This is a genomic window from Myxococcales bacterium, from assembly GCA_016717005.1.
In the GTDB taxonomy this organism is placed as follows: Bacteria; Myxococcota_A; Polyangia; order Haliangiales; family Haliangiaceae; genus UBA2376.
Window position 1 is genome coordinate 1,384,116 of sequence record JADJUF010000001.1, and the last position, 57,671, is coordinate 1,441,786.

48 protein-coding genes and 2 pseudogenes (2 of these 50 cut by a window edge) are annotated in these 57,671 nt (G+C 74.7%); 15 read left to right on the forward strand and 35 right to left on the reverse strand.

The window, feature by feature from the left end:
• Window positions 1–242, forward strand: the final stretch of a protein-coding gene (locus IPL61_05840) for a peptidyl-prolyl cis-trans isomerase (protein MBK9030851.1). Its footprint begins 799 nt before the window's first position; the window shows 242 of its 1,041 coding nt (coding positions 800–1,041); its start codon lies beyond the left edge, outside the window; it ends in the stop codon at window positions 240–242.
• Window positions 243–418: 176 nt separating this feature from the next.
• Window positions 419–1,309 (forward strand): peptidylprolyl isomerase, encoded by an 891-nt coding sequence (locus IPL61_05845; protein ID MBK9030852.1) that lies wholly within the window; start codon window positions 419–421, stop codon window positions 1,307–1,309.
• A gap of 275 nt (window positions 1,310–1,584) precedes the next feature.
• Here IPL61_05845 and IPL61_05850 read toward each other — a convergent pair whose 3' ends face one another.
• From IPL61_05850 to IPL61_05890, 9 genes are read right to left on the reverse strand one after another with little or no spacing between them, the layout of a single operon-like run.
• Window positions 1,585–2,631: a hypothetical protein gene (locus IPL61_05850; protein MBK9030853.1), complete on the reverse strand. Its 1,047-nt coding sequence runs from the start codon at window positions 2,629–2,631 to the stop codon at window positions 1,585–1,587.
• Window positions 2,632–2,633: 2 nt separating this feature from the next.
• Window positions 2,634–3,992 carry a trypsin-like peptidase domain-containing protein gene (locus tag IPL61_05855; protein MBK9030854.1) on the reverse strand — a complete coding sequence of 453 codons (1,359 nt, stop codon included), beginning with the start codon at window positions 3,990–3,992 and terminating at the stop codon, window positions 2,634–2,636.
• Complete coding sequence (locus IPL61_05860; protein MBK9030855.1) at window positions 3,985–4,524, reverse strand: hypothetical protein; 540 nt, start codon at window positions 4,522–4,524, stop codon at window positions 3,985–3,987. The genes IPL61_05855 and IPL61_05860 overlap by 8 nt, the downstream gene beginning before the upstream one ends.
• 2 nt (window positions 4,525–4,526) lie before the next feature.
• On the reverse strand, window positions 4,527–4,946 hold the full coding sequence (locus tag IPL61_05865) for a DUF2752 domain-containing protein (GenBank protein ID MBK9030856.1): 420 nt from the start codon (window positions 4,944–4,946) through the stop codon (window positions 4,527–4,529).
• Complete coding sequence (locus tag IPL61_05870; protein MBK9030857.1) at window positions 4,943–5,524, reverse strand: DUF4190 domain-containing protein; 582 nt, start codon at window positions 5,522–5,524, stop codon at window positions 4,943–4,945. Before IPL61_05870 ends, IPL61_05865 begins: the two co-directional genes overlap by 4 nt.
• 55 nt (window positions 5,525–5,579) lie before the next feature.
• Window positions 5,580–6,941, reverse strand: a complete 1,362-nt coding sequence (locus tag IPL61_05875; GenBank protein ID MBK9030858.1) for an FHA domain-containing protein — start codon at window positions 6,939–6,941, stop codon at window positions 5,580–5,582.
• On the reverse strand, window positions 6,938–8,482 hold the full coding sequence (locus IPL61_05880) for a Mov34/MPN/PAD-1 family protein (GenBank protein MBK9030859.1): 1,545 nt from the start codon (window positions 8,480–8,482) through the stop codon (window positions 6,938–6,940). Before IPL61_05880 ends, IPL61_05875 begins: the two co-directional genes overlap by 4 nt.
• A complete protein-coding gene (locus IPL61_05885) occupies window positions 8,479–9,693 on the reverse strand; it encodes a ThiF family adenylyltransferase (GenBank protein MBK9030860.1) in 1,215 nt (404 codons plus the stop codon). Before IPL61_05885 ends, IPL61_05880 begins: the two co-directional genes overlap by 4 nt.
• Before the next feature lies 1 nt (window position 9,694).
• On the reverse strand, window positions 9,695–9,970 hold the full coding sequence (locus IPL61_05890) for an EsaB/YukD family protein (GenBank protein ID MBK9030861.1): 276 nt from the start codon (window positions 9,968–9,970) through the stop codon (window positions 9,695–9,697).
• Window positions 9,971–10,256: 286 nt separating this feature from the next.
• Here IPL61_05890 and IPL61_05895 point away from each other — a divergent pair, with 286 nt between their 5' ends.
• The 3 genes from IPL61_05895 to IPL61_05905 are packed head-to-tail and all read left to right on the forward strand — an operon-like array spanning window position 10,257 to window position 12,735.
• Window positions 10,257–10,559, forward strand: a complete 303-nt coding sequence (locus tag IPL61_05895) for a PilZ domain-containing protein (protein MBK9030862.1) — start codon at window positions 10,257–10,259, stop codon at window positions 10,557–10,559.
• Window positions 10,560–10,591: 32 nt separating this feature from the next.
• Window positions 10,592–11,680: a hypothetical protein gene (locus IPL61_05900; protein ID MBK9030863.1), complete on the forward strand. Its 1,089-nt coding sequence runs from the start codon at window positions 10,592–10,594 to the stop codon at window positions 11,678–11,680.
• Window positions 11,677–12,735 carry a hypothetical protein gene (locus IPL61_05905; GenBank protein ID MBK9030864.1) on the forward strand — a complete coding sequence of 353 codons (1,059 nt, stop codon included), beginning with the start codon at window positions 11,677–11,679 and terminating at the stop codon, window positions 12,733–12,735. Before IPL61_05900 ends, IPL61_05905 begins: the two co-directional genes overlap by 4 nt.
• Before the next feature lie 49 nt (window positions 12,736–12,784).
• Here IPL61_05905 and IPL61_05910 read toward each other — a convergent pair whose 3' ends face one another.
• From IPL61_05910 to IPL61_05920, 3 genes are all read right to left on the reverse strand, one after another.
• Entirely contained in the window at window positions 12,785–15,679 is a 2,895-nt protein-coding gene (locus tag IPL61_05910; protein MBK9030865.1) for a protein kinase, read from the reverse strand.
• Complete coding sequence (locus tag IPL61_05915; protein ID MBK9030866.1) at window positions 15,666–16,565, reverse strand: hypothetical protein; 900 nt, start codon at window positions 16,563–16,565, stop codon at window positions 15,666–15,668. The genes IPL61_05910 and IPL61_05915 overlap by 14 nt, the downstream gene beginning before the upstream one ends.
• A 117-nt stretch (window positions 16,566–16,682) precedes the next feature.
• The gene (locus IPL61_05920; protein MBK9030867.1) at window positions 16,683–16,940 is read right to left on the reverse strand and encodes a hypothetical protein; all 258 of its coding nucleotides are present in this window, start codon (window positions 16,938–16,940) and stop codon (window positions 16,683–16,685) included.
• 168 nt (window positions 16,941–17,108) lie between these two features.
• On the opposite strand from IPL61_05920, the gene IPL61_05925 reads away from it, so the two are divergent.
• The gene (locus tag IPL61_05925) at window positions 17,109–18,032 is read left to right on the forward strand and encodes a universal stress protein (protein ID MBK9030868.1); all 924 of its coding nucleotides are present in this window, start codon (window positions 17,109–17,111) and stop codon (window positions 18,030–18,032) included.
• 9 nt (window positions 18,033–18,041) lie between these two features.
• Here IPL61_05925 and IPL61_05930 read toward each other — a convergent pair whose 3' ends face one another.
• From IPL61_05930 to cls, 6 genes and pseudogenes are all read right to left on the reverse strand, one after another.
• Entirely contained in the window at window positions 18,042–21,059 is a 3,018-nt protein-coding gene (locus IPL61_05930) for a winged helix-turn-helix domain-containing protein (protein ID MBK9030869.1), read from the reverse strand.
• Between the two features lie 205 nt (window positions 21,060–21,264).
• Window positions 21,265–22,448: pseudogene (locus tag IPL61_05935) on the reverse strand (FliI/YscN family ATPase).
• Window positions 22,449–22,735: 287 nt separating this feature from the next.
• Window positions 22,736–23,539: a hypothetical protein gene (locus IPL61_05940; protein ID MBK9030870.1), complete on the reverse strand. Its 804-nt coding sequence runs from the start codon at window positions 23,537–23,539 to the stop codon at window positions 22,736–22,738.
• On the reverse strand, window positions 23,536–25,107 hold the full coding sequence (locus IPL61_05945) for a benzoate-CoA ligase family protein (GenBank protein MBK9030871.1): 1,572 nt from the start codon (window positions 25,105–25,107) through the stop codon (window positions 23,536–23,538). Before IPL61_05945 ends, IPL61_05940 begins: the two co-directional genes overlap by 4 nt.
• A gap of 36 nt (window positions 25,108–25,143) precedes the next feature.
• Window positions 25,144–26,064, reverse strand: coding sequence for a hypothetical protein (locus IPL61_05950; protein MBK9030872.1), 921 nt, complete (start codon window positions 26,062–26,064; stop codon window positions 25,144–25,146).
• Window positions 26,065–26,201: 137 nt separating this feature from the next.
• Window positions 26,202–27,623, reverse strand: coding sequence for a cardiolipin synthase (cls, locus tag IPL61_05955; protein ID MBK9030873.1), 1,422 nt, complete (start codon window positions 27,621–27,623; stop codon window positions 26,202–26,204).
• A gap of 61 nt (window positions 27,624–27,684) precedes the next feature.
• Between cls and rsmD the strand changes: the two genes are divergently transcribed.
• The 5 genes and pseudogenes from rsmD (at window position 27,685) to IPL61_05980 (ending at window position 33,090) form a co-directional block, all read left to right on the forward strand.
• Window positions 27,685–28,236 carry a 16S rRNA (guanine(966)-N(2))-methyltransferase RsmD gene (rsmD, locus tag IPL61_05960; GenBank protein ID MBK9030874.1) on the forward strand — a complete coding sequence of 184 codons (552 nt, stop codon included), beginning with the start codon at window positions 27,685–27,687 and terminating at the stop codon, window positions 28,234–28,236.
• Window positions 28,233–28,754, forward strand: coding sequence for a pantetheine-phosphate adenylyltransferase (gene coaD, locus IPL61_05965; protein ID MBK9030875.1), 522 nt, complete (start codon window positions 28,233–28,235; stop codon window positions 28,752–28,754). Before rsmD ends, coaD begins: the two co-directional genes overlap by 4 nt.
• Before the next feature lie 29 nt (window positions 28,755–28,783).
• A pseudogene (locus IPL61_05970) lies at window positions 28,784–29,999 on the forward strand (pyridoxal phosphate-dependent aminotransferase).
• A gap of 290 nt (window positions 30,000–30,289) precedes the next feature.
• The gene (locus tag IPL61_05975) at window positions 30,290–30,994 is read left to right on the forward strand and encodes an urease accessory protein (protein MBK9030876.1); all 705 of its coding nucleotides are present in this window, start codon (window positions 30,290–30,292) and stop codon (window positions 30,992–30,994) included.
• Window positions 30,995–31,035: 41 nt separating this feature from the next.
• Window positions 31,036–33,090 (forward strand): PQQ-binding-like beta-propeller repeat protein, encoded by a 2,055-nt coding sequence (locus tag IPL61_05980; GenBank protein ID MBK9030877.1) that lies wholly within the window; start codon window positions 31,036–31,038, stop codon window positions 33,088–33,090.
• A 65-nt stretch (window positions 33,091–33,155) separates the two neighbouring features.
• Here the strand turns inward: IPL61_05980 and IPL61_05985 are convergent, their stop codons facing one another.
• From IPL61_05985 to IPL61_06030, 10 genes are all read right to left on the reverse strand, one after another.
• A complete protein-coding gene (locus IPL61_05985; protein ID MBK9030878.1) occupies window positions 33,156–34,220 on the reverse strand; it encodes a hypothetical protein in 1,065 nt (354 codons plus the stop codon).
• 8 nt (window positions 34,221–34,228) lie between these two features.
• On the reverse strand, window positions 34,229–36,001 hold the full coding sequence (locus tag IPL61_05990; GenBank protein ID MBK9030879.1) for a hypothetical protein: 1,773 nt from the start codon (window positions 35,999–36,001) through the stop codon (window positions 34,229–34,231).
• A gap of 59 nt (window positions 36,002–36,060) precedes the next feature.
• Window positions 36,061–37,167 (reverse strand): hypothetical protein, encoded by a 1,107-nt coding sequence (locus IPL61_05995; protein MBK9030880.1) that lies wholly within the window; start codon window positions 37,165–37,167, stop codon window positions 36,061–36,063.
• 50 nt (window positions 37,168–37,217) lie between these two features.
• Entirely contained in the window at window positions 37,218–38,831 is a 1,614-nt protein-coding gene (locus IPL61_06000; GenBank protein MBK9030881.1) for a hypothetical protein, read from the reverse strand.
• Window positions 38,828–39,370, reverse strand: a complete 543-nt coding sequence (locus tag IPL61_06005) for a hypothetical protein (GenBank protein ID MBK9030882.1) — start codon at window positions 39,368–39,370, stop codon at window positions 38,828–38,830. The genes IPL61_06000 and IPL61_06005 overlap by 4 nt, the downstream gene beginning before the upstream one ends.
• Window positions 39,371–39,598: 228 nt before the next feature.
• Complete coding sequence (locus tag IPL61_06010; protein ID MBK9030883.1) at window positions 39,599–40,468, reverse strand: alpha-ketoglutarate-dependent dioxygenase AlkB; 870 nt, start codon at window positions 40,466–40,468, stop codon at window positions 39,599–39,601.
• 100 nt (window positions 40,469–40,568) lie between these two features.
• Window positions 40,569–42,443, reverse strand: coding sequence for a serine/threonine protein kinase (locus tag IPL61_06015; GenBank protein MBK9030884.1), 1,875 nt, complete (start codon window positions 42,441–42,443; stop codon window positions 40,569–40,571).
• Between the two features lie 29 nt (window positions 42,444–42,472).
• Complete coding sequence (locus IPL61_06020) at window positions 42,473–43,003, reverse strand: dihydrofolate reductase family protein (protein ID MBK9030885.1); 531 nt, start codon at window positions 43,001–43,003, stop codon at window positions 42,473–42,475.
• A 57-nt stretch (window positions 43,004–43,060) separates the two neighbouring features.
• Window positions 43,061–43,840 (reverse strand): SDR family NAD(P)-dependent oxidoreductase, encoded by a 780-nt coding sequence (locus IPL61_06025; GenBank protein ID MBK9030886.1) that lies wholly within the window; start codon window positions 43,838–43,840, stop codon window positions 43,061–43,063.
• A gap of 61 nt (window positions 43,841–43,901) precedes the next feature.
• Complete coding sequence (locus tag IPL61_06030) at window positions 43,902–44,642, reverse strand: hypothetical protein (protein MBK9030887.1); 741 nt, start codon at window positions 44,640–44,642, stop codon at window positions 43,902–43,904.
• 83 nt (window positions 44,643–44,725) lie between these two features.
• Between IPL61_06030 and IPL61_06035 the strand changes: the two genes are divergently transcribed.
• Window positions 44,726–45,379 carry a TetR/AcrR family transcriptional regulator gene (locus IPL61_06035; GenBank protein ID MBK9030888.1) on the forward strand — a complete coding sequence of 218 codons (654 nt, stop codon included), beginning with the start codon at window positions 44,726–44,728 and terminating at the stop codon, window positions 45,377–45,379.
• A 234-nt stretch (window positions 45,380–45,613) separates the two neighbouring features.
• Here the strand turns inward: IPL61_06035 and IPL61_06040 are convergent, their stop codons facing one another.
• Together IPL61_06040 and IPL61_06045 are read right to left on the reverse strand one after the other, a co-directional pair.
• Window positions 45,614–46,324 (reverse strand): ROK family protein, encoded by a 711-nt coding sequence (locus IPL61_06040; GenBank protein MBK9030889.1) that lies wholly within the window; start codon window positions 46,322–46,324, stop codon window positions 45,614–45,616.
• A gap of 32 nt (window positions 46,325–46,356) precedes the next feature.
• The gene (locus IPL61_06045) at window positions 46,357–49,002 is read right to left on the reverse strand and encodes a glucosidase (GenBank protein ID MBK9030890.1); all 2,646 of its coding nucleotides are present in this window, start codon (window positions 49,000–49,002) and stop codon (window positions 46,357–46,359) included.
• A gap of 154 nt (window positions 49,003–49,156) precedes the next feature.
• Between IPL61_06045 and gnd the strand changes: the two genes are divergently transcribed.
• Window positions 49,157–50,131, forward strand: coding sequence for a decarboxylating 6-phosphogluconate dehydrogenase (gene gnd, locus IPL61_06050; protein MBK9030891.1), 975 nt, complete (start codon window positions 49,157–49,159; stop codon window positions 50,129–50,131).
• A 29-nt stretch (window positions 50,132–50,160) separates the two neighbouring features.
• Window positions 50,161–51,702, forward strand: a complete 1,542-nt coding sequence (zwf, locus tag IPL61_06055; GenBank protein ID MBK9030892.1) for a glucose-6-phosphate dehydrogenase — start codon at window positions 50,161–50,163, stop codon at window positions 51,700–51,702.
• Between the two features lie 164 nt (window positions 51,703–51,866).
• On the opposite strand, the gene IPL61_06060 is transcribed toward zwf, so the two are convergent.
• The 5 genes from IPL61_06060 to IPL61_06080 form a co-directional block, all read right to left on the reverse strand.
• On the reverse strand, window positions 51,867–52,415 hold the full coding sequence (locus tag IPL61_06060) for a hypothetical protein (protein MBK9030893.1): 549 nt from the start codon (window positions 52,413–52,415) through the stop codon (window positions 51,867–51,869).
• A gap of 20 nt (window positions 52,416–52,435) precedes the next feature.
• Window positions 52,436–54,721, reverse strand: coding sequence for an ATP-dependent Clp protease ATP-binding subunit ClpA (gene clpA / locus IPL61_06065; protein MBK9030894.1), 2,286 nt, complete (start codon window positions 54,719–54,721; stop codon window positions 52,436–52,438).
• Window positions 54,722–54,729: 8 nt separating this feature from the next.
• Window positions 54,730–55,110, reverse strand: a complete 381-nt coding sequence (locus tag IPL61_06070) for an ATP-dependent Clp protease adaptor ClpS (GenBank protein MBK9030895.1) — start codon at window positions 55,108–55,110, stop codon at window positions 54,730–54,732.
• A 101-nt stretch (window positions 55,111–55,211) separates the two neighbouring features.
• Window positions 55,212–56,222, reverse strand: coding sequence for a ParA family protein (locus IPL61_06075; protein ID MBK9030896.1), 1,011 nt, complete (start codon window positions 56,220–56,222; stop codon window positions 55,212–55,214).
• Entirely contained in the window at window positions 56,219–57,412 is a 1,194-nt protein-coding gene (locus IPL61_06080; GenBank protein ID MBK9030897.1) for a putative DNA binding domain-containing protein, read from the reverse strand. Before IPL61_06080 ends, IPL61_06075 begins: the two co-directional genes overlap by 4 nt.
• A 52-nt stretch (window positions 57,413–57,464) precedes the next feature.
• Here IPL61_06080 and IPL61_06085 point away from each other — a divergent pair, with 52 nt between their 5' ends.
• A protein-coding gene (locus tag IPL61_06085; GenBank protein ID MBK9030898.1) for a M20 family metallopeptidase crosses the window boundary here: on the forward strand, window positions 57,465–57,671 show its 5' end (the start). The gene runs 1,224 nt beyond the window's last position; the window shows 207 of its 1,431 coding nt (coding positions 1–207); it begins with the start codon at window positions 57,465–57,467; its stop codon lies beyond the right edge, outside the window.

A 57,671-nucleotide genomic window follows, 5' to 3' on the forward strand; every position in this document is an offset into this window, starting at 1 on the left:
ACAAGCTCTACCGCGACAAGCGGCTCGAGACCCAGAAGGCCTTCGTCGAGGGCCTGCGCAACGCCGCCAAGGTCGAGATCCTCGAGGACAACCTCGCCAAGGTCCGGGTCGACACCTCGCTCGAGGGCGGCGATCCCCACGGCGACGCCGCGCCGCTGCCCGACTTCAGCCAGCCCCTGCCGCCGCCGACCACGCCGATGCCGATGCCCGAGCCGCCGCCGGTGGCCCCGGCGGGCAAGTAACCCAGGCAACCCCGCCCTCGCCCGCTCGGTCCAACCTCAGGCCCCCTCATGCGCACCCGCCTCCTCGCCCTCGCCCTGCCGCTCGCGGCCGCCCTGGCCGCCCCCGCCGCCGCGCAGCCCGGCGACCGCCCGCGACCGGCGCGGCCAAGCCGCGGCCGACCTACGTCGTCGATCGCGTGGTCGCGGTCATCAACGACGCGATCGTCCTCGACAGCGAGCTGAGCGTCCAGCTGACCCCGTACGAGGGCGACCTCGAGGGCATCGACGATCCCAAGGAGCGCGCCCGCCGCCGCGACAAGCTGCGCGCGCAGGTGCTCGACGAGATGATCGCCGAGGAGCTGATCGTCAGCGCCGCGTCCGAGGCCCGGCTCGAGGAGATCACCCCGAAAGAGGTCGATCAGATCATCCGCGAGACCAAGGACGACAACAAGCTCGACGACGCGACGTTCCAGCAGGCGCTCGCGGCCCAGGGCGTGACCCTCGCGCAGTACCGGACCAACGTGCGCCGCCAGCTCACCCGCCTGCGCGCGATGAAGATGCTGGTCGCGCCCAAGGTCAACGTGTCCGACGAGGAGGTCCGCGCGCAGTACGACCAGATGGTGCGCCGGTCCGAGGCGGTGTCCCAGGTGCGCCTGGCCCACATCCAGCTGGCGCTGCCGGCCCGGGCGACCGACGCCGAGGTCGCCGCGGCCCGCGCCAAGGCCGCCGACATCATCACCCGGGTCAAGGCCGGCGAGGAGTTCGGCAAGCTGGCCGCGGAGTTCTCCGACGACGCCAACTCCAAGACCTCGGGCGGCGAGCTCGGCTGGATCGAGCGCGGCACGCTCGAGCCCGCCTGGGAGCAGGTCGTGTTCGCGATGGAGCCCAAGGAGGTGCGCGGCCCGGTCGCCGGCCCCAACGGCCTCGAGGTGTTCTACGTCACCGAGACCAAGCGCACCGAGATGAAGCCCTTCGACAAGATGAAGGATCAGATCAAGGGCGAGCTGCAGCAGCGCGGGATGCAGAAGCAGACCACGCAGTGGATCGAGGAGCTGCGCAAGAAGGCCTACATCGAGGTCAAGCTGTAGCGGAGCGACGCGACGGTGGGGACGGAGGTGGGGGGGGACGGAGGACGCGGCGGGATCGAGGGAGGCGCGGAATCGGAGTCGGGGTCGCAGCCGGCGTCGGAACCGGAACCGGAGTCCGAACCGGAACCGGAGCCGGAGCCGGAGCCGGAGCCGGAGCCGGAGCCGGAGCTGGAGCCGGAATCGGAGCCGGAATCGGAGCCGGTCGAGGAACCGGAGCCGGGGTCGGAACCGGCCGGCTCCCGGCTGTCAGCCGCCGGTCGGCGCGCGCCCGCGTCTCACCCGGCGGCCGTGACCGGCCCGCAGGTCGAGCACGGATAAGTATTGCAGACCAGGCACAGCACCTTGGCGCAGCCACGACAGACGATCGAACAGTCGCCGCACAGGCGGTGACCAGCCGGGCACGTCGACGTACGCGGGCCGAGCAGGATGTTGCAGTTCTGGCAGCGCGTCACGACCGCATCGGGGAACGCCGCCACCGGCACCACCGCCGCCGGCGGCGCGAACGGCGAGCGCGTCGGCGCGGTCGCAGCGACGGCCGCGACCGACGAGCGGTCCGCCGCGGGCGCCACCGCGGCCGGCGGCGCGAACGGCGAGCGATCCGCCACCGCGGCGACCGGCGTGACCGGCGTGACCGGCGCGACCGGCGCCACCGCGGGCGCCGCGGCCACCGCCGGGGCGCACGCCGGACACGCGCGCATGCCGCACGACAGGCACACCAGCGCGCCGCAGGTCGGGCACGGGATCGTGCAGTCCGGACACATGCGGTGCTGCTTGCCGCAGGTGACCATGGGCTGGGCGTGCGAGCCGCAGTTCGAGCACGCCGGCGTCGCCGCCTCGGCCGCCGCCGGCGGGGCCGCCGCAAGATCGATGAAGAACTCGCCGGCGTCGATCGGCAGCTCGGCGCGGTGCTCCTCGACCCACTGGGCCGCGCGGCCGTTGAGCGGGCTCTTGGTGTTGTAGCTCTGGAACGCGAGGATCTCGCCGACCCGCTGGATCAAGTGATCGATCGGCTCGCCCGCGGTCCAGTCGTCGCCGATGCACACCGCGTGCGGCGCGATGTTCGGGTGGAACACCGGCGTCAGCATCCGGAACAGCGGCGCGTCGCGCGGGTAGCCGCGCGGCATCGAGACCTCGAGCCAGTGATCGTCGGCGATCTCGATCGTGTCGCCCTTCTCGCGCAGCGACTTGACCTTGAGCCGGATGCGGTAGCGCTCGGGCGGGTTGCCGACCACGCCCTCGATCGTGATCCGCGGGTGCAGCTGCGCCAGCCGGCGCAGCGCCTCGTAGTCGGCCTTCAGGCGACGCAGGCGAACGTTGTCCATGATCACGGTCCCCGGGGCTGGAGGTCGTCGAGCTGATCGAGCTGCCCGCGCTCGATCGCGTCGACCAGCGCGCGCATGGTCTCCGACGGCAAGCTGATGCCCTCGGCCGCGCCGCTGGGGCCGCCGTGGGTCCAGGTGTTGAGCCCGACCAGCTGGCCGCGCGCGTCGAACAGGCCGCTGCCGCTGTCGCCGGGGATCACCGGCAGATCGGTGAACAAGAGCTCGTAGGTGCCGGCCGGCGTGGCGTGGGCCTCGCGCCGGAGCAGGCGCCCGTGCACGACCTTCCAGCCCTCGCGGTACGGGTTGGGCACGAACGTGACGCTCGCCGACGGCTCGAGCCCGCTGGCGTCGGGGCTGATCGTCACCGGCGCCGGCGGGTCGGTCATGGGCAGCTCGACGACGGCGACGTCGAGCGGCGGCGGCGCCGCCCAGCGCACCGTGCCGCGGCCCTCGCGCCCGTCGGACAGCTGCACCCAGACCGGGTGGGCGTCCTTGGCATGGCGCGGGGCGCCGACCGCCGCGTACGGCATGGCCACGTGGCTGCAGGTGACGATCCACGCGCGGCCGGCGTCGGCGGCGACGATCGCGCCGGTGCCCATGGCCAGGCCGCGGGCGTCGCCGTCGCGATCGGGCGCCAGCACCACGACCGTCGCGTCGAGGATCCGCTCGACGTTGGCGGTCACCGCCAGCGCGGCCCGCGGCGGCATCGTCGTGTAGCGCCCGGCGAAGCCGCCCGACAGGCCCCACCAGTGCAGCGCGCCGAGCGCGAGCGCGGCGCCGCCGGCGACGATCGCCACGACGTGGCCGACCACGAACGGCAGCCGCCGAAAGTGCCGCTGCCGGCGCAGCCGCACCAGCGCGACCACGCCGACGACCAGCGCCAGCGCCCCCAGGCCGGTGGTGCGTCGGCTCGATCCGCGCAGATCGTCGATCAGCGCGGTCAGCGGGCCGATCGCCCGGGGCGCGAGCAGCCCGCGCAGCGCTAGCGCCGCGGCGACGCCAAGCGCCAGCGACACCAGCACCGGCGCCCACCGCAGCGCCCGCCGCCAGATCGCCTCGCCCGCCGCCTCGCCGCGGCGACGCTCGACCGCGGCAGAGATCGTGGCGCGATCGATCACCAGCCCGGCGGCGCCGAGCTCGGCCCACGCGGCCTGGCTCCGGCACTGCGCGCACACCTCGCCCGGCGCCAGGCGCGCCGGCCCGGCCTGCCGGCACGATGGACACACGGTCGTCGTCAGCCCGACGTCGCGCGCGGCCGCGCGCCGGAACCAGCGCCTGCGCGGCGCCGCGGTCGGCGGGGGCGCCGCGGTCGGCGGGGACGCCGCGGGCGCCGCGGCCGGATCGACCGCCACGTCAGCCACCCAGCGCGATCGTCGCGATGAGCAGCAGGTAGCAGCCGCCGATCGCAGCGCTGCCGTAGCCCATCGCGAGGTAGGTGCCGCCGGTGCCGGCCAGGAGCGCGCGCTTGCGGTGCGCGTAGACCCCGGCGATCGGACCGATCAGCGGCGCGGTCACGCCCAGGAGCGAGAAGATGAACATCCAGATGAGCGCCGTGCGCGAGCCGGCGATCGCGCGGTCGCGCTCGACCATCTTCAGGTACTCATCGCGCGTGATCGGATCGGCCCAGGGGAACCGGGCGCCGCACGAGCACACCAGCAGGCTGGCCGAGATCGCGCGGCTGCAGGCCGGGCACTCCTTGGCGTCGCCCCAGCCGGCGCCGACCAGCACCGGCAACGGCGGCTTCTCGGCCACCGCCGCCTGCTTGCAGCCGTACGAGCCACACCCGCCGATCTCGCTCCAGCACGACTGGTGGTAGTCGGTGTGGCACTCGGTGCAGGTGGTGACCGCCTCGCCCTCGGCGAGGATCGTGTAGCAGATCGAGCAACGCGCCATGGCTAGCTCCTCACCATCTTGATGATACCCAGCGCCGCGCTCGCGAGCGCGACGATCTCGAGGGACGCGAGCACCGAGCGACGCGCCAGCAACGGCGGCGCCTGCCGGACCCAGGTCGTGACCACGGCGGCGACGAAGACCAGCATCGCGACGAACAGCAGCGGCCCGGCCGGGTGGAACCCGAGCGCGGCCCCCAGGTGCCCGTGGGCCAGCGCCACGAAGCTGCGGGTCATCCCGCACATGGGGCAGTCGGCGTGGAGCAGCGCCCGCGACAGGCACCCGACGCCCAGCGGCGATCCGTCGGGCCACGCCACGACGTCGCCGCGCGGCACCAGCACCGCGGCCAGGCCCAGCTGGGCGGCGGCGAGCGCCGCCCCCGCCAGATCGAGGCCACGGCCGGGCGAGCGCGGCGGCGCGATCACCGGGACCCCATCCGCACCATGAGGATCAGCCCCCACGCCACCAGATCGAGGATGCCGAGCACCATGCCGGCGGTGGCCAGCCCGCCGCCGCCGTAGGTCGGGTTCATCGCGATCTCGCGCTTGGCCGAGCTCGAGCGCGAGATCGCCAGCGGCCCGAAGATGACGCCGCAGATCAGCAGGCCGATGATGCCGAACACCAGCGACTGCACGGCGCCGGGCGCGTTGACCTTGGGGCCGTGGTAGATGCCGTCGGGGCTGGTGATCGCGCGGCAGTACGGGCACAGCGGATCGCCCATCATGATCACGTTGCGGCAGGCCGGGCAGTGCATCATGCCGGCGGCCAGCGGCGGCGGCGGCGGCGGCGCGTTGTACACCGGGGCGTCCAGGCGCTTGAGCGGCGCGTTGGCGCAGCCAGGCGTGGCGCAGCCGCCGTAGCTGTTCCAGCAGCGCGCGTGGTGGTTGCCCTCGCAGGCCGTGCACACCGAGGCGTCGGTGCCGAGCTCGAGCGCGGTCTTGCAGGCCAGGCAGGTCTCGCCGTTGAGCTTCAGGTTGACCTTGAGATTGCGTGCAGCGTCCATGTCGCGTCCCTCCTTGCGCGTGTCCGTGATGCGGATCCGTCCCCGTCGTTCGGCCTCAGCCCCCCTGAGGCGTGCGCTTCTGCCGCTCCTCGAAGTCGAGGATCGTACTGCCGACGACGATCTGATCGCCCGAGACCAGGCGGCGCCGCCGGACCTTGGTGCCGCCGACCTCGGTGCCCATGCGGCTACCCAGGTCCTCGATCTCGTAGGTCGTGCCGACCCGGTGGATCGACGCGTGGGCCGGATCGATCTCGGCGTCCTTGTACAGGTACACGTCCGAGGCCGGCGCGTTGCCGATCACGGTCGGGGTCTTGAACAGGATGAACGACTTGCCCGCGAGCGGCCCGGTGCGGACCCGCAGCCACGCGTCGCGCGCGAGCCGCTCGACCAGCGCGACGAAGACGCCGACCGACAGGCCGACCGCGAGCAGCCCGACCAGGCGCGCCGACTCGCTGCCCGCGAACAACGACGAGGTCCCGAACCGATCGATCGGATCGAAGAACATGCCGCCCAGCGCGCCGCCCAGCGCGCCGCCGATGGCCGAGTTGCGGAGCTGCGGCCGGGTCGCGCGGACCAGGTTCATGCCGACCCCGGTGGCGGCGCCGACGCAGGCCCACGCAGCGCTGCGGCACACGGTCATGAAGAAGAAGCTCGATCCGCTGACCTCGCGCACCGTGACGATCAGCGCGTCGGACCCGCCGGTGACCTCGCCGTGGAGGATCCGCCCCGAGATCCACATGAACAGCCCCGCGGGGATGAAGGCGAGCAGCGCGAACAGCGACGCCAGGAAGCTGCCGAGCAGCGCGCGCTCGGCCATGCGCAGCCAGTTGCGGGTGGTGAGGCCCTCGGCGAACAGCAGGCCGAACGCGATCAGCGCGGCGGTCAGGGGGAACAGGATGATCAGCGGCCACACCGGCTGGTCGACGGCCCCGAACGACCCTGACCGGCTGGTCGGCCGGATCGCCGCCGCGACCAGCCCCGGGCCCTCGGCGAGGCCGGTGACCTCGATGCGGTCGCCGACCTGGATGTCCTCGGCGCTGGCCAGGGCCGGCTCGCCGTGGGCTCCGGGCTCGAGCTTGACCCGGGCCACATCGACGTAGGCGACGTGATCGCCGACGGTGATGGCGATGATGCCGTCGGGCGCGTCGAAGGGATCGGCGTTGACGAGGATCACCTCGCCGCCGAACGACGGCATGTCGTCGATCTTGGGCTCGAGCAGGAGCCAGCACACCAGCGCGCCGACCACCGCGGCCAGCGGCAGGTGGAACATGCTGTTGAGCAGCAGGCGCCGGACCGGCGAGACCGGCGGGGTGTCGGCGACGATCCGCTCGCGGCCAGCGCGCTCACGCGCCAGGGCCTGATCGACCTCGGTGGTGAACAGCTCGTCGCGTTCGATGCGCAGGTTGTCGTCGCTCATCGCGTACCTCCATCGGCGTGACCAGCGGGCGGCGCCGACGGCGGCGCGGGGACAGGTGCGGGCGCGCTCGGCGGCACCGCGCGCGCGCTCGGGGGCAGCGCGGGCGCGCTCGGCGGCGGTGCGCTCGGCAACTGCGCGGGCGCGCTCGGCGGCGGTGCGCTCGGCCCCTCCGGTGCGACCGGGCGCGGCCGCGGCTCCCCGCCGGCCGCGCGCGGCAGGGTCCCGCGCGGATCGAACGTGCGCAGCTGCGCCTCGTAGCGCGCGCGGTTGCCGGGGTCGAGGTGCGCGGCGGTCGCGAGCAGGCGCCGCGCGCGCTGCGCGTCGCCGGCCTTGGCGACGTCGGCGGCCAGCTCGGCGTACAGGCTGCCGACGCCCGCCCGCTGCTCGGCCACCTCGCGCACCAGGTCGACCCGCAGCTCGGCGCCCTGGCGGGTCACGTGCTGGATCGCCGCCAGCGTCGCCTCGGCCGAGCCGCGATCCGCGCCGAGCTGCAGCAGCCGCTCGCGGATGGCCTGGAGCTGCGCCACGGCCTGGGCCGGTGCCGGCGCGCCGCCCGCCGCCGCGGCGGGATCCGGCGCGCCGCCCGCCGCCGCCGGACCGAGCGTGGCCTGGAGCGCCGCGATCGCGCTGTCGACCTCGGCGATCGCCTGCCGCACCGGCCGCTGGACCGCCTGATCGCCCAGGGTCTCGCGCAGCACGCCGACCAGCTCGTTCTGCAGCGACGCGACCGCGAGCTGGGTGCCCTCGGCCCGGGCCTTGGCGACCTCGACCTGGGCCGCGGTGACCACGGCGCCGGCCCGCGACGCGCCGATCCAGTGGCCGACGAACCCGGCCAGGAGCACCAGCACCACCGCGACCATCACGAACGTGCCGAGCGCGCCGATCCGATCGTCGTCGTCGTCGCGCTCGTCGCGCCCGCGCCGGCGCGGCTCGTCGCGCCCGGCGCGATCGTCGGCCTGCTCGACCGGCTTGGCCTTCTTGTCGGTCGGTTGGGCCGCGGTGCGGTTGCCGTCCCAGGTGTGCTCGCGCGCGCCGATGGCGTAGCGGCGCATGCGCCACACCTCGTTGTCGCGCCAGCTGAACACCCCGTGCTCCTTGCTCTTGGGGTCGTAGACCAGCGCGACCTGGAACGGCAGGTTGAAGAAGCTCTTGTGGATGAACTGGTCGCGGTCCGACAGGAACACGCCGAAGCCGGGGTGGGTGTGGTACCAGCCGACGACGCGCTTGCCCTGGTGGCGGGTGTCCATCTCCTTGTGGATGTGATCCCAGGTCGCGTGCGTGAACGTCAGCTCGGCGCCCTTCTCGTCGGCGTGGAGCGCGTCGATCGTGGTCTCGATGTTCAGGTACGGCCCGCTGTCGTCGTGCAGCACCTCGCCCACCAGGACGCCGCCGATCTCGCGGGTCGTGTCCTTGGTCCCGCGCTCGACCGCGCGATCGAACGCGGCCTCGGCGATGAACACCTGCAGCTCGTGCTTGGTGCGCGGCCGCGCGGTCTTGCGCAGCTCGGACGTGTCGATGCCCCGGACGTCGAGTGAGGTCATGTCGCGCTCCCCTGGGGCTCGGCCCCGGCCAGCGGGCCCAGCACCTGGGCCGCGTCTCCATCGAACAACCACGCCTCCTGCCGCTCGAGGCCCTGACGGGCCACGATCACGTCGAACAGCGGCAACCCCAGCTCGGCCGGGGTCTGGGTCAGGTCGACGTCGCCGTCGCGGCCGATCGACGACGCGATCTCGACCACCCGGTGGCTGCGGCAGGTCGGGCACGCGGCCTCGGACTCGCGCACCGCGCCCAGGACCGCGCGCCCGGGCGTCGCGGTCCCGCAGCTCGGGCACGACAGCCGCACGATCACGTCGCGCGACAGGTCGAGCACGGCGCCGGCGCCGAGCGTCGCCTCGGCCCGATCGAGCAGCGCCGCCAGCGTGACGTCGGCGCTGCCGAGCCCGAGCCGGACCAGCGGGCCCAGGTGCTCGTGGCCGGGGCAGTCGGGCCGGCGCGGGTACGTGACCCGGCTCACCTCGCTCGACAGGCCGTCGATGTGCAGGCCGGCGCCGGTCAAGGTCGGCTGGTCGTGGACCAGCTTGATCGCCTCCTCGACCTCCATCGCGCCGATGATCGACGCGGCCACCGCCGAGGTCGGGACGTGGCCGCGCGCGACCGCGGCGCGGGCCAGGAGCGCGCACGACCGCCGCTCGGCCAGCAGCCGGCGATCGGTGGCGTTCATCGTGCACTCGTAGCAGGCGCCCTGATCGGGCCGGAACACCCGGACCACGCCGGCGAGCCCCTCGATCGCGCCGTCGACCCAGGGCGTGCCGGTGCGCGCGCACGCGCTGTTGATGAAGACACGCGCCTCGCGGTTGTCGACCGCGCCGATCACCACGTCGGCCCACGCGAACACGCCGAGGCCGGCGGCCGCGAGCACGTTGGCGTCGATCGCGTGCGCGCGCACGTCGGGGTTCAGGTCGCGCATCTGCCGCACCGCGACCGTCGCCTTGGGCTGGCCCTCGTCGGCCGCGCGGAACAGCACGCTGCGCGACAGGTTCGAGCGCTCGATGAGATCGGGATCGTAGACCAGCGTGTCCCCGCTGCCGATCAGCGCCAGCAGCTTGAGGATCTCGTTGCCGAGCGCGCCGGCGCCGACCACCAGGATGCGCGTCCGCGCCACGCGCGCCTGATCCCACCAGGTGATCAGCGTCTGGCGGTGGTAGCGATCGTTGCGCGCCTGATCGGCGAGCGCGTCGGCGGAGATGCGCACGTCAGGCCGCGCCGGCCGTGATCTCGGGCTGGATCCGGACGATGTCGCCGGACGCGACCTGCTGACCGGCGAGGGTCTGCTCGTCGAGGAGCTGCACCCCGAGGCGCCGGTGGTGGAACTTGTAGCTCATCAGCTGGCCATCCGGCGCGTGCTTCGGCAGGTGCAGCTTGTCGGCCAGCACCATCAAGATCCGCTCGACGGCGACATCGTCGGGCACCTCGACGTTCAAGCGTCGGTTGCCGGTCGCGTCCCATACTTCCAGGCTGATATCACCCACGACGTGTACCTCCCGACCCCGTTGTTCTCGAAATCCGACGCATTTGTCTAGCGGTGACTGCGACCACCCGCAAGATAATTTCCGACGCGCCCCGTACCTTCACGCAACTGGCCGATCTCAATGGCGCGCGGCGGTCGGCGCAGGCACCAGCGACGCCGATCTCGATCGGCCCAACCTTCGCCCGGCGCTTGGGCCGCTGTCCCCGCGGCCCCCGACCGATCGCGCAGGGGACGAACCTACCCAAGCGCACTGGTCTTGGCCCCACGACGACTTACAATCGACCGCAGTGAGCGAGAACCGTCGCACCGCAACCCGTCACCCGGTCGACCTCCCCTGCGCCCTGCGCGAGGGCGCGATGCCCGAGGTCCGGATCAACAACCTGTCGGTGGGTGGCGCGCTGATCGTCCATCCCAAGCTGCCGATGGGCCATCGGCTCCACCTCTCCTTCCGCGTCCCGGCGGTGCCCGATCAAGAGATCAGCATCGGCGCGGTCGTGCGCTGGTGCACCGACCACGAGGTCGGGGTGCAGTTCGACGGCCTGCGGCCCAAGGACGTATGGGCGCTGTCCAAGTACTTCGAGTCGCTGTAGCCGTCGCGATCGCGGCGGTCGCGGCGCCGGCCGTGGCCGCGCCGGTGATCGCGGTGGTCGACGCGCGCGGCGGCGGCGGCGGGCAGGCACCAGCGGCGGCGCTGGCCGCGGCGCTGACCGCGGCCGGGCTCGCGCAACCTACCGGCGACGTCGCCGCGGCGCTGTCGGGGCGCGACGACGACGACCTCGCGCTCGACGCCGCGCTGGCCGAGGCCAGCGACGGGTTCGGGCAGCTCGACTGCGGCCGCGCGCGGCCCTGGGCCGAGACCGCGGCGACGCTGGTGGCCGGCCGCCGCGCCGCCGGGCTCGACGACGCCGACCGCGGGGTCCGGGCCTGGACCTACCTGCTCCTGTGCGCGGATCGCGACGGTGATCGCCCGGCCGCGCGCCACGCCGCCGATCGCGTGCGGGCGCTCGGCGGCAGCGCCGCGGTCACCGCCGACGTCTGGGCCCGCTACCCCGACATCGACGCGACGATCGATCGGGACATCGTCGTCGTGACCGTGACCGGCCCCGCGGGCGCGGTCGCGACCCTCGACGATCGATCGATCGGACCGGTGCCGGCCACCGCGTTCGCGCACGCCGGCCGCCACCTGGTGGCGATCGCCGCCGGCGACGTGCGCGGCGCGACCTGGGCCACCGTGCAGGGCAAGCCGCTGACGATCGCGGTCGAGGCGCGGGCGGGCCGCCCGTCGACGCTGGCGCCGCTGACCGGGGCCGTGCGCCAGGCCCGGACCGCGGGCGTCGACGCGAGGGCGGCCGCCGCGATCGCCGCCGCGGCCAGGGTCGAGCTGATCGCCGCGATCGTCGACGGTGACCGGATCGAGCTGTGGCAGCGGCAGGCGACCGCGACCGTCGCGATCGCGACCGGCGACGTCGACGCGGTGGTCGCGGCCGCGCAGGCCGCCTACGCCGCGGCCCACGAGCGCGCGCCCGACCCCGACCGGCCGCTCCTGCGCGACCCGCCCAAGCTGCCGAACCACGGCAAGCGCGCCGAGCTCGAGCCCACGCGCTGGTGGGTCTACGCCGCGATCGGCGGCGCGCTCGTCGCCGGGGCCGTCGCGATCTACGCCGCCGACGCCGGCGACGACCACCAGCGCTTCGAGCTGACGTTCCCATGACGTGGCCCCGCGCGATCGCCGCGCTGGTGCTCGCGCTCGGCGTCGTGCTGGGCGCGCGCGGCGCCGGCGCGACGCCGCGGCTGCCGATCACGATCGAGCGCTCGCCGATCGTCGTGCGGGCCGAGGCCGGCCTCGAGCGGGCCGCGGCCCGGGCCGCCGACCGCGCCGAGCGCTCGCTCGCCAAGATCCAGGATGACCTGTCCGACCTGCCGCGCCCGACGACGATCGAGATCCGGATCGTCGCCGACAGCGCCGATCTCGCCGGGGCGGCCCCGCCCGGCCGCGGCGCCCCGCGCTGGGCCGCGGGCGTCGCCTACCCCGACGTGGGCGTGCTGGTGCTCGCGGTCGGGCGCGGCGGCGCGCGCCACGATCTCGACAAGACGCTCGATCACGAGCTCGCGCACCTCGCGCTGGGCGCCGCGGTGCCCCGGGCACCGCGCTGGCTGCACGAAGGCTTCGCGTGGCAGCACGCCGAGGATCTCGACTTCGCGCGGATCGAGACCCTGGCCGGCATGGCGTGGTTCGGCTCGGTGATCCCGCTCGAGGAGCTCGAGTGGCGCTTCCCCGCGGCCGAGGCGCCGGCGTCGCGCGCCTACGCCGAGAGCTACGACCTCGTCGGCTACCTCGCCCACCGCGGCCGCTACGTCGAGCGCGACGACGACGGCGATCGCTACCCGTTCCAGGAGTTCCTGCGCGCGCTGGGCCAGGGCAAGTCGCTCGACGAGGCCGCGGTGTTCGGCTTCGGCGTGCCGATGGACGAGCTGTTCCACGAGTGGAAGTCCGACCTGTCGCGGCGCTACCTGCTGGTCCCGGCGACGGTGTTCGCGACCGCGATCTGGCTGTTCGCCGCGCTGCTGTTGATCCTCGGCTACTGGCGGCGTCGGCGTCGCGCCCGCGCGACCCTGGCCCGCTGGGCCGACGCCGACGCCGCCAGCGACGCGGCCCGCGTGCACGCGCCGCCCGCCGCCCCGGCCTGGGCCGAGCCCGATCCGCTGGCCGAGGCCGATCCGCTCGACGATCCGCCCGAGCCCGAGCCGCCGCGCTGGATGAACTGATCGCGGAGCCGTGATCGCGGAGCCGAGGGTTCGCCCGGGCGGATCCCGATCATCGGGGCTCGGCGCACAGCGCGAGGAGGCGCCCGACGCCGTCCCAGCCGGCGGACGCGAGCGTGCAGTCGTCGGGCGCGAACGCGACCGCCGCGGCCCGGCCGGCGTGGGCCCGCACCACCAACCGCCGCGCGCGCGTGCGGACGTCCCAGATCTCGAGCGTGCCGTCGAGGCGCGCCAGCGCCAGCCGGTCGCCGCGGCGATCGAGCGCGCCGTCGAGGATGGCCGCGCCGGGCGTGACCAGCCGGCCGCGCGCCCCGTCGTCGGCGGCCGACCGCAGCTCGACCGCGCCGTCGTGATCGATCAGCGCCAGCACCTGGCCATCGCCGGACAGCGCGACCGCGCTGGCGCCGACCGCCGGCCGCCGCGCCTGCAGGGCGTCGCCGTCGAAGCGCGCCAGGGCGCCGTCGGTGAACAGCAGGTAGCCCGGGCCGCCGACCCGCGGCGTGGCCACGTCGAGGACCGGCTCGGCGGTGTCCATCAGGTCGTGCGTCCGCTGCGCCTCGATCGCCCACGCCTCGACGGTGTGGCCGTAGCCGAACAGCACGACGCGATCGATGGACGCGTAGATCAGCCGGCGCACCCGGAGCGACGCGGTCTGCCAGGGGCCGGGCCGCTCGACGCCGGTCGCCGGCTCGACCAGCCGCAGGCCACCGTCGCCGGCGATCCCCACGGCCAGCAGCTGGTCGTCGGGCGCGAACGCGAGCGACTTGACCGTCTGCCCGGCGAAGACCCGCTGCCACCGTCGCCCGGTCGCCGGCTCGACCACGTGGACGCCGGTGCCGCCGAACGCGACCCAGCGGCCGTCGCCCGACCACGCGACCGACGCCAGCCCGTGGTCGTCGATCACGCGATGGATCCGACCGCCCGCCGCCGGCTCCCAGGCGACCAGCGCCCCGGCGCCGAACGCGACGACGTGGCCGTCGACGAACGTGGCGTCGGTGGCCTGGTCGCGCGCCGCCACGTGCAGCCAGGTGGCGAGGCCGGGCCGCCACAGCGCGACGCCGTCGGCGCCGACCACGATCACGTCGCCGTCAGGCGTCGCCTCGAGCCGGACCACGGCGCCGACCGGCGCCGGGCCCGAGCGGACGATCGTCCCCGCCGGCAGCGCGACCAGCGCGACCTGACCGTCGGCGCTGCCGATCACCAGATCGTCACCGACCGCGACGCCCGCGGTGGCCGCCGGCATCCGCCGGACCAGGTCCGGCGCGAGCGTGCGCACGACCCGATCATCACCGAGGAGCGCCAGCGACCCGTCGCCGCACCAGGCGACGGCGCCGGGCGCGCCGTCGCCCGCCGACCGCGCGGCCAGCAGCCGCACCGGATCGCCCGGCGCGCACGGCTGCACCTCGCGGGCGCGGCCGTCGCGGTCGATCGCCAGGTACGCCCCGGCGTTGCCGGCGATCACCCAGCGCCCGACGGCGTCGAGCGTGACCGGCCCGCCGCCGGCCTCGTACCGGCCGACCACCGTGAACGCGCGATCGTAGCGCACCACGTGATGGCCGCGCGAGCCCGCGGCGATCACCACGGCGCCGCCGGCGTCGAGGAAGCGCGCGCGCGTGACCTCGTCCGGCGCCAGGTCGAGCACCGTGCGCGCGCCGCGATCGAGCAGCACGATCGCGCCCGCCGCCAGGCACAGCCGGGCGCCGTCGGCACGGACGTCGAGCGTCGCGCACCCGTCCTCGTCGGCCAGCCGCCGCACGATCATCCGCGGCGCGGCGCGGAACGTCGCCTCGATCCCGGCGGCCGCGGCGGCCGCGCCCAGCTCGCGCGCCTGGGCGGCGAGCGCCAGCGCCTCGTCGCGGCGCTCGGCCACGACCGCGTCGAAGGCCCGGGCCACCACCATCGTGCGCAGCGCGGCGCGGGCCTCGGCCCGCGATCGCCGGGCCTCGGTCGCGCGGCGCTCGGCCAGCGAGCCGAGGACCACGGCCACCGTCGTCACCGCGACCAGGCCGGCCGCGCCCGCCACCAGGCCCGCCGGGTGCCGGCGGGCCAGCCGCGCGCCCCGGTCCCACAGCCGATCGCGGTGGGCCGCGAGCGGCGTGCCGTCGAGGAACGCCGAGAGATCGCGGGCGAGCGCGGCGGCGTCGGGGTAGCGCTCGGCCGGCGCCGGCGCCAGCGCGCGGGCCAGGAGCGAGCGCAGCTCGCGCGGCACCCGCCGGGGGATCGCCGCGGCGTCGGGCGCCCCACCGACCAGCACCAGGTGCAAGAGCGCGCCGAGGCTCCAGACGTCGGCGGTCGGCCCGGCCGGCTCACCGCGCGCGAGCTCGGGCGCGCGGTAACCCGGCGTCCCGCACACCCCGCCGCGCGCGGCCTCGACGACGGTCGCGGCCAGCCCCCAGTCCATCACCACCACCTCGCCGTGCGCGCCGACGCGGACGTTGCGCGACGACAGATCGCGGTGGACCACGCCGCGGGCGTGGGCGTAGGCGATCGCCTGCGCGCACTGGAGCACCGCGCGCACCAGCGGCGTCGGGTTGCGCCGCGCCGACGCCGCGGCCGCGACCTCGGCGAGGCTCTGGCCATGGACCACGCGCATCGCGTAGAAGCGCCCGCCGTCGGGATCGATCCCGGCGTCGAGCACCGCGACGATGCCCGGGTGATCGAGCCCCGCGGTGACCCGGGCCTCGCGCAGGAGCGCGGCCTCGGCCGCCGCGTCGCCGTCCTGACGGACCTGCTTGAGCGCGACCTCGCGCGCGAGCAGCCGATCGTAGGCGACGCGCACCCGGCCCATGGCCCCGACCCCGAGCTCGCCGCCGAGGCGGTAGCGCGGCCCGTCGAGCGCGACGTCCTCGCCGCCGGCCTCGTCGGCGACGGCCACGCCGTCGCTGCGCGGCCCCACCCACTCCGACTCGAACCGCGCCGGCCCGTCCGCCGGCTCACCCGCGGTCATCGGCGACGTCTCCTGGGTACAGCAGGAGCTCGATCCAGCCGTTGCGATGCGACGTGACCAGGTCGCGGCGGATCCCGGCGCTCGCGAGCAGCCGCCGGGTCTTCATCAGCGTGATGTCGAGGCGGTGGCGCAGCGTGCTCGGATCGACGTCCTCGTGCCACAGCTCGGCGGCGAGCGTCTCCCAGCGGACCGGGCCGCCGAGCGCCAGCAGCTCGGCGATCAGCCGCGCCGGGCGTCCGCCCAGCACGCACGGCTGGGGCGCGCCCTCGCGCCAGACCTGGACGCTCTCGAACGCGCTGATGATGCGCAGGCGATCGCTGTTGCGGAGCGGCACGGTCTCGACCGCCGCGGCCTCGACCGCCGCGACCGCGATCGCCCGGAACCCGACGCCGTCGACGGTCACGGTCGCGCCGGCCCGCAGCGGGCGCGCGCTGCCCTTGCCCACGCGCACGCGCCAGGCCAGGCCGTCGCTCCAGACCAGCGCCGCCGCCTCCGACACGTAGCCGATGACCAGGTGCGGCGCGGGCCGGGTCACCACCGAGGTCACGCCGAGGAGCACCTGCCGGGCCACGCCGTCGGCCTCGAGCGCCAGCACCTCCTGCGGCAGCGTCACCGTCACGACCTCGACCACGACCTCGGGCGCCAGCTCGATCTGCTGCCCGGCGCGCAGCTCGAGCCGCGGCGTGTCGCGTCCTTCGCAGCGGATCCGGCCGCGCAGCGCGAGCAACACCAGCTGGCTGCCGCGCAGGCTGACGTACCCGTGCACCTCGGACACCCGGCCGTCGTCGATGCGGACGTCGACGGTGTACGACCGCCCCAGCACCGCGCCCGGCGCGGCCACGACGACCGCGCCGTCGGGCAGGCGCAGGTGGGCGCAGGGCAGCATCGACCGAGGATGGCCGCTCGGCGCGAACCGATCAACCGCGCGCGGGCGACCGCCGCGCCCACGCCGACCGCGGGGGAGCGATCCCGTTCACCCCGCGCCGGTCGTCCCAGGCCATGATCACGGCGTCGTCGACGACGCGTCGAAGGCGCGCTGGAGCAGCCCGGCGTTGATGACCTGATCGCTGTTGGCGGTGTTGCTCATGACCACGGTCGCGTAGCCGTTGGGGAACGTCATCCACTGGTTCGACACGCCGCACGGGCCGCTCCCGTCGTTGCCGCCGCCGCCGCCGTGCTCGTCGTAGCGGCCGCGGGTAGCGACGACCCGGTTCATCCCGAGCTCGTAGCTGTTGCCGCCGCGCCGGGCCAGGATCGTCATCGTCGCCGGGGTCAGGATCCGACCGTGCCACAGCGCGTCCTGGAAGCGCGCGTACGCCCACGGCCGCCGCGGCGAACGCCGGGGATGGACACGCGGGATCGCGCGACTTACGTTGATCGCGGCGCCTCCGAGTCGGTTCGGACCGACGTCGGGGCCACGAGGACGACCATGACCATCGACCAAGGTGAGCTGCGCGCGCGGGGTGATCTTCGTGATCGCCCGCCGCTGGGCGCCGTGCTGGTCGCGACCGACTTCGAGCCCCACGCCGCGTCGGCGCTCGACCGGGCGCTCCACCTCCGGCAGGGCGGCGGCTCCACGCTCGAGCTGTGCCACGTCCTGGACGACCCGTCCGCCCCGGCGGTCGCCGCGCGCCGCGAGGAGGAGGCCGCGCGCCAGCTCGAGGACGTGCGCGCGCGCGCCGCCCAGCTGCTGGCGGCCCGGGGCGACGACCGTCGGCTGGTGGTCGCGCTGGCGCACGGCCGCGCGGTCGCGCAGATCGTCGATCGGGCGCACCACGGCCGGGCCGAGCTGATCGTGCTCGGCCGCCACGGCGCGCCCCGGCTCGGCGACGTGGTGCTCGGCTCGACGGCGGCGCGGGTCATCCGCACCGGCTCGGTGTCCGTCCTCGTGGTCGCCGCGCCGGCGATCGCCGCGTATCGCCGGCCGCTGGTCGCGATCGACGGATCGCCCAGCTCGCGGCTCGCGCTCGAGCTGGCGGCGCGCGTGTGCGATCCCAGCGTGGTCGAGATCGACGTCGTCCACGTGATCGCGCGGGCGGGGCCGGCGACCGGCGACGAGGGGTTGATCGACCCAGGCCAGGCGATCGGGATCGTCGACGAGCGCCACGCCCGGATCGAGTTCACGGAGCTCGTCGCGGGGCTCGAGGTCGCCGCGCGGTGGAACCTGATCATCCGGTCCGGAGACCCCGAGACCGAGATCCTCGACGAGGCCCGGCTGCGCAACAGCGATCTGCTCGCGCTCGGCACGGTCGGCCGCACCGGCCTGCGCCGCGCGCTGATCGGGAGCGTCGCCGAGCGCGTGCTCGCCGCGGCCACCCGCGACGTGCTGGTCGCGCGCCTGCCCGGCGACTGACCGGCGCGCTCAGCCCGCGCGCTGCACGAACACGAAGTCGGGCGGCGGCTCGAACCGGTAGCCGTCCTCGGTGACGCGGATGATCTCGGCGCCGTCCTCGCCGAGCAGGCGCCGGATGCGCATGATGTTCGTGAACAGCGCGGCGTCGTGGCGCAGCGGGTGGTACGCGACGTTCCAGACCGACTGGACGATGTCCTCCTTCGAGAACGTCTTGCCCGGCGCGGCCGCGAACAGGAACAGCAGCTTCTTGAGCAGGCTGCGGCGCCGCAGATCGGCCAGCTCGGTGCCGCGGCGCCAGATCGACTCGCGGACGCCGTCGACGGCGAGCGTCCGGGCCGGCAGGCGCAGCACCTCGGGATCGGCGTCGGCCAGCTCGCTGGCGGCGCCGGTCGCGTCGATGACCCGGAACGGCCGCGACGCGGTCAGGCCGAGATCGGTGAGCAGGCGCTGCGCGGCCTCGATCGCCTGCGGGGTCATGGCCGCGGCCGCGCCGCTGGCGGCGCCGGCGTCCTGGTCGGCGCCGGTCAGGCTGTCGAGCGAGACCGTCGCGGCCAGGCGCTCGACCGGCAGCCCGGCGCGCTGGGCCAGGTCGAGCGCGTCGCGCGCGTAGATCGCGGCGGCGGCCGGATCGTCGTCGTCGCGGGCCAGCGACGCCAGCGCCAGCAGCGCGTGGCAGCGCGGCCGCACCAGGCCGGCGGCGGCGGCCTCGCGCGCCGCGCGGCTGGCCTGGGCCCGGGCGCCGGACCGCTCGCCCTTGGCCAGCTCGAGCCGGCAGCCGATCACCAGCGCCTCGGCCAGATCGGCGGCGCGGCCGGCGCGCTCGGCGGCGGCCGCCACCCGGCGCGACGCGGCCAGCGCCCGGCCGATGTCGCCGGCGACGGTCGCGACCCGGGCCTCGCACAGATCGCGCGCGAACTCGTCGTCGGCCGGCGTCGCGTCGCGGGCGGCGTCGATCGCGCCGGCGCGCTGGCCGGCGGCGGCCCGGGCCTCGGCCGCGAGCTGCGCCGCGCGCACGCGCGCGCGCGCCGGCAGCGCCGTCGACACCGCCAGGCGATCGAGCACCGGCCGCGCGCGATCGAGCCGGACCTCGGCCAGGTCGACCGCCGCGAGCAGCAGCTCGGCGCGCTCGGACAGCGCGGTCAGGCGCGCCCGGGTCAGCGGCCCGCGCGCGGCGTGGGCCAGCTCGGCGGCGCGCGCGACGTCGCCGCGCCGCAGCTCGATGTCGGCGGTGTCGAGCTCGGCCATGAGCGCGCCCAGCTCGTCGCCGCGGGCCCGGCGCGCGCGCGTGATCGCGTTGCCGCGCGCGACCGCGCCCTCGCAGTCGCCGCGGAGCGCGTCGAGAGCGATCCGGCTGCCGGCGACCTCCTCGGCCACGGCGATGCTGTCGAGGCTGGCCGCGCGCGCGCGCGCGTCGTCGAGCGCGGCCCGGGCCTCGGCCAGGCGGCCCTCGTGCGCGAGCGAGATCGCGCGCCGGGCCTCGATCACCGTGGCGAGCTCCTCGCTGGCCGCGCCCGCCGCCAGCGCCCCGGCCGCGCGGGTCAACGCCGCGCGCACCGCGGTCGGCCGGGCGTCGTGATCCTCGACCGCCGCCAGCGCCACCAGCAAGGCCGCGCGGGCCTCGGCGGCGATCGGCTCGTGCAGCGCGTCCTCGACCCGGGCCCGGGCCGCGGCGCCGTCGCCGCGCATCAGCTCGAGCTCGATCAGCCGCGCCTGCGCCCGCGCGCGCTCGAGCTGCCCGTCGACCAGGGCCGGCGCCGCCGCGACCAACCCCTCGAGCACGCCGGCCGCGCCATCGACGTCGAGCGCCGCCAGCGCGAGCTCGGCCACCAGCACCGGGCGCACGCCGGTCGCGCCGGCCGCGATCCGCTCGTTGGCCTCGGCGACCCGGCCGGCCCGCGCGGCCAGCTCGACCTGGAGCGCCGCCAGGCCGGGCGCGGCGTGGGCGCCGATCGCCGCGATCACCGACTCGATCTCCCCGCCAGCGCCGCGGCGCGCGGCGGTCGCGGCCTCGCGCTCGACCACGGCCACCGCCGCGGCGATGTCGCCGGCGGCGAGCCAGTGCAGCGCGCACTCGCGCACGCGATCGACGTGATCGAGCGCGCCGACCGCGGCGCCGGCGCGGGCGCCCGGGGCCAGCAGCTCGGCCGCGGCCCGCTCGAGCGCCGTGCGGGCGTCGTCGTCGAGCGCCGCCAGCACCTGGCGCTCGTTGACCTCGTGCAGCCAGAACCGCCCGGCGCTGTCGCCGTCGACGAGCTGGCGCCCGACCAGCTCGGCCAGCGCGGCCTCGAGGTCGACGGTCGGGGTCAGCGCCGCGATCGCCGCGGGCTCGACCGGCGTGCGCAGCACCGCCAGCGCCTCGACCGCCGCGCGGGCGCCCGGCGACAGCGCGGCCGGGTGGCCGGCGTCGGCGCCGAACCGCGCCTGCGCGTACGCGCCGCGCAGGCCCAGCGGCAGGCTCCGGGTCTGCAGGATCGCCGGGCCGATCGCGCCGGCGGCGCCGCCCCGGGCCTCGAGCTCGGTCCACAGCGCCGCGGCGCTCGCGTCATCGAGCCCGCCCAGCTCGAGCTCGGTGTGATCGAGCTCGGGCGGCAGCCGCGGCATCTCGCGCGCCAGCACCAGCAGCCGGCCCAGCGCGCCCGGCGGCGGCGTCAGCTCGACGATCAGCCGGACCGCCTCGTCGCCGACCACGTTGTGGAGATCGTCGAGCACGACCAGCCGCACCTCGCTGGCGAGCAGCTCGGTCAGGCCGCCCGGCGCGCACCGCAGCCGCCGCTCGGCCCGGGCCCGCACCGCGCCGGCCCGCTCGCCCGGGAGGCACCGCACCACCGTCGCCTCGACGTCGAGCGCCGCCGCGAGGCGCTGGGCCAGCACGGTCTTGCCGGCGCCCAGCGGCCCGTGGACCACCGCGACCGGGGCGATCGTCAGCGATTCCCGCAGCGCCGCGAGCTCGTCGACACGGCCGACGAAGGGCGGCACCGCGGCGGCGATCCGGGCGGAGGGCTGGAGCGTGGCGCGGCGGCGGGACATCGACCGAGGGCCATCGCAAGGCGCGTGCCGCCTCGGGCGCGCGACCGGCCCGGCGCAATCCATCAGCTTGCGACACCGTGCGGCGCCGGCGCGGCCCGATCTGAGACGGGCGCGCCTCGACCGCGACCACGAGCGGGGAGTTTTGCCCCGGCGCCCGCGTCAGCGCCCGCCGCGCGCCCGCGTCAGCGCCCGCCGCGCGCCCGCGTCAGCGCCCGCCGCGGGCCAGCGCCACCAGGTCGGCGATCGTCGCCGCCAGCGCCGGGCCCGGCCCGCCGCCCTGGCGCAGGAACGCCTCGATCGCCGGCATGCGCGCGACGGCTTGATCGAGCGCCCGATCGCCGCCGGGCTTGTAGGCGCCCACCGCGAGCAGATCCCGGTGCTCGTCGTGGATCGCCAGCAGCCGCCGCACCGCGGCCGCGGCCGCGCGCTGATCGTCCGACGCCAGCGTCGTGAACATGCGCGACACGCTCGCGACCACGTCGATCGGCGGGAAGTGACCGCGCCCGGCCAGGCGGCGATCGAGCACGAGGTGCCCGTCGACGATGCCGCGCACCTCGTCGGCGATCGGCTCGTCGAGATCGTTGCCGGCGACGAGCACGGTGTAGACCGCGGTGATCGAGCCGACCGGCGCGGTGCCGGCCCGCTCGCACAGCCGCGGCAAGAGCGCGAACACGCTCGGCGGGTACCCGTGCCGGGCCGGCGGCTCGCCCACCGACAGCCCGACCTCGCGCTGGGCCCGCGCGACCCGGGTCAGCGAGTCGACCAGCAGCAGCACCCGCTGGCCCTGATCGCGGAAGTACTCGGCGACCGCGGTCGCGGTGAACGCCGCGCGCACACGCGGGCCAGGCTGGGCGCGTCGCTCTGCGCGCACACGACGACCGTGCGCGCGCGCGCCGGCCCGAGCCGCTCGAGCCAGTCGCCCAGCTCGCGGCCGCGCTCGCCGACGAGGCCCAGCACGATCACGTCGGCCGCGGCGGCGCCGGCGAGCTGCGCCAGCAGCGTCGACTTGCCGACCCCGGCCGCGGCGAACAGCCCGAGCCGCTGGCCGACGCCGAGCGTGCACAGCCCATCGATCGCCCGCACGCCGGTGACCAGCGGCGCGGTGATCGCGGGGCGGGTCACCGCCGCCGGCGCGGCGCGCTCGATCGGCCACGGCGGCGCGTCGATCGGGTCGCCGTCGAGCGGCCGGCCCAGCCCGTCGAGCACGCGCCCGAGCAGCGCGGGCCCGCACGGGAACGACAGCGGCGCGCCGGTCGCGATCACCGCGGCGCCGGGGCCGACGCCGTGCAGCTCGCCCAGCGGCATCAGCACGACCGCGTCGTCGGTGAAGCCGACGACCTCGGCCGGCAGCGGCGCCCGCGCGCCGGTCCAGCTGGCGCGCTCGATCATCACGACCTCGCCGACGGTGACGCCGGGGCAGCGCGCCCGCACGGTCAGGCCGATCAGCTCGGTGACCTGGCCGCCCGCCGCTGGCAGCCCGGCCAGCTCGCGGATGCGCGAGGCCTCGGTGCGCGCGGCCTCGACCTCGGCCCGCGCCCGGGCCAGCTCGCGGCCGGCGTCGGCGCGCGCCGCCGCCAGCTCGGCCCGGGTCCGCTCGGCCTCGGCGGTCGCCGCCGCCCGCACCGCGCGCGCCTCGACCTCGGCGTCGAAGACCTGACCGTCGAGGATCCGGACCGTCACGGGCCGACGCTACCACGGTCGATCGCGCGCCGGATCTCGACGGCGCCGACCGGGTCGGGCGGGTCGTCGGCGAACGGCCCGGTCAGCTCGCGCAGCGCCGGCGCGCCGAGCGCGTAGGGCAACCGCTGGGCCAGCTGACGGTCGAGATCGCCGCACCTCCGCACCGCCGGCGCGATCGCGCGCACGCCGGCGGTGAGCGCCGCCATCGGATCGGTCCAGTCGAGCCCGGCCGCGCGGGCCGCGGCGCTGCGGCGCGCGCCCAGGATCGCGGGTGCGCCAGCGCCGAGCGATCGGACCGCCGCCACCTCCCCCGCCAGCTCGCCGCCCCACGGCAGCCGCCGCGCCACCGCCGCGTGCTCCGCCGGCGCGCCGGTCGCGATCGCGTGCGCGAGCTGGCGCCGACCGATCGTCACCAGCACCCGCGCCAGCGCCCGCGCCGACAGCCGCGGCAGCTCGATCAGCCCGGTGGCGGGGCCCGGCTCGGGCATCGGCACCAGGCGGCCGAGCGCCCGCCGGGCCAGCCAGATCGCCAGCGGATCGGCGCGGTCGCCCAGGACGATCGCCCGGGCCGCGGCGTCGAGGTCGACGCACGCGAGGTCGAGCCAGGAGCGATCGCACTGACGCCAGCCGCGCGGGCGCGCGGCCGCGGCCCCGGGTCGATCGAGCGCCGCGCCGCGGGCGAGCAGCGCCCGCGCGGCGAGCGCGTCGTCGCCGCCGAGCCGGGCCAGCGCGCCCGCCGCGTCGAGCCGCCCGGCCGCGATCGCCAGCGCCTCCGCCACGTGGGCGGGGGCCGCGATCACGCCACGCCGGTCTCGGCTCGTCGACGCCGCCGGGTCGGCCGCAGCTTGTAGCGCAGGAGCCGCCCGCCAGGGCCGCGCGGCAGCGCGTCGATGAACTCGATCCAGCGCGGGTACTTGTACGGCGCCAGGGTCTGCTTGACGAACTCGCGCAGCTCGGTCTCGAGCTCGGGCGTGGCGGTGTGGCCGACGTTGACCACGACGAACGCCAGCGGCTTGATCAGGCCGTCCTCGTCACCGACGCCGACCACCGCCGCCTCCCACACCGCGTCGTGCGAGATCAGCGCGCGCTCGACCTCGGCCGGCGCGACCCACTTGCCGCCGACCTTGAACAGGTCGTCGGTGCGGCCACAGTGGTGGAACACGCCGCGGCCGTCGACCAGGAACCGATCGCGGGTGGTGAGCCAGCCGTCGACGTCGACCGCCGGCGTCGCCAGCCCGGTCCAGTAGCCGGCGCACATCGACGGCGCGCGCACCTGCAGCGTGCCGATCTCGTCGGGCCCGACCGTGCGGCCGTCGTCGTCGACGACCCGGGCCTCGATCCCGGCCAGCGGCCGCCCGCACGCGCCCGAGCGATCGTCGTCGGCGACGATCCCGGCCAGCGCGATCTGCAGCACCTCGGTGATGCCGTAGCCGACCTCGACCGCGACGCCGAGCGCGGCGCGGATGCGCGGCACCAGCTTGTCGGGCATGCCCTCGCCGCCGGCGATCGCGCGCCGGACCTGGGCCAGCGGCGGCGGCGCGGCGGCCGCGGCCACGTCGCGCGCCAGCTGGCCGTAGATCGACGGGGTGGCCAGGAAGTAGTCGGGCGCGAACGCCGCGATCGCCGCCAGCAGCGCGCGCGAGTGCGGCTGGGCCGGCAGCAGCAGCGAGCGCGCGCCGGCGAGCAGCGGGAACAGCAGCCCGGCGCCCAGCCCGAACGCGGTCGACATCCGCGCCACCGCGAACACCCGCTGGCCCGGCACGAGGCCGAGGTAGCTGACCGCGAACGATTCGTAGGCCGCGAGCGGGCTGGCGTGATCGTGGCGCACGCCGAACGCGTCGTCGGCGAACCCCGCCGAGTACAGGAGCAGCGCCTCGTCGGTGGTCGCGACCGCGACCGCGGCCGCGGGCTTGGCCGCCGCGCACAGGGCCCGGATGTCGCGCTCGCCGGCCGCGCGCGGGTGGAAGCACAGCACGTCGCGCAGCGCCGGCAGGTGGCCCCTGATCGCGTCGAGCGCGGGCTCGAGCTCACCGTCGACGATCGCCACCACCGCGCCGGCGTGGCCGAGCGACTCGCGCAGATCGTCGGGCCGCGCCAGCTCGGACAGCGGCACCGCGACCGCGCCGATCCGCAGCACGCCGAGGATCGTCGCGGCGGCCTCGAGCGTGTCGCGCATCAGCACCGCGACCCGCTCGCCCCGCCCGACCCCGAGCTTCACCAGCGCGCCGCCCATGCGCGCGACCTGATCGGTCAGCTCGCGGTAGGTCCAGGTGCGGTCGCCCTCGCACAGCGCGACCTCGTCGCCGCGGCCCTGCGCCAGGTTGGCGTCGAGGAGCCGGGCCGTGAGGTTGTGGTGGCGCTCGACCATGCGCGCATCCTACACCAGCGTCGGCGACCTCGCGCGCTACCAGCCGACGATCGCCCGCAGGTACCACCAGCGCTGGTGTCGTCGCTGGAACCGCGGCAGCTCGGCGTAGAGCGCGCGCGCCGAGCGGCGCTCAGCGGCGGCGCCGGCGCCGTCCCCCTGGCGGGCCCGGGCCCGCGCCAGCTTGACGTGGCCCTCGAGGCTCGAGCTGTTGGTCGCCTGGAACTGGCGCAGCGCGGCCTCGGCCTCGGGCCACCGCCCGGCCTCGGCCAGCGCGTCGGCCCGGGCCAGCCACGGCGCGCCGTACCGGAACCGAGGCGCGGCCTCGCCCACCGCCAGGAACTCGGCCGCGGCGTCGGCGGAGCGCCCGGCCAGCGCCAGGGCCTGGCCCTCGAGCATGCGCAGCTCGAGATCCTCGGGCTCGCGCGCGCGCGCGGCGGCGAGGTGCGGCAGCGCCCGCCGCGGCCGCCGCCGCTCGATCCACATCATCGCCAGCTCGCGCCGGGCCACCGCGTTGGCCGGGTTCTGCCGCACCTGGGCCTCGAGCCCGTGCGCGCGCCGCGCGTGGCGCAGGTACTGGTAGGGATCGGGCAACCACGGCCGGGCGGCGACGCCGACCACGACGACGATCAGCACCAGCGGGTACGCCGTGACGATCGCCAGCACGACCGGCACCACCAGCCAGAACAGGTAGTAGCTGCCGGCGATGCCGCCGAGGCCACCGCGACCGCCGCCGGTCTGGCGCAGGACGTAGCCGCCGACCACGATCAGCAGGATCAGCGTCAGGCTCGAGCGCACCATCATCGCGGTGGCGCGATCGCGCGCCGGCGCCGGCGTCGGCGGTGGCGGCTCGGCCTCGTCGATGGTCGCGAGCTCGTCATCGGCCGGCTGGGCCACGGCCGCCGGGGCGCCCGCCGCCGCGAGCACGATCCAGCACGTCACGATCAGCAACCACCGCATCGGGGCCGATGGTCCGCGACCGCCCGAGCGACCGCAAGCGCGGCGCGCGTCAGAGCAGCGGCGACACAGCAGCCGGGCGCTGGCCTGGCCCAGCCGATGGTCCGCGACCGCCCCGGCGACCGCAAGCGCGGCGCGCGTCAGAGCAGCGGCGACAGCAGCCGGGCGCTGGCCTGGCCCAGCCGGGTCCGGAACCGCTGGCGCGCCAGCTCGTCGGCGACGATCGCCCGGGCCGAGCGCAGATCCTCGACGAACGCGGCCGCGAGCTGCCCGACCAGGTGCTGGCCGTAGACCACCGCCGCCAGCTCGAAGTTGAGCCGGAAGCTGCGGTTGTCGAGGTTGGCGGTGGCGACGATCGCCAGGTCGTCGTCGATCACCATCGTCTTCGCGTGGATGAAGCGCGGCTCGTACTCGAAGATCTTCACGCCGGCCGCCAGGAGCTCGGCGAAGTAGCTGCGCGCCGCGAGATCGACGACGCGGCTGTCGCCCTTCTTGGGCACGAGCACGCGCACGTCGACCCGCCCGAGCGCGGCCACCGCCAGCGCGGTCATGATCGCGTCGTCGGGGATGAAGTACGGCGTCGTGATCCACAGCCGGCTGCGGGCCGAGGTGATCGCCGCGAAGTAGGTCTTGTGGACCGCGTAGCCGGGCTCGTCGGGGCCCGACGCCACCACCTGGACCGCGTCGCCGTGCTCGTCGTCGGGCACCGACACCTCGGGGAAGTACGCCACGGCCTGGGACGGCAGCGTGCCCGACGCGTAGTACCAGTCCTGCAGGAACGCGCGCTGCAGCGACGCCACCGCCGGGCCGTCGAACCGGAGGTGGGTGTCGCGCCAGTAGTTCGGCCCGAACTCGGCGGCGTGGGCGTCGGCGACGTTCATGCCGCCGGTGAAGCCGACGACGCCGTCGCACACGACGATCTTGCGGTGGCTGCGGAAGTCGGCGCGGCGGCGGCGCCACAGCTTGAACGTGATCGGGTTGAACCACGCGAACTGCACGCCGGCCTGGTACAGCGGCCGGCGCCACCCGCGCCGGAGCCCGGCCGAGCCGGTGGCGTCGACCAGCATCCGCACCTCGACCCCGGCCTTGGCCTTGGCGATCAGCAGGTCGCGCAGCCGGGTGCCGATGACGTCGGGCTCCCAGATATAGTACTCGAGGTGGACGTGGTGGGTGGCGGCCTCGATCGCGGCGCAGATCGCGCGGTAGGTGCTGTCGCCGTCGAAGTACGGCGTGATGTGGACGGCCGGCAGCGGCGGCGCCTCGCCGAGGCCCAGCGGCACCAGCGACAGCCGCGCGTGCTCGGGCGCCGACGTCCGGGCCTCGGCCAGCCCCGCCATCGCCGCCCGCACCACCTGCCGGCTGACCCGGCGCGCCAGCTTCTTGCGGGTCAGGCGCTGCGGGCCGATCACCCAGTAGATGACGAAGCCGACCACCGGCAGGAACGCCAGCGCGAACAGCCACGCCAGGGTCGAGGTGGCGCTGCGGCGCTGCAGCACCACGACGATCCCGGCGACGATGATCCACACCAGCTCCAGCAGCGTGAGGATCAGGGTCCACGACACGGCGCGATCGTACCTGGTTCGCGCCCGCGCCGCGCGCCACGGGGCCGTGGTAAGCAGCCGCGTGCGCATCGTCGCTGGCACCCTGGGCGGACGGGTCCTGCGCGCGCCGCACGGCGCCCGCACCCGCCCCACGTCCGAGAAGGTCCGCGAGGCCCTGTTCAACCTGCTCGGCCCGGCCGGCCCGGACGATCACATGCTCGATCTCTACGCCGGCTCGGGCGCGGTCGGCCTCGAGGCGCTGTCGCGCGGCGCCGCCTCGGCCACCTTCGTCGAGCGCGACCGGGCCGCGCTGACGGCGCTGCGCGGCAACCTGGCGGCGCTCGCCGTCGGCGATCGCGCCACCGTGGTCGCCGTCGACGTGGCCCGATTCCTGGCCGCGCCCGGCCCCGGCCCGACCTGGCGCTGGGTGTTCCTCGATCCGCCCTACGCCGCCGGCGTGTTCGAGGCCACGCTCGCGGCCCTGCCCCGAGCCCGGCTCACCGCCGACGCGGTGATCGCCGTCGAGCACGCCCACCGCGCTCCACCTCCCGACCGCGTCGGCTTTCTGATACGAACGGACCTGCGCCGCTACGGCGACACCGCCCTGTCGCGCTACCGCCCGGAGGCCCCATGACCGCACCCACGCCGGCCGACCCCGCCAAGCACCTCGTCGCGGTCTACCCGGGCAGCTTCGATCCGATCACCAACGGCCACCTCGACATCCTGCGCCGGGCGCTGGCGATGTTCGATCGGATCGTCGTGACGATCGCGGTCAACCCGCGCAAGCAGCCGCTGTTCTCGGTCGACGAGCGCATCGGCTTCATCCGCGACGCGCTGCCCGAGTACGGGCACCGGCTCGGCTTCGAGTCGTTCGGCGGCCTGCTCGTCGACTTCTGCCGGGCCCAGGGCGCCACGGTGATCGTCCGCGGGCTCCGGGCCCTGGCCGACTTCGAGTACGAGTTCCAGTTCTCGCACATGAACCGGCGCCTGGCCCCGGGCATCGACTCGGTGTTCTTCATGACCGACGAGAAGAACCACTACGTCAGCTCGTCGCTGGTCAAGGAGGTCGCCAGCCTCGGCGGCGACGTCACCGGCCTCGTGCCCCCGGCCGTCGCCCAGGCCCTCGCCACCGTCTACGCGCACAAGGCGTGATCGCGCCCCCACAGCCCTCGGAGACCGCCGTGACCGCTCCCAACTACAAGACCGCCTCGCGCCTCGACGCCATCAAGCCGTCGATCACCCTCGCCGTGACCGCCAAGGCCGCGCGCCTCCGGGCCCAGGGCGTCGACGTGATCAGCTTCGGCGCCGGCGAGCCCGACTTCGACACCCCCGAGCACATCAAGCAGGCGGCGCTCGCCGCGCTCGGGAAGAACGCGGTCGCCCGCTACACCGAGGTCGGCGGCCTGCCGGTCCTGCGCGAGGCGGTCGCCGCCGAGTTCAGCCGGGTCCACGCCACGTCGATCGCCGCCGATCAGGTGCTGGTGTCGTGCGGCGCCAAGCACTCGCTGTACAACCTGTTCATCGCGCTGCTCGATCCCGGCGACGAGGTGATCATCCCGGCGCCGTACTGGGTCAGCTACCCCGACATGGTCATGATGGCCGGCGGCACGCCGGTGATCCTGCCGACCAGCCCCGACGACGACTTCACGGTCCGGCCCGACGCCCTGCGCGCGCGGATCACCCCGCGCACCCGCGCGATCGTGCTCAACAACCCGTCGAACCCGACCGGCGCGGTCTACACGCCCGCCCAGATCGCGGCCCTGGCCGAGGTGATCGTCGAGCAGAACCTGCTGGTCATCTCCGACGACATCTACCGCTCGCTCTGCTACGGCGACGCGGTCTACCAGTCGATGGCGGCGCTCGGGCCCGAGCTCGCCGCCCGCACGATCCTGATCGACGGCGTGTCCAAGACCTACGCCATGACCGGCTGGCGCATCGGCTACACCGCCGCGCCGCCGGCGATCATCAAGGCGATGGCCAAGGTCCAGGGCCAGTCGACCTCGAACCCGACCCACCTGGCGCAGATCGCGGCGCTCGCGGCGCTGACCGGGCCCCAGGCCTGCGTCGAGACCATGCGCACCGCGTTCGACGAGCGCCGCCAGGTGATGGTCGAGCTCCTGCGCGCGATCCCGGGCGTGGCCTGCCGCGAACCCAAGGGCGCGTTCTACGCGTTCCCGGATTTCGGCGCGTTCATCGGCACCCACTTCGCCGACGGCAAGCCGGTCACCGACGACGTCACCCCTGTGCGACTGGCTGGTCGAGCACGCCCGGGTCGCGGTCGTGCCGGGCTCGGGCTTCGGCGCCGCCGGCCACGTCCGCCTGTCGTACGCGTGCAGCATGGACAACATCAAGAACGGCATCGGCCGCCTGCGCGAGGCGCTGCTGGCGCTGCGCTGAGCTCCCAGGAGGCCTGTCGCCAGGCCTCCCCTCGTCGGGGGCAAGCCCCGACGAGCCTCCCCTCCCAGACGCGAGACGGCGGGACCTGTGCTCGACCGAAGATCTCACAAGCCTGTGTTTCCAGGAGGCCTTCGCGGCCTCCTCGTCGGGGCAGCCCCGACGAGCCTCCCCTCCGAGACGCGAGACTCCCGGCGCGTGGACCTGTGCTCGACCGAAAATCTCACCAGCTCTGAGTTTCAGCGGGCCTGTCGCCAGGCTCGCGTTCTCCTCAACGCTCTGCCCAATCGACCATGCCCGACCTCATCACCAGCTCCGACCTGTGGTCGCTGATCGTCGCCGGCGGGCTCGGCGTCGCGCTCGGCGCGCGCCACGCGTTCGAGCCCGATCACCTGGCGGCGGTGTCGACCCTGGTGAGCGAGCGCCCGCGCCCGCGGCAGGCGGCGCTGCTCGGCGCGCTGTGGGGCCTGGGCCACACCGCGGCGCTGGCGCTGATCGGCGTCGTGCTGGTGGTGGCCCGCGCGCAGCTCGCGCCGGCGTTCGAGCGCGGCCTCGAGCTGGTGGTCGCGGCGATGCTGATCGTCCTGGGCACCCGCGGCATCGCCCTGGCCTTGCGCGACGGCCGCCGCGGCGCGGTCCGGGCCCACGCCCACGGCGGCCACACCCACGTCCACGCCGGCCCGCCGGTCCACGTCCACGTGCTGACGCGATCGCTGGCGCTGCGCCCGCTGCTGATCGGCCTGGTCCACGGCGCCGCCGGCTCGGGCGCGCTGGCGGCGCTCGCGCTGGCCGAGATGCCGTCGCCGGCGACCGCGGCCTTGTACGTGCTCTTGTTCGGCCTCGGCTCGATGGTCGGCATGGCCGCGATCAGCGCCGCCGCCGCCGCGTCGATGGCGCGCCTGCCGCTCGGCGCGACCGCCTGGCGCCGGGTCCGCGTCGGCACCGGCGCGCTGGCCGTGGCGATCGGCCTGGCCTGGGGCGCGCTGGCGCTGGCCTGAGCGGCTCGTCCGCGGCGCGGGCCGGGAGCTACGCTGCGCCGGTGACGTTCCCGATCTGGAGGCGCGCCGGTGACTGGTACCAGCTCACGGTCGTCGAGGATCAGGTCCAGGTCAGCTGCGCCTACTCGGTGCGGCGCCGCGCGGCCGCGGCGTTCGCGCTCGACGACGGTCGGCCGGTGCCGATCGCGCGCGCGGCCGGGACCAGGCTCCGGATCGACCACCAGCTGCCGCGTGCGGTCATCGCGCTCGACGACCGCGACGAGGTGAGGTGGACGGCGCGCCTGCCCGACGGGCTCAGCGCCGCCCGTGCCGCGATCCTCGGCGCCGACGCCGCGATCGTTTCGACCGCGCCGACCACCAGCGTGTTCCTGCGCGCCCTCGACGGAGCGTCGGCCGCCGTCCGCGCCACCCCGCTGCGCGACCTCCCGGTGGACGATCTCGACCGCACGAAGGTCTTGCCACCCTACGTGATCACCGCTCCCGGCGACCGTAGCCGCCTGCTGGTGCTCGACCCGCGCACCGGCCGCACGCACGAGACCGCGCTCCCGCGCCGCTGCGCGCCGGCCTACGCGGTGGCTGGTGATCAGGTCTACGTCGTCACGTGGAGCTGGCGGGGCCTCGACGCGGTGATGGCGCTCGATCCCGTCAGCGACGAAATGCGGTGGTGTCAGACCGGCCGGTTCCAGCCGTTCATCGCTGCCGGCGACGGGTTCGTCGCCACCCTGAGCCGCGGCCACAGCCTGGTCATCCTTGACGCGGTCACCGGCGTCGAGCGCTGGCGCTACGGCCTGCCCGCGGCCCGCACCGAACTGGTCGCCGCGGGCCCGGTGGTGCTGGTGACCGGGTGCGACGAGCTGCTGGCCTTCGACGTACGCACGCCGCCGACCACCGAGCGCGCGATCATCCGCGGGCGGTTGACCAAGGTCGTCGACGGCACCATCGCGGGCCGCGCGATCTCGGTCGGCGACGTCGAGGTCCAGGCCGACGACCGCGGCCGCTACACGGCGCGCGTGACCGCCGCCGGTGACGTCGCGATCCACGGCGTCGACGCCGGGCCGTTCGACGCGGTGACCGTGACGCTCGATGGCCGCGGCGACCACGTCGCGCCCGATCTCACGATCGAACCTTCCCGCGTGCGCTACCGGCCCCACGGCCCCTCCGAGATCGTCCGGTACCAGCCGCAGGTCGCGCTGGCCGACCTGCACCGTCACCTCGACGGCTCGCTGCGGTACTGGACCTTGCACGACCTCGCGGCGGCGCGCGGCATCACCGTGCCCCAGACGGTCCGCTTCCGGCCGGGCATGGGGCTCACCGAGGCGCTGGCGTGCTTCCAGCTGACGCTGTCGGTGCTGCAAGCGCTCGACGCGATCCGCGCGGTCGCCCGCGAGGCCTGCGAGGACGCGGCCGGGGACGGGGTGACGACGCTCGAACTCCGGTTCGCGCCGCAGCTGCACGGACATCCGATCGAGGCCGTCGTCGACGCGGCCCTCGACGGGATCGCCGGGCGCGCGGGCCTGATCCTGTGCGCGTTGTACGGCGACGATCCGGACCAGGTCGAGCGGCTGGTCGAGGTCGGCGCGGCGCGCCCGGGCGTGGTCGGAGTCGATCTCGCCGGCTCACCGACGCCCGGCCAGCGCTGGGACCTGGCCAGCTACGCGCCGGCCTTTCGACGTGCGCGCGACCACGACCTCGGGCGCACCGTCCACGCCGGCGAGGGCCGTCCGCCTGCCGAGATCCGCGCGGCGATCGAGCTGCTCCACGCGCAGCGCATCGGCCACGGCACGACACTGCTCGACGATCCGGCGGTGCTCGACCTCGTGCTCGGGCGCGAGATCACGATCGAGGCGTGCCTGACCTCGAACCTGCACACTGGCGCGATCGCGCGCATCGAGGACCACCCGCTGGCGCGCTGGCTCGCGCTCGGCGTGCGCGCCTGCGTCAACACCGACAACACGCTGTTCTCCGACTGCACCGCGCACAGCGAGCTGGCGCGCGCGCGCGGGCTGCCAGGCATGACCGACGCGCTCCTCGCCGCCGCGATCGCGCACGGCCACGCCGGCGCGTTCGCCCTGCGCGGACATCGCCCCGCGCGCTGACCGGGTCGACGCGACCGACCGCGCACGGGCCTCGACGGGGCGCGGCCGCGATCGCGGGGGGCCGCTCAGAACGCGGTCGCGACGCCGAGGCCGCCGCCGAAGTCGCCGGCGCCGTCGCGCGAGCCGTACGACAGCGCGCCGCGCAGGCTGACGCCGCGCTCGAGCTGGTAGGTGACGTCGTACTTGAGGTACAGGCCCGACGACGAGATCAGCACGCCCGGGAGCTCGGTGCGCACGATCGACGCGCCCATCAGCATCGGTGGGGCGGTGTCCCACTGCAGGCGGACCGAGACCGACGGGCCCAGATCGTCGAGCAGCTCGCCCGAGACCGCCAGGTTGGCGCGCCAGGGCTTGCCGAACGTGACGGTGCCGCCCACGCCGCGCATGAACCCGGCGTGCGACACCCCGAGGATCATCCGCGCGTCGGCGTAGACCGACCGGTGCAGGCGCAGCCGCACCTCGGCGGCGCCGTAGCGCGCGGCGTGGCTGACCGAGTCCATGCTGGGATCCTCGCGCGGGGTCTTGCCCTGGATCGCGCCGAAGCCGAAGCCGATCGAGTACAGCGCGCGCGAGATCCGGTGGGTCCAGACCAGCTCGCTGCGCAGGAACTTGTCGTCGTTGCCGTAACGGTTGCCGAAGTCGTGGGCGTCGACGTCGAAGCGCACGGTGTCGGTCCGGCCCTCGGTGCGCACGTGATCGATCGCCGCGAGCCGATCGCTCTCGTCGGGCTCGACCCGCACCAGGTGCGGCGCCTGCTCGCTCGCGAAGTGGATCCGCTCGCCGGCCGGCCCGCGCCCGACCAGGTAGTACTCGGTGCCGGGCGCGCTGACCGCCGACGCCGGGATCGTCGCGTACCAGCCGCCGGTCGACGAGTGGCGGAACGCGACCTCGTCCCAGCGGGTCGCGCCCGGGCCGCGATAGCGCGCGACCAAGAGCGGCTCGGCCCACGCGGCGTCGATCACCGCGGTCAGCTCGACGCGGTGGTCGGCCGGGGCCGTCGCGACCGGGACGTGGAGCACGGTGGCGCGGGCCTCGCCCGACGGGATCGTCGGTGGCGGCGTCGGCGCGCTCGGCTGCGCGCGCGCGACCGCCGGGATCAGCACGACCAGGATGGCAGGTAGAATACGCATGGTCGTCCTCACCAGTCGAAGTTGAGCCCGAGGCCGCCCGAGACGCCGACGTGGTCGATGTCGCGCGCCTGGTACGAGATCCGCACGGACGGGTACACCCAGGCGACGCCGCGCCAGCCGACGTCGGCCAGCAGGCGCACGCCGAAGTCCTCGGGCACCGGCAGATCGGTGACCTGCACCGCCAGCTTGATCGGCACCTTCGGCGTCGGCGCCCACCGGTACAGCGCCTCGAACAGCGTGCCGACGCCGTCGGTGAAGCCGGCGCCGAGCTCGAGGTTGGTGCCGTCCTCGTCGCCGATGCGGGCGCGCAGGCGCAGGCCGTAGCCCTTGCCGAAATCGCAGTCGTTGAGATCGGTGGTGTCGCTGCAGCGGCGGGGCCCGCCGTCGGGCCGGCGGTCGGTGGTGATCAGGCCGGCCTGGGGCCGGACCATCACCGCGAACTGCTTGTACGGCCGGAACTCGAGCTCGGTGTAGACGTAGCTGAAGGTCACCGCGCGGCACCGGAACGTGCCGGCGCTGTCGAGGCACTGCTCGGTGGTATCCGCGTCGATGACGTCCTTGGGTCCGCCGGTGCCCGACATCGTCCCGAAGCCGACCCGGGCGGTGTGGACCAGCGCGCGGAACTCGTACGCGAAGTCGAGCTCGGCCTGCGCGTACTGATCGAAGCCGGCCTCGAGCCCGCCGTCGAAGTCGACGTAGTCGAGCGACGTGTGGATCCGGGTGCGGCCGCGCTCGGGCGCCGCCTCGGCCAGGTCGCGCTCGACCTCGATCGTGCGCGGCGCGTCGGCGCGCCCGAGGATCGGCACGTCGCCGGCGGCGACGTACCAGGCCAGCGTGCCGGTGCGCGCGGCCTCGGCCGGGATGGTCGCGCGCAGGTAGGCGTCGCCGTCGGCGCCGAGGGCGACGCGCTCGTACGAGCCGGCGCCGGGCGCGCGCACGTACAGCCAGACGGTGTCGGCGATCGGCCGCACCACCGTGAACGCCACGCCGATCGGCCGGCCTGGGCTGACGCGCTCGGGCACCGCCGGGTACAGCGCGCCGGCCGGGGCGCCGACCAGCTCGGCCAGCGCGTCGGCCAGCGCCGGCCGACGCTTGACGTCGGCGTCGGGCGCGTTGGCGGCCGCGACCGCGCGATCGAGCGCGTCGGCCTGGCGCTCGAGGCTGACGATCTCGGTCCGGATCGCGGCGGCGTACGGGGTCGTCGGGTGCGCGCCCAGGAACGCCTGCCACAGCGCCGCCCGCTCGCGCGGCGCCAGCCCGAGGGTCTCGCGCCAGCGCGTCGACGCCGCGGTCGCGGCCGCGAGCGCGACCTCGGCCGACGCCCGCGGATCGGCCCCGACCGCGCCGCCACCGCCACCGCCACCGCCACCGCCGCCGCCGCCACCCTCATCCGCGCCGGCGGCCTTCGAGGCCAGCACCTGCTCCGCCCACGGGTCGGCGAACCCGCGCTCGGTGCCGCTGACCCGGATGCGATCACCAGCGCTGACCCGGCCGCGCAGGCCAGGCTCGATCGTCGCCTGGCACACGTGCTCGCCGGCCCGGGTCACGGTCAGGCTGCCGAGCGCGAACGCGTCGCGCAGCGTGCGGCGCGTGACCGGATCGGTGACGACGACCTCGCGCACCAGCTCGAGCTCGGTGCCGGCGCCGACGCCGTCGCGCGCGCCGAGATCGACGAAGACGCTGTCGCCCTCGACGCCGAGCACGACCGGCTCGGCGACCGCGACCGCGGGCGCGGCGGCCGCGGCCAGCGCCAGGCACACGAGGATGGGGATGGTTCGCATGGGAGCCTCGCGACGAGCGATGGGAGTGGTGAAGATGCGGGGCATGGCGCGCTCGCAGGCTAGAAGAAGTCGTAGCTGGCCGACACGCCGGCCGAGGGCCCGCCGATGATCTGATCGCGGGCCGAGTAGCCCACCCGCGCGCCGAGGCGCAGGCCGGTGGGCAGCGGGTAGAACACGTCGTAGAGCAGGCGGATGCCGGTGGCGCGCTCGCTCGACGGCAGGTCGGTGATCTCGACGGTCATCGCCATCGGCACCCGCGGCACCGTGGCCCAGCCGAGCCGGAACGACCCGACCGTGCCGACGTCGGCCATGTACTCGACGGCCGCCGCCAGGTGGTTGCCATCGGCGACGCCGGCCCGGAGCTCGCCGCGCGCGCCGAGCGCGAAGCCGCCCTGGGTGGCCGTGAACATGCCGCGGCCGTCGAAGCGGATGCCCTCGGCCAGGCCGAGGCCCAGCTCGAACCAGCCGCCGACCTTGAAGCCGGCGTCGACCCGACACGGCAGCGGCGCCTGAGGCGCGGTCGAGCAGTCGTCGGGCAGGCTGCGCTCGCCGTTGGGCACGACGCCCTCGAGCCGGGTGTAGCCGATCCGGATCTCCTCGAGCGGGTAGGTCAGCAGGCGGTACGCGAAGTCGAGATCGACCCGGTAGTACCGGTCGGGCACGGTGACGCCCGCGGCGTTCCGCCGCTGGCCGAAGTCGACCCACTCGAACGCGGCGTGACCGCGCGAGCGGCGCCCGCCGGCCCGGGCCAGATCGCGCGCGCGGCGCGCGTCGCGGGCGCTGACCCGCACGATCACCGGGTGGGGCGCGTCCGCGGTCGCGAACTCGGCCACCGGCGCCGGCGCCTCGCCCTCGGCGACGACCGACGGCGTCGACGCCAGGTAGTACTCGAGCCCGGGCGGCGTCACCGCCTCGAGCGGGATCGCCGCGACCCAGCGGCCGCCGGCGGCCTGGGTGAAGCCGACCTCGGCCCACGGCGCGGCGCCGAGCGCGCGGTAGAACACCGTCACGTTGCGAACGCTCGCGTCGGTGATCTCGGCGACCAGCTCGAGCGGCGCGCCGGCCTCGGCCTCGGCCGGCGGCAGGTGGCGCACGCCATCGGCGGCGGCCAGGCCTGGGGCCAGCAGCGCGCACGCGACGAACACGCGGAGGAGCGAGGAGATCATGGCGGACTCCAGAGGACGACCGGGGGCGGAGGCGGAGGAGGGCATGGCGGTCACCAGTCGAACACCAGGCCGGCGCCACCACCGACGCCGGCGTGCGTGGCGGTGCGGCCCTGCCAGGACACGCGCACCGTCGGGCGCACCCACGGCCGCACCTGGTAGCCGACGTCGGTGGCCAGGCGCACGCCGAGGTCACCGTTGCCGGGCTGATCGGTGACCGCCACCGAGATCCCGACCGGCAGGAGCTCGCGCGGCCAGGTCTCGAGCCGCAGGTCCGACGCGAACCCGACCTGCTGCAGCCCCGAGGCGCCGATCGACAGGTTGGTGGCGTCGGGATCGCCGAGCCGGATGCGCCCAGCCGCACCCACGCCGAAGCCCTCGCGCCCGACGCCGGCGATGAAGCGCCCGGCGACGCCGACCGTGACGCCGCGATCGGTCGGCAGCCGCAGCTCGGTCTCGACGTAGCCGTACTGGAACCCGATCACCGGCGCCGGGTTGGCGGCGGTCCAGGACCGGTCCGAGAAGCCGCCGCGCCCGCCGTAGGCGCCGAACCCCAGGCGCACGCCGCCGACGAGGCCGTCGAGGCGGTACAGCACGTCGATCTCGGTCTGCGCGAAGCGGTCGCTGCGATCGAGCGTGGCGCCGGTGCCGTCGGTGCGGTCGTCGAACGTCGCGAAGTCGAGGTAGCTGCCGATGATCGTCAGCTGGGTCCGCCGGCGCGTCGCCGTGAACCGATCGATCGGCGGCGGGGCCGGGACCGCGATCGTCGCCGGCGAGGCGTCGCTGGCGTAGGCGGCGGCGGCGTTGCCGTCGGCGCCGACCGCCTCGACGAAGTACTCGACGCCCGGCGCGACCACGAGCGCCGCCGGCAGCGTGCCGCGCAGGTAGATGTCGTGCTCGCGGGTCAGCTCGACCCGCTCGAACGTGGGCTGGCCGACCGTGCGGACGTGCAGCGACGCCGCCACGACCTCGCGCGGCTCGGCCAGCACGAACGCCAGCGCCACCGGCGCGCCGCCCGCGGCCTCGGTCGGCATCGCGTGTTCGACGTGGAGGTTGACCACGCGCGGGCGCCCGGGCAGATCCGGCGTCATCGCCTGCTGGGTCGCGCGCAGCACCTCGAGATCCGCCCGGACCGCCTCGGCGAACGGCGAGTCGCCGTGCGCGGCCAGCCAGCCCGACCACGCGGCGATGCGCGCCTCGATCGGCTGGGCGGTGGTGCTCCGCCACACCTGGAGCACCTGCGCGGTCTCGGGATCGACGGTCGGCAGCGGCCGGTCGTCGAGCGTCGGCGTCGGCGTCGGCGGCCGCGGCGTCACCGCCTCGGCGCGCTCGACGTAGATCTCGGCGATGTCGCCGACCTTGACCACCTGCAAGAGGTCGGGTGGCAGCGCGATGCGCGTCAGCTGCGCGCCGACGTCGGTCACCGTGCCGTCGCCGAGCGGGAGCCAGTCGTTGACCGGCTTGCGCGTCACCGGGTGCCGCAGCGCGATCGGCCGCTTGAGCCGGATCCGCGCGCCGCTGGTGAGCCCGGCGCCCTCGCCGAGGTTGATGTAGATCTCGCGACGATCGGTCTTCACCACCTGGCCGGCGACGATCACGTCGGCCACGGCCGGCGCGACGGTCAAGGCCAGGGCCAGCGTCACGATCCAGGTGCGCGCGACGATCATGGGGTCACCTCGCGCCAGAACGCGCTCCAGCGATCGCCGGCGTCGCCGGCGTCGGCGTCGTCATCGGCGTCATCGGCGTCATCGGCGTCATCGGCGTCGTCGCCGACGTCCGCGACCGGCGGCCTCGGCGCCACGACCGGCGGCCTCGGCGCCACGACCGGCGGCCGCGGCGCCACGACCGGCGGCCTCGGCGCCACGACCGGCGGCCTCGGCGCCACGACCGGCGGCGCCACCGCGCCCGCCAGGTCCTCATCGAGCTCGGCCCGGGCGATGACCCGATCGCGCTCGAGATCCTCGGCGCGCCGGTCCATGACCAGGCCCGCCCACTCGGTCTCGGCCTCGCGACACCGGTCGGCCGACCGACTGCCCGAGATCGCCGAGCCGATCAGCCCGACCGTGGCGAGCCCGACGATCGCGGCGCCGCCGCCCTCGTCCGCGGCGACCAGCGCCAGCGACGTGATCCCGAGGACCGCCGCGCCGAGGCCGTCGGCGACGACCCCGCCCTTGCCGGTGTTGCAGTCGGGCCGATGATCGACCATGACGGGTCCTGGGCCGGGCCCCTTGGCCGCGGCGATCGCGCAGCCGGAGCCTCCGACCGCGATCCCTACGATGAGCGCGACAGTTCTCATGACGTCCCTCGAGCCCGGCGCGCGGGCCGCCCTGCTCCATCAGCAAGGCCCGGACCAGCCACCACGGCGGCGCAACTCTACGACACTCTTGTCGTCCACCCCGCACGCGGTGGCGCCGTTTGGTGGTGGTTCGACACCTCAGCGGGGAATCGTCGACAACGCCCTGGCAAAGAACGGCGAGTTGACGGCGAGCGCTGCGACGTAGCCGCGCACGTCGGCGAGGGCCTGGGGCCCCAGCCGGGCCAGCGGGACGACGTGGGCGGGTGGCACGAACCGGAAGGTGAAGTTCACCCTCCTGGTGCGAAAGCCGTCGATGCGCGGGGGCAGATCGAGCCCGCGCTTGTGGTCGACGCGCTGGACCCGGTGCAGGAGCTCGTCCTTCCAGCGCCGCCCGCCGAACGCCTGCAGCGACCCGTCGTCGAGCCACTGGGCCCGGACCGGGCGCCGGTCGGCGACCTGGCCGCGGGCGACGAACTGGAACAGCGCGCGCTCGCCCAGCGACAGCGACACGACCGGGCCCGGCTCGAAGTCGCGGTGCTCGCCGACCCGGGCCGCGTCGACCCAGCGATCGCCGTCGCGGCGATCCCCGTAGAAGTTCACCAGGCAGGTGTTCAGGTGCCAGCCGCGCGGCACCTCGGCCGGCGCCAGCCGCGCCCGGACCCGCGCCTCAGCGTCGGCGACGATCGCGGTCAGGCACGCCGGGAACGGCTCGGCGGCGACGCAGCGATCGCGCACGCCCCGGGGCGGCTCGTAGTAGCCGAGGCACGCGAACTGCCAGTTGCCCAGCCAGTACACCGGCCGCAGGAGCGGTCGCTGCGCGCGCCCCGGCGGCGGCGGTCGCACCGTCGAGTAGCGCTGCTCCCACAGCGGCGTCAGCGTCGCCAGCCACGCCTCGATCGCCGCGCGCGCCGGCGCGGTGAGGTAGTCCGGCACGTACAGCAGGCCGCGCTCGCTCGGATCGCTGGCGCGCGGCCAGCGCGGCCGGGCCTGCGCCGGCGGCGGCGTCACTTGATCGCGAACCAGTACAGCGCGAAGCCTCCGCCGCCGAGCACGATCAGCGTCAGGAGCAGGCGATCCCAGCGGAGGCGGCCAGCGGGCGGCGTCGGGCTCATGCCTCGTTGGTATCACGATCCGGGGACGGCGACGGCGGGTCCGACACCATCTGCCGGAGCTGCCACGCCTGGATCGCCAGCCGATCCCGCGCGGCGCGGCCGTTGGCCGAAGGCCCGTGGGCGGCGTACGCGGCGACGAACATCACGACGACGGCGTGCACCACCAGGATCACCGTCATCGGCACCTCCTGCATCGCGAAGCTGGCCGAGCGCACGATCAGGTGACCCTCGTGAAACGAGATCGACCGGGCGGTGACGCCGGTCAGCTCGAGCAGCCACGGCCCCACCACCGCGGTCGAGGCCACGGTCGCCAGGAGCGCCGGGCGATCGGCCAGCGGCAGGCCGGCGAACGACACCAGCGCCGCCGCCGCCACCGTCGGCACGACCAGGAACGGGCCGAACGCCCGGGCGAGCAGCGCGACCAGGAGCATGTTGATCGCGAACGACGCGTACAGGCGGCGGCGCGAGATCGCGACCGAGCCGTGGCCGACCCGGTAGGCGTTGACCGCGGCCGCGCCAGCGATCGTGACGAACACCACCGCCGCCATCGGCTGGTGGATGCCCTGGTACAGCGCCACCGGGATCATCGAGCACAGCGCCAGGAAGTTCCACATCGACCGCCGCGCGGCGCGCCGCACGACCACGAGATCCGCCGCGTGCAGCTCGGCGACGACCTCGGGCGGCGTCACCGCCGGCGGCTCGAGCATCAGCCGCGACACCAGGGCCGCGGCCTCGGCCGACGCCGGATCGAGCGCGAGGGCCTGGCCGGCGCCGCGCATCGCCAGGGCCCGGGCGTCCGACGCCTCGGGCCGCGCCAGCGCCGCGCGCGCGGCCGCGAGGTGATCGCGCGCCAGCTCCCGGCGGCGCTCGAGATCGCGATCGCCGTCGAGGTACCCCTGGATCTCGTCAGCGAGGGCCCGGGCCGAGCCGAACCGATCGTCCGGCGCCGGCGCCAGCGCGCGCGCGCAGATCGCGTCGAGCTCGGGCGGCACCTCGGCGCCGCGGCGGCTCGGCGCCGGGTCGACGTCGCTGGCGTCGAGCCGTCCGCGCGCGAACGGCTGGCCGGCGAGGACCTCGAACAAGGTCGCGCCGAGCGCGTAGACGTCGGTGCGCGGGCTCACGGGCTCGCCCCGCGCTTGCTTGGGCGCCATGAAGCCGGGCGTGCCCAGGACCGCGCCGGCGTGCGTCCCGGTCGGCCCGGCGCCAGTGCCGTCGAGCGAGACGATCTCGGCGCCGCCGCGCTCGTCGCCGTCATCGCGCGCCACGCGCGCCACGCCCCAGTCGAGGACGTAGACCTCGCCGAAGTCGCCGAGCATGATGTTGGCCGGCTTGAGATCGCGGTGGACCACGCCGCGGGTGTGCGCGAACTCGATCGCCAGGCACACCTCGACCAGCGCCGCGAGCAGCCGGCGCCGGCTCCACGCGGCGTGCGGGCCGTCGCCGCGCGCGGGCCCGGCCGCGAGCACCGCCTCGAGGCTGGTGCCGGCCAGGCGCTTCATCACGAAGTACGGCCGCCCGTCGTCGTCGACGCCGAGGTCGTAGACCGGGACGATCGCGGGGTGATCGAGCCGGCCCTGGATCTGGGCCTCGCGCAGGAACCGCGCCGCCAGCTCGGGCGACGGCACCGTGCGCGTGCGCTTGATCGCCACGTCGCGACCGATCCGCCGATCCGAGGCCGACAGCACCTCGCCCATGCCGCCGGCGCCGATGCTGCCGCCGAGCTGGTAGCGCTCACCGTCGGCCACCGCCGCCGCCGGCGCCGCGCCGCCACCACCGTCGGCGGCGAGGGTCGCCTCGAGGGCCGGCGACGGCGGCCCGCCGGGCGCGGTGGCCTCGGTCGCGGCGTACGCCGGTTCGTCGCGCTCCCCCATCGCGCGATGGTAGCGCGTCCGGCCCGGGTTCAGGCCGCGCGGGTCTGGTAGCAGAGCTGGACCAGGCCGCTGGCGTAGGCCTGGCTGCGCGCCAGCTGCAGCGGCCGGGGCGCGCCGCGCGCGAACAGCGGCCGGCCGCCGCCGAGCACGACCGGCACCACCGTGACCGTCAGCTCGTCGAGGACGTCGGCGGCGAGGGCCTGGCGCACCAGCTCGCCGCCGTCGAGGTAGACGTCACCGCCGGCGGCGACCGCGCGGGCCTGCTCGACCAGCGCGCCGATCGCGCCCGCGACCGCGCGCACCGTCGCGGGCACCGCCGGCAGCGGCCGGTGGGTCGCGACCAGCACCGGCCGGGCGCCGTAGGGCCATGGGTCCGGGAACCCGAGGACCACGTCGAGCGTGCGGCGGCCGATCAGCAGGGCGCCGACGGTCGCCATGAACGCGCCGTAGCCGTGATCCTCGGCCGGGTCCGGCGTCGGCAACCACGATAGATCGTCGTCCTCGCCGGCGATGAACCCGTCGAGCGACATCGCCAGGAACGCGCGGACGCGGGTCGCCATCCGCGCATCGTACTCCCGGTCAGCGCGCGTCGCGCCGCGGCCGGCGCGCGGCCGAGATCACGCCGCCGGGGTCGGGCTGAACCGCCGGGTGATCCAGGTCGCGACGCCGATCGCGCGATCCGCGGCGGCGTAGATCGGCGGGTAGACGACCCGCGGCTGGCCGCGCTCGACCGCGATCGCGATCAGCTCGGCCATGCGCGCGGCGTCGCCCATCGGCAACAGCCGGGCGATCAGGCTCGGCTTGAGCTGGGCCCGGGCGTTGCGCTCGAGCGCCGACGCGACCGGCCCCGGGTAGACCGTGACGACGTGGACCCCGGCCGGCGCGAGCTCGAGGTGCGCGATCTCCGACGCCATCGCCAGCCCGGCCTTGGCGCCGCCGTAGTACGCGCAGCCGCGCAGCGGCACGCGCCCGGCCATGCTCGCCACGTTGATGAGCACGCCGCGACCGCGCGCGGCCATCGTCGGCGCCGCCAGGCTCATCAGCCGCAGCGGGCTGGTCAGATCGATGTCGAGGATCCGCTGCGCCACGTCCCAGGGGGTGCCGGCGACGCTGCGCACGTCCATGATGCCGGCGCAGTTGACCAGCCCATCGACCGGACCGCCCGCCGCGATCAGCTCGTCCCAGCGCGCCGGCAGCTCGGCCGGCCGCGCCAGATCCCAGCGCCAGGTCCGGGCGTCAGCCACGGTCGCCGCCGCCCGCGCCAGGCCGGCGTCGTCGACGTCGATCAGCTCGAGCCGCACGCCCGGGTGACGCGCCGCGAGCTGCGCGGCGACCGCGCCGCCGATGGCGCCCGCGGCGCCGGTGATGACCACGTGCTCGAGGCGAGGGCGAGGCATGGCGGCATCATGCCTCTGCCGGCGCGGTCGCGGGGAGCTCCGGATCGCCACAGGGGCGCGGTCAGGCGGCGGCGGCGACCGCGCGCAGATCGGCCGGGCGCACGACCTGGTACGCGGGCGCCGCGGTGACGCCGAGGCGGCGGCGCACCTCGGCCAGCGGCAGCGGCACGAGCGCCTCCCAGTCCTGGGCCGGCAGCCACGCCGCGGCGCGCCCGCGCTTGAACCCGTCGACGATCAGCCGCCACAGCGCGGCGCGCTGGCCGCGATCGGGCTGGCCGTGGGCCTTGGCCAGCGCCGCCGCGACGATCAGCGCCACGCCCGGGTTCCAGGTCTGCGCCAGGATGAACGCGAGCAGCACCGCCTCGCCGACGACGTCGCCCTTGTAGCCGGTGACCGCGTGCCACAGGTCGTGGGTGTCGCGCATCCGATCCTGGAGGTACGCCTGCTCGCTCGAGCGCGCGGGACGGTCGGCGCGATCGGCGCGGTCGCTGGCCGCGCGGATGCCGGCGGCCGAGATGCCCTCGGACTCGACGAACGCCAGGTAGGCGCGCCCGAGGCTGTCGGCCGGCAGCTCGCGCAGGCGCGCGCGATCCTCGAGGACCGCGACGATGTCGGGGCGCTCGGCCAGGATCCGCGCGCCGGTGGGCGACGCCCGGAAGCGGCGGTGCAGCAGCCCGGGCGCGGGCCCCGACAGCGCGTCGATGATGGTGAAGACCTGCGGCAGGTCCTCGGGGTCGGCGAGCAGCGCGCGGATGGCGGCGAGGGCGCGGCGGGGCTGGAGCGGTGCGTGCGTCGATTCCATGAGCGGGACCTCCCAATTGCTGACAACAATGTAGATAGCGCCTACAATCTTGTCAATAGTGATCGGACGTGGGACCGTCGGCCATGGTCAGCAAGCCGGTCCGCCGCACGCGCACGGCGCCCGCCCCGCGCGGCCGCAAGCGCCGGACCGCCGACGAGGCCCGGGGGGCGATCCTCGACGCCGCGGAGCAGCGCCTGATCGCCGCCGGCCCGGCCGGCATCCGGCTCCAGGACGTCGCCGCCGATGTCGGCGTCGCGCACCCGACGGTCCTGCACCACTTCGGCAGCCGCGAGGCCCTGGTCGCCGCGGTGGTCGAGCGGGTGATCGCGGCGCTGCACGCCGAGGTGCTCGAGGCGATCGCCCGGGCCCCGGCGGGCGAGGACACCCTGACCGCGCTGCTCGAGCGGGTCGCGACGGTCCTGCGCGCGCGCGGGCACGGCCGGGTGCTCGCGTGGCTGGCGCTGTCGGGCCACGGCGCCGAGCTCCCCGAGCCGCGGTTCGCGAGCATCGTCGGCGCCGCCCACGCCCGGCGGATCCAGCAGCGCGGGCCCGGGCCGGTGCCGCCGCTCGAGGACACCGCGTTCACGATCCTGCTGGCGCTGCTGGCGCTGTTCGGCGACGCGCTGCTCGGCGACGAGCTGGCGCGCGGCGCCGGGCTCGGCGACCCAGCCCAGGTGGGCGCGCGGTTCCGCGCGTGGCTGGCCCGGGTCCTGATGGATCAGCTCGCGCGCGGGTGACCCGCCCGGCGCGCGGCTCGGCGGCTCAGCGGCTCGGCGGGTCAGCGAATCAGGCGGGTCAGCGAATCAGCGCGGCGGCGGATCCGCGGTTCGGCGGATCCGCGGATCGGCGGCTCAGCGAATCAGCGCGGCGGCGGATCCGCGGATCGGCGGCTCAGCGTATCAGCGCGGCCGCGGATCGGCGGCTCAGCGTATCAGCGCGGCCCCGGATCAGCAGATCAGCAGATCAGCGGATCACTCGTCGCGCCAGAGCGCGATGCCGCCGGTCAGGCCGGCCAGGTTCGACGTGATCCGGACGTTGTCGGGCAGCTCGAGCTTGATGTGGCGCGCGTTGCCGCCGCCGAGGTAGAGCACGCGCGGGTTCCAGATCGGCAGGATCTGGCGGACGACCTTGCCGACCCGCTTGTTCCACTTCTTCTTGCCGATGTCGTCGAGGGCGCGGTCGTCGACGTAGTCCTCGTACGTGCCGCGCTTGCCGAACGGGTGGTGGGCCAGCTCGAGGTTGGGCACGTAGCGCCCGTCGAGGAACAGCGCGCAGCCGAGCCCGGTCCCGAACGTCAGCACCATCTCGACGCCGCGGCCCTCGATCACGCCGTAGCCCTGGACGCCGGCGTCGTTGAGCACGCGCGCCGGGCGCTCGCAGCGGTCGGCGAGCGCCCGGGCCAGGTCGAAGTCGGCCCAAGCCGGGTCGAGGTTGGGCGCCGTGCGGACGACGCCGTCGACGACGACGCCGGGGAACCCGACGCTGATCCGCTCGAACTCGCCGAGCGGCGCGATCAGCGCGACCAGCGCGGCCACGACCGCGTCGGGGGTGGCCGGCCGCGGGGTGTCGACCCGGGCGCGCTCGGACAGGGGCACGCCGTCGGGGCCGAGCACCATGGCCTTGAGCCCGGTGCCGCCGATGTCGATGGCCAGCGTGCGCGGTCGGGTCGGTTCGGGGAGCATGGCCGGCAGTGTCGCACGCGCCGGCCCGTCGATCAGCGCCACTCGTCGATCAGGTTGGCGACCAGCGCGGTCCACCCGGTCTGATGGCTGGCGCCGATGCCGGCGCCGTCGTCGCCGTTGAAGTACTCGAAGAACAGCAGGTGATCGCGCCAGCGCGGGTCGTCGGCGAACCGCGCCTCGCCGCCGAACACCGGTCGCCGGCCGTGCTCGTCGAGCAGGAAGATGGCGATCAGCCGGCGGGCGACGTCCCGGGCCATCGCCTGGAGCCCGATCGGCGCGCCGTCCGAGCCCGGGGCGCAGATCGTGTGGCCGGGCCCGAGCGCGGTGGCGAGCTTGCGCAGCGACTCGATCACCAGGAACGTCGTCGGGAACCAGATCGGTCCGCGCCAGTTCGAGTTGCCGCCCTTGAGCTTCGACGACGACTCGGCCGGCTCGTAGCCGACGCGGCGACCGTCGAGCACGAACGGCGCCGCGGCGTGGGCCTTCGACAGCGAGCGGACGCCGAACCGCGACAGGAACTCGCGCGGGTCGTAGACGCGGCCGAGGATGCGATCGAGCTGCCGGGTGTCGACGACCGTCAGCAGGTAGGTGAGCTGGCCGTCGGGGCCGGCGACGGGGTGGATGACCTCGGCCACCAGCTCGCGGCGGTTGGCGAGGAACCACTCGAGGTTCGCGGTGAACTCCTTGAACGGCGCGATCCACGCGGACTCGAGCCGCTCGACCGCGAACAGCGGGATCAACCCGACCATCGACCGCACCCGGAACCGCTGGAACCGACCGTCGGGGTGGCGGAGCACGTCGTAGAAGAAGCCGTCGCGCTCGTCGAACAGCGCGTGGTCGCGGCCGCCCATGTGCTTCATCGCGTGGGCGACGTAGACGTAGTGCTGCAGGAACTTGGTCGCCAGGCCCTCGTAGGCGCGGTTGTCCTTGGCCAGCTCGAGCGAGATCCGCATCAGGTTGAGGCAGAACATCCCCATCCAGCCGGTGGCGTCGGCCTGCTCGAGGACCGAGCCGTCGTTCGAGTCCTCGCTGCGATCGAGCACGGTGATGTTGTCGAGGCCGAGGAAGCCGCCCTCGAACACGTTGTTGCCGTCGTGGTCGACCTTGTTGACCCAGCTCGCGAAGTTGAGCAGCAGCTTGTGGAAGCACTTCTCGAGCCACTCGCGATCGGCGACGCCGCTGCGGATCCGGTCCATGTTGTAGACCCGCCACACCGCCCAGGCGTGGACCGGCGGGTTGAGATCGCTGAACTCCCACTCGTAGGCGGGGATCTGGCCGCTCGGGTGCTGGAACTGCTCGAACAGCAGGAGCCACAGCTGGTCCTTGGCGAACCGCGGGTCGACCAGCGCGAACGGGACGCACTGGAACGCCAGGTCCCAGGCCGCGAACCACGGGTACTCCCACTTGTCGGGCATCGACATCACCCGCATCGAGTTCAGGTGCCGCCAGCGGGCGTTGCGGCCGGCGCGGCGGGCCGCGGGCGGCGGCGCCGCGGGGTCGTCGCCGTCGAGCCAGCGGGCCACGTCGAACAGGTAGCTCTGCTTGGTCCAGAGCAGGCCGGCCAGCGCCCGACGCTGCACGAGGCGCTCGTCGGCCGTCGCGGTCGGCGGCGCCAGCCGGTCGTAGAAGACGTCGGCCTCGGCCTGACGGCGCGCGATGATCGCGTCGACGTCGGCCAGCGGATCGGCGGTCGCGGTGTCGGTGAACCGCAGCCGGACGGTGACGCTGCCGCCGGCCGGGACCTCGTGGCGGTAGTGCAGCGCGGCCTTGGTCCCGCCCGGCGTCGGCGCGAGCGCGTCGGCCTCGCCCTCGCACAGCGCCCGGTGGAACGCGTCCTTGGTGTACGGCGACCGGCTCTCGTGCCCCGGCCCGTACGCGCGCGCGCCGTGGGTCTCGTTGTCCGTGAACAGCGCCGCGCCGGCCGCCGGGCCGTAGAGCCAGCGCGTGCCCAGGGCGCCCGGCGGCATGTCGCGATCGTGCGCGCCCTCGTCGTCGTCAGCGCGCAGCCCGAGCACGCCCGGCGCCGCGGGCGCGGTGGTGATCGTCGGCGTCGGCCGCGGCGCCGCCTCCCAGCTCCAGGTGTTGCGGAACCACAGGGTCGGCAGGACGTGCAGCGGCGCCGCCGCCGGGCCGCGGTTGTGGGCGGTGATGCGGATGACCAGATCGTCGGTCGTGGCCTTGGCGTACTCGATGAAGATGTCGAAGTAGCGATCGCCCTCGAACACGCCGGTGTCGAGCAGCTCGTACTCGGGCCCCTGCCCGGCCCGGCGCTGGTTCTCGTCGATCAGCTGCTGGTACGGGAACGCCGCCTGCGGGTACTTGTAGAGCAGGCACATGTACGCGTGGCTCGGCGTGTTGTCGACGTGGAAGTAGTACTCCTTGACGTCCTCGCCGTGGTTGCCCTCCTCGGGGTTGACCCCGAACAGGCGCTCCTTGAGGTGCGGGTCGCGCTCGTTCCAGAACGCCGGCGCGAAGCACAGGAGCTGGTAGCGATCGCAGATGCCGGCGAGGCCGTCCTCGCCCCAGCGGTAGGCCTTGGCGCGCGCGGTGTCGTAGGTCAGGTGGCGCCAGGCGTCGCCCGCGGCCGAGTAGTCCTCGCGCACGGTGCCCCACGCGCGGTCCGCGACGTACGGCCCCCAGCGCCGCCAGCCGCTGGTGTCGTCGACCAGCTCGTGCACCCGCTGGCGCTCGCGATCGTCGTCGGGGCCTGCCGCCGGTGGAGCCGTCACCGATCAGCAATACCACCGCCGCCGGTCGTTGAGCGCGCCGGAGGCGTGCCTGGATGCCGCGCGGGTGAGATGGTCGAGCGCGAGACGCAACCCGGAGGACAGCATGCAGATCGGGATGATCGGACTCGGACGGATGGGCGCGAACATGGCGCGCCGGCTGATGCGCGGCGGGCACCAGTGCGTGGTCTACGACCGCAGCCCCGCCGCCGTGGCGACGATGGCCGCCGAGGGCGCCACCGGCGCCGCCTCGCTGGCGGCGTTGATCAAGGGCCTGGCCCAGCCGCGCGCGGTCTGGGTCATGGTCCCGTCGGGCGGCCCGACCGAGTCGACGATCGCCGAGCTCGGTGAGCTGCTCGATCCCGGCGACGTGATCATCGACGGCGGCAACTCGTTCTTCAAGGACGACGTCCGGCGGGCCCAGGCGCTGGCCGACAAGAAGATCGAGTACGTCGACGCCGGCACCAGCGGCGGCGTGTTCGGCCTCGAGCGCGGCTACTGCCTGATGGTCGGCGGCGCGCCCGCGGTGGTCGCGCGCCTCGATCCGATCCTCAAGACCCTGGCGCCGGGCCGCGGCACCGCCGAGCCCACGCCCAACCGCACCAGCGCCGGCACCGCCGAGGAGGGCTACCTGCACTGCGGCCCGGCCGGCAGCGGCCACTTCGTCAAGATGATCCACAACGGGATCGAGTACGGCATCATGCAGGCGCTGGCCGAGGGCTTCGACATCATGAAGGGCGCGGCCAACCCGACCGTGCCCGAGGCCCACCGCTACCAGCTGCCGGTCGCCGAGATCGCCGAGGTCTGGCGGCGCGGCAGCGTGCTGAGCTCGTGGCTCGTCGACCTGACCGCGAACGCGCTGGCCGAGGATCCCGCGCTGGCCAGGTTCGAGGGCTACGTGCCCGACTCGGGCGAGGGCCGCTGGACCGTGATGACCGCGGTCGAGGAGGCGGTGCCGGCCGACGTGATCACCGCGGCGCTCTACACCCGGTTCCGCTCGCGCATGGCGCAGTCGTTCGCCGAGAAGGTGCTGTCGGCGATGCGGGCCCAGTTCGGCGGCCACACGGAGCGCCCCTCGTGACCGCGCCGACCCGGTCGCGCCCGTCGACGGTGCCGCCGCCCACCGATCACTCGTCGGTGGTCGGGGAGATCCTCGGCGAGGGCGGCAGCAAGCGCCGCCGCCCCGAGCCGTGCGCGATCGTGATCTTCGGCGTCACCGGCGACCTGGCCAGCCGCAAGCTCGCGCCCGCGCTGTACAACCTGATGGTCGATCGCGCGCTGGCCGAGCCGACCGTGATCATCGGCGTGAGCCGCGGCGCGCTGACCCCGGCCGAGCTCGCCGCCAAGCTGGCCGGCCCGATGGCGGCGCACTCGCGCCAGCCGGTCGAGCCGGCCGCGTGGGACAAGTTCGCCGCGACGCTCGACTACGTCGGCGGCGAGTTCACCGACGACGCCACCTACGTCGCGCTCAAGGCCCGGCTCGAGGCCGCGACCGCGAAGGGCACCCGCGGCAACCGGGTGTTCTACCTGTCGACGCCGCCGTCGGTGTTCCCGGTGGTCCTGCAGAAGCTGCACCAGCACGGCCTGACCGAGCGCAAGGATCAGCGCGGCGGCGGCCCGTCGTGCCGGGTCATCGTCGAGAAGCCGTTCGGGCACGACCTCGCGAGCGCGCGCGCGCTCAACGAGATGATCGGCGGCTACCTGCACGAGAGCCAGATCTACCGGATCGATCACTACCTCGGCAAAGAGACCGTCCAGAACATCCTGGTGCTGCGCTTCGGCAACTCGATCTTCGAGCCGCTGTGGAACCGCAACCACATCGACTACGTCGAGATCACCGCGGCCGAGTCGATCGGCATCGAGGGCCGCGGCGCGTTCTACGAGGCCACCGGCGTGGTCCGCGACATCATCCAGAACCACCTGCTCCAGGTGATGTCGCTGGTGACGATGGAGGTGCCGGCGTCGTTCGCGCCCGACGACATCCGCGACGAGAAGGCCCAGCTGCTGCGCTCGGTGCGCCCGCTGACGCTCACCGAGGTCGCCAACGACTGCGTGCGCGGCCAGTACCGCGGCTACCGCGACGAGGCCGGGGTCGCGGCCGACTCGCAGACCCCGACCTACGCGGCGATGCGGCTGATGATCGACAGCTGGCGCTGGCAGGGCGTCCCGTTCTACCTGCGGGCCGGCAAGCGGCTGGCCGAGCGCCTGACCGAGGTCGCGATCCACTTCAAGTCGGTGCCGCTGGTGCTGTTCAAGGACGAGGCCGCCGGCAGCGTGCTGCAGCCGGCGGTGCTGACGCTGCGGATCCAGCCGCACGAGGGCATCTCGCTGCGGTTCGTCGCCAAGGTGCCGGGCGAGCAGATCTCGGTCGGCAACGTGGTCATGACGATGACCTACGCCGACGCGTTCAAGCGGCCGATCGCCGAGGCCTACGAGCGGCTGCTGCTCGACTGCATGCGCGGCGACGCGACCTTGTTCAACCGGCGCGACTCGGTCGATCGCGCGTGGGCGCTGATCCAGCCGCTCCTGCAGGTCTGGGAGGCCACGCCCGGCGTCCACTTCTACGAGCCCGGCAGCGCCGGCCCGGCCGCCGCCGACGAGCTGATGGGGCGGACCGGCCACAGCTGGCACGAGCTGGTGCCGCCGGCCTGACCGGCCGCGCGCGCGGCGGCGCGCCACCCGCGCCCCGCCGTCGACCCGCCGTCGACCCGCCGTCGACCCGCCGTCGACCCGCCGTCGACCCGCCGCCGACCCGCCGTCGACCCGCCGCCGACCCGCCGTCGACCCGCCGTCTACCCGCCGCCGGCCAGCGCCGGCTACCCGCCGCCGGCCAGCGCCGGCTCGGTCGACACCAGCGCCGCGGCGGTCGGCGTCCCGCCCAGCGTGATCAGGCCGTCGCCGGCCACCACGGTCGCGAGCACGGTCACGCGATCGTCGACGGCCAGCGCCCACTCGAGGCACTGCGCGTGGAGCATGAACGTGCCGGCCCGGGGCACCACCTCGATCAGGTCGTCGATGGTCACGGCGTGGGCGAGGTCGACGATCGCCGCGCCGGTGGCGTCGACCACGACGAACCGCACGCCCGCGGTCACCGCCTCGGTCACCCGGCCTTCGGCGTCGCGGGCCTGGGCCGCGACGAACACGCACGGCCGGCCGGTGTAGGTCGCCGGGAACGGCTGCTCGGCGTCACCGCGCGACGCCATCGTCCGCAGCGTCACCACCTGGGCCCGCTCGGGGCCGTCGTAGGGCCGCACCCGGCCGCAGATCCGTGCGCGCGCGCCGACCTCGAGCGCGGCGATCGCGGTGATCGGGGCGGTGGCCAGGGCCCGCCGCCGCCGCTGCCGGATCATGAACGGCCACAGCACCGGCGCCCTACCCGACGGCCTCAGTTCGCGTCGTCGACCGGCGCCGGCGCCGACTCGTAGGTGATCGCGACCGCGCCGTCGACGAAGTCGATCTTGGCGACGCCGCCGTGGACCAGCGCCCCGAACAGGATCTCGTTGGCCAGCGGCTTCTTGATCGTGTCGGCGATGATGCGGGCCATCGGCCGCGCGCCCATGGCCTGGTCGTAGCCCTTCTCGGCGAAGTGCGCGAGCGCGGCCGGGGTCACGTCGAGCTGGACCTTCTTGGCCGCGAGCTGGCCCTCGAGCTCGTCGACGAACTTCTGCGCGACCTGCTTGATGACCTCGGGCGGCAGGCCCTCGAAGAACACCACCGCGTCGAGGCGGTTGCGGAACTCGGGCGTGAACATGCGCTCGAGCGCGCCCTTGCCGGCCTTGGGATCGCCGCCCTCGCCGCCGCCGAACCCGAGCTTGGTCGCCGCCATCTCGCGGCTGCCCACGTTCGACGTCATGATCAGCACGACGTTGCGGAAGTCGGCCTTGCGGCCGTTGTTGTCGGTCAGCGTCGCGTGGTCCATCACCTGCAGCAGGATGTTGAACAGGTCGGGGTGGGCCTTCTCGATCTCGTCGAGCAGGAGCACGCAGTACGGGTGCTTGTTGATCGCGTCGGTGAGCAGGCCGCCCTGGTCGAAGCCGACGTAGCCGGGCGGCGCGCCGATCAGCCGCGACACCGTGTGCTTCTCCATGTACTCCGACATGTCGAAGCGCAGGAACTCGACGCCCATCGTCTTGGCCAGCTGCTTGGCCAGCTCGGTCTTGCCGACGCCGGTGGGGCCCGCGAACAGGAAGTTGCCGGTCGGCTTGTCGGGGTGGCCCAGGCCGGCCCGCGACAGCTTGATCGCGGTGGTGATCTGCTCGATGGCCTGGTCCTGGCCGAAGATGCTGCGGCGCAGATCGGTCTCGAGGTGGGCGAGCTTGTCGCGATCCGACACCGACACCGACCGCGGCGGGATCCGCGCCATCTTCGACACGACCTCCTCGATCAGGTCCGGCCGGATCTCGGCCGGGCGATCGGCCTCGGCCATCAGCCGGACCCGGGCCCCGGCCTCGTCCATCACGTCGATGGCCTTGTCGGGCAGGTGCGAGCCGTTGATGTGCCGGGCCGACAGCTCGGCGGCCGCGGCGATCGCGGCGTCGGAGAACTTCACCTGGTGGTGGTCCTCGTAGCGCGACCGCAGGCCCTTCAGGATCTCGATGGCCTCGGCCACGCTCGGCTCGCCCACGTCGATGCGCTGGAACCGCCGGGTCAGCGCGCGGTCGCGCTCGAACGAGTTGCGGTAGTCCTTGAACGTCGTCGAGCCGATGCACCGGAGCTCGCCGTTGGCGAGCGCGGGCTTGAGCATGTTGGCCGCGTCCATCGTCCCGCCCGAGGTCGCGCCGGCGCCGACGATCGTGTGGATCTCGTCGATGAACAGGATCGCCTTGGGGTCCTGGGACAGGACCTCGATGACCGCCTTGAGGCGCTCCTCGAAGTCGCCGCGGAACCGGGTCCCGGCCAGCACCGCGGTCATGTCGAGCGCGAACACCCGGTTGTCGGCCAGCGCCGCCGGCACCTGCTTGTCGTTGATCCGCAGCGCCAGGCCCTCGGCCAGCGCGGTCTTGCCGACGCCGGGCTCGCCGATCAGCAGCGGGTTGTTCTTCCGCCGGCGGCACAGCACCTGGATCATCCGCTCGAGCTCGGCGGCGCGCCCGATCAGCGGATCGATCTTGCCCTCGGCGGCCCGCGCGGTCAGGTCGACGCAGAAGCTCTCGAGCGGGTTCTTGACCTTGGCGCCCTCCTCGGCGTCGCCGTCCTGCTCGACGCCGCGGGCGCGCGGCACGACGCCGGCGCCGGGATCGACCTTGGACACGCCGTGGCTGATGTAGTTGATGACGTCGAAGCGGGTCACGCCCTGCTTCTCGAGCAGGTAGACCGCGAAGCTGTCGCGCTCGCGGTACATCGCGACCAGCAGGTTGCCCGAGGTCATCTGGGCCCGGCCGGCGCCCTGGACGTGCATCGCGGCGCGCTGGAACACCCGCTGGAACGCCAGCGTCTGGTCGGGCCCCGACTCCTCGTCCTCGGGCAGCGGCTCGACCGAGTCGGTCAGGAACTGCTCGAGCTCGGCCCGCAGCTTGTCGGCGTCGCCGCCGCACTTGCCGACCACGTCGATCGCCGACGGGTCTTCGAGCATGGCCAGGAGCAGGTGCTCGAGGGTGAGGTACTCGTGGCGCCGGCGACGGGTGTCGGCGACGGCGCGCTGGAGCGTGGCGGACAGATCGGGTGACAGCATGGTGGTCCCTACTCGCTCGGCTCGATCGAGAGCTGCAGCGGGTACTCGTTCGAGCGGGCGAGCTGGACGGTCTTCTGGACCTTGGTCTCGGCGATCTCGAAGGTGTAGACGCCGGCCACGCCGACGCCCTGGTTGTGCACGTGGGTCATGATGGCCAGGGCGTCGGGCTCGCTGCGCTGGAACACCGTCTGCAGCACGAACACGACGAACTCCTTGGTCGTGTAGTCGTCGTTGTGCAGCAGCACCTTGTACATCGGCGGCTTCTTGGTGCGGGTGCGCTCCTCGAGCGCGACCCCGCTGTCCTGCTTGGGCGCGGGGCGGTTCGGCTTCTTGTCGTCGCCGCTGGCGCGCACGGGCGTGCGGGCGGCGACAAACGCGGCGGTCGTCATGGCCATCACTATAGCGGCAAGATCTAGCCCGAGCGCAGGCCCCGACCACCCGGACGATCGGGCAGTGGACACGCGGCCCGGGCTAGCCCAGCCTGGCCCAGCTAGCCCGGGGTCGTGGCCGCCACGGGCGGCGCGGTCCGCCAGGTCGCGGCGGCGATGCGGTCGGCCAACTCGGCGAAGTCGCGGTACGCCTGCTGTGCAGCCGCGGCGTGGGAGCCGAGCGCGCCATCGCCCGCGCGAAGCAAGAAGATCGGCTTGCGCGCTTCCTGTGCCAACGGCATCAGGCTGCGGTAGTGCTTCACGATCCCGAGACAGTTCGCGTCCTCGGACGGATCGTCGGTACCCGCGGTCGTCCCCAGGACGCTTCCGGCGTAGGTGGCAGGGATCCGCCGCATCCAGCGGTCGTACGCCCTCGTTGGACGCCCACCTTGGACCGCGTGCTGGCTCAACACATACCCCGCAGCGACCATGCGGCCGGCCGGGAGCACCAACTGCGGGTCCTTGCTCTCCCGCACGCGCTTGGCCCAGTCCTCCCTCGATTCCTGCAGCCAACGCCCGAGATTCTCGATGCCGGCGAGCGAGAACAGGTCTGCCCCCAACGGCATCACGACGTGATCAGACGCCACCAGCGCCGACCGGTTGATCGCGCCCAGGCTGGGCCCGACGTCCGCCAAGACCACGTGCGCATCGACCTTGTCTGCGGCCCCTTGCATCAGCTCCCAGAAGGCCTTCACCACCTTGAACCCGCCGGGCTTGCCGTCCAGGCACTTCAGCCAGTTCTCGGCGAGGTCGCTCTCGAACGCAGCCAAGCGGGGGGTCCCGATGAGCGCCGAGAGGTTGCGCCCGACTGCCTCCACGTGAGGCGTGCCCAGCCCGCCGTCCCGGTCGATCATCTGTCTGATCGGATCGAAGACGGTGCGCCCTCGTTCCGGTTCCCACAACCGCTCGATCTCGTCGTCGTCGAACATCATGGCCGTCAGGTTGGCCTGGGGGTCGAGGTCCGCGACGAGCACGCGCGTCCCTTGCAGCGCGTACATCCACGCCAGATGGTAGACGAGCGATGTCTTGCCGACTCCACCCTTGTTGTTGAAGAACGTCACCACTGGGGTCATGGCCGCCTCCAGACCGTGATCAGCGTCCTCGCCGTATCGAGGTCGGGCTTGAGCGGAGGGTTCCCGTTCCGCTCCAGTTCCTTGTTGGCAAGGAACAACCCACGACCGAAGCTCTGGACGAGGCCGAGATCCTTCATGGCAGATGCGAGGTACCGATTTCGGTAGTCGGTCACGCCTGTGCCGAAGTTCTCGCGCGTCACACGGCCGAACGGTCCGCCGGGGTTGTCAATCTCGATGCGATCGGTGAACCAGTGGATGCGGATCGGCGCGTGCGTCCCGTCGTAGGCCCGATGCATCACCGCGTTGCGGAACAACTGCCGGAGTGCGTTGATCGGGTAGTCGGGTGACGTGGTCGCGACCGCAACATCGGCGTAGCGCAGCGGCACACGGATATGGCTGTCGAGCACTTCCTCGACTCGCCGCACGACCTCCGGAATCCTCCCCGTGATCTCCTTCTGATCGACAAGGTCGGACGTCTGCTCGGTGCCAGCGAACCGCAGAAACTGGACGAACGCACCCGGGATCCACCGGGTCGGATCGATCCCGAGGATGAGGACGCCGAGCGTGGTCGGTGTTCCATCGGGCGCGGCCATCCGATGGCCGATCAGTTGCGTCTGAAGGTCACGATGGTTCTCGGCTAGAATCTCCGGAGCCACCGCACCGGGAAGATACGACGACCGAAAGTACTCAACGTCGATCTCGCTCCCCGGAACGAACGAAAGTGGCTGGATATCGAATGGGAGATGCGTTCCACCGCGCCGCTCGACCAGTCGCTGCTCTTGTTCCCACGTCGCGATCGCCCGCGTTGGGCCGGTCCGGATCCACGTCCGGCCATCGTACCGGACAGGCGGCGCTGAGGAGGGCTCCACCACGATGACCGCGACGGCGTTGCCGTCGATGACCTGTCGTGACACCTGGATCGCCGGCCTCGGCACGATCTTCGTATCATTTGGGATCTGGCCGAGCTTGGACAGCAACGGGTCGTCCACCACCAACCCCGAAAAAGCTCGGTCCTTGTCACGCTGGCCGAGCACGATGACCCCGGGCTTCCGGTAGCCTGGGTAGTCGTTCGCGAAGGCACAGATCGCCTGGCGGACCTTCTCGGGGACGTCGCCCGCGTACGTCTCCTTGCGCTCGACGCGATCGGTCTCCGGCTCCCCCAAGAGGGCTTGGATCTCGGCGTCGGTCATCTCGTCCCAGTCATCCTACCGCCGACCGATGCCTTGCGGTACACCCCGACCCATGACCATCGACGCTGGCGCCGCCCGCACCCAGATCGACGCGACCTTCGCCGACAGCATCGTCCCGACCCTGGTCGAGTACATCGGCATCCCCAACAAGTCGCCGATGTTCGACCCGCAGTGGCGCGAGCACGGCCACATGGCCCGCGCGGTCGAGCTCCTGGCGGGCTGGGCCAAGGCCCACCTGCCCGCCGGCGCGACGCTCGAG

What these genes read in the sequence shown, in the direction of transcription:
- IPL61_05945 (MBK9030871.1), bottom strand. Translation starts at nt 25,107, where the DNA reads ATGGTCGAGCGCCACCACAACCTCACGGCCCGGCTCCTCGACGCCAAC.
- IPL61_06075 (MBK9030896.1), bottom strand. Translation starts at nt 56,222, where the DNA reads ATGACCCCAGTGGTGACGTTCTTCAACAACAAGGGTGGAGTCGGCAAG.
- IPL61_06080 (MBK9030897.1), bottom strand. Translation starts at nt 57,412, where the DNA reads ATGACCGACGCCGAGATCCAAGCCCTCTTGGGGGAGCCGGAGACCGAT.
- IPL61_05975 (MBK9030876.1), top strand. Translation starts at nt 30,290, where the DNA reads ATGCCCGACCTCATCACCAGCTCCGACCTGTGGTCGCTGATCGTCGCC.
- IPL61_05850 (MBK9030853.1), bottom strand. Translation starts at nt 2,631, where the DNA reads ATGGACAACGTTCGCCTGCGTCGCCTGAAGGCCGACTACGAGGCGCTG.
- IPL61_05930 (MBK9030869.1), bottom strand. Translation starts at nt 21,059, where the DNA reads ATGTCCCGCCGCCGCGCCACGCTCCAGCCCTCCGCCCGGATCGCCGCC.
- IPL61_06025 (MBK9030886.1), bottom strand. Translation starts at nt 43,840, where the DNA reads ATGCCTCGCCCTCGCCTCGAGCACGTGGTCATCACCGGCGCCGCGGGC.
- IPL61_05950 (MBK9030872.1), bottom strand. Translation starts at nt 26,064, where the DNA reads ATGCGGTGGTTGCTGATCGTGACGTGCTGGATCGTGCTCGCGGCGGCG.
- IPL61_05985 (MBK9030878.1), bottom strand. Translation starts at nt 34,220, where the DNA reads ATGCGTATTCTACCTGCCATCCTGGTCGTGCTGATCCCGGCGGTCGCG.
- IPL61_06000 (MBK9030881.1), bottom strand. Translation starts at nt 38,831, where the DNA reads ATGATCGTCGCGCGCACCTGGATCGTGACGCTGGCCCTGGCCTTGACC.
- IPL61_05910 (MBK9030865.1), bottom strand. Translation starts at nt 15,679, where the DNA reads ATGACCGCGGGTGAGCCGGCGGACGGGCCGGCGCGGTTCGAGTCGGAG.
- IPL61_05925 (MBK9030868.1), top strand. Translation starts at nt 17,109, where the DNA reads ATGACCATCGACCAAGGTGAGCTGCGCGCGCGGGGTGATCTTCGTGAT.
- coaD (MBK9030875.1), top strand. Translation starts at nt 28,233, where the DNA reads ATGACCGCACCCACGCCGGCCGACCCCGCCAAGCACCTCGTCGCGGTC.
- IPL61_06035 (MBK9030888.1), top strand. Translation starts at nt 44,726, where the DNA reads ATGGTCAGCAAGCCGGTCCGCCGCACGCGCACGGCGCCCGCCCCGCGC.
- IPL61_05860 (MBK9030855.1), bottom strand. Translation starts at nt 4,524, where the DNA reads ATGGCGCGTTGCTCGATCTGCTACACGATCCTCGCCGAGGGCGAGGCG.
- IPL61_05915 (MBK9030866.1), bottom strand. Translation starts at nt 16,565, where the DNA reads ATGCTGCCCTGCGCCCACCTGCGCCTGCCCGACGGCGCGGTCGTCGTG.
- clpA (MBK9030894.1), bottom strand. Translation starts at nt 54,721, where the DNA reads ATGCTGTCACCCGATCTGTCCGCCACGCTCCAGCGCGCCGTCGCCGAC.
- IPL61_05990 (MBK9030879.1), bottom strand. Translation starts at nt 36,001, where the DNA reads ATGCGAACCATCCCCATCCTCGTGTGCCTGGCGCTGGCCGCGGCCGCC.
- IPL61_05880 (MBK9030859.1), bottom strand. Translation starts at nt 8,482, where the DNA reads ATGACCTCACTCGACGTCCGGGGCATCGACACGTCCGAGCTGCGCAAG.
- IPL61_06070 (MBK9030895.1), bottom strand. Translation starts at nt 55,110, where the DNA reads ATGACGACCGCCGCGTTTGTCGCCGCCCGCACGCCCGTGCGCGCCAGC.
- IPL61_06040 (MBK9030889.1), bottom strand. Translation starts at nt 46,324, where the DNA reads ATGCTCCCCGAACCGACCCGACCGCGCACGCTGGCCATCGACATCGGC.
- gnd (MBK9030891.1), top strand. Translation starts at nt 49,157, where the DNA reads ATGCAGATCGGGATGATCGGACTCGGACGGATGGGCGCGAACATGGCG.
- IPL61_06030 (MBK9030887.1), bottom strand. Translation starts at nt 44,642, where the DNA reads ATGGAATCGACGCACGCACCGCTCCAGCCCCGCCGCGCCCTCGCCGCC.
- IPL61_05995 (MBK9030880.1), bottom strand. Translation starts at nt 37,167, where the DNA reads ATGATCTCCTCGCTCCTCCGCGTGTTCGTCGCGTGCGCGCTGCTGGCC.
- IPL61_05920 (MBK9030867.1), bottom strand. Translation starts at nt 16,940, where the DNA reads ATGACGATCCTGGCCCGGCGCGGCGGCAACAGCTACGAGCTCGGGATG.
- IPL61_06020 (MBK9030885.1), bottom strand. Translation starts at nt 43,003, where the DNA reads ATGGCGACCCGCGTCCGCGCGTTCCTGGCGATGTCGCTCGACGGGTTC.
- IPL61_06015 (MBK9030884.1), bottom strand. Translation starts at nt 42,443, where the DNA reads ATGGGGGAGCGCGACGAACCGGCGTACGCCGCGACCGAGGCCACCGCG.
- IPL61_06005 (MBK9030882.1), bottom strand. Translation starts at nt 39,370, where the DNA reads ATGGTCGATCATCGGCCCGACTGCAACACCGGCAAGGGCGGGGTCGTC.
- IPL61_05875 (MBK9030858.1), bottom strand. Translation starts at nt 6,941, where the DNA reads ATGAGCGACGACAACCTGCGCATCGAACGCGACGAGCTGTTCACCACC.
- IPL61_05905 (MBK9030864.1), top strand. Translation starts at nt 11,677, where the DNA reads ATGACGTGGCCCCGCGCGATCGCCGCGCTGGTGCTCGCGCTCGGCGTC.
- IPL61_05870 (MBK9030857.1), bottom strand. Translation starts at nt 5,524, where the DNA reads ATGGACGCTGCACGCAATCTCAAGGTCAACCTGAAGCTCAACGGCGAG.